The organism is Lactobacillus ultunensis DSM 16047, from assembly GCF_001436305.1.
Taxonomy (GTDB): Bacteria; Bacillota; Bacilli; order Lactobacillales; family Lactobacillaceae; genus Lactobacillus; species Lactobacillus ultunensis.
Window position 1 is genome coordinate 1 of the sequence record NZ_AZFO01000020.1, and the last position, 42,150, is coordinate 42,150.

Below are 42,150 nucleotides of genomic sequence, written 5' to 3' on the forward strand. Positions count from 1 at the left end.
CCTTACCACTTGGCTATAACCCAATCTTCAAACCTTTTACTTGATTGGTTCTATTTGAACGATCTCTCAACCGCTCAACAGTTAATAGTATAGGTGAATCAAAAATAAAATGCAAGGGAAAATTTTACTTTTTCTTGAATTATTTAAAGAAGCTAGAGTACTCAATTACTTTTATTCCTCGTTTTGATGCCGCATTAAGGAAATCAGCATCAGCTTCCTTAACAAAAAAGTATAATCCAACTACATTAACCTTAACATCTTGCGCTACTAAATCAGCACGACGCTGCAATGTTGTCAACATTTCGGAAGTTAGTTTTTTGGCACTCTTCCACTTACACTCACCTATCATTGCTTTAGAATTATCAAAATTTACAGCTACTAAATCTACTTCTTCCTGACGCTTCAACAAAGGATTATAGCCCCACCAATTCTTGATCTCACGTGGATCAAAAACTAAATTTTCTTCTTTCCACATCCATTCAATACTTGCCTGTTCAAAAACTGGCCCCAAAAAGCGTGGTAATTCATGCATAATTGCTTCAAGCACCGCTTTAGTACGTCCCAAAGCAATTTGATCTTGTTCACCTGAGATAAACTTAAACCAGAATTTAAACATTTCATCTTTAATCACATAAATAGACTTTTTCTTATTCTTCTCTAAAATAGGTGCTTTGCGTTCAATAATTTCTAGTTCCATTAATTTACCCAAATAAGGACTCAATTGTGAACTACTCTTTAAGCCAATCGCTTGATAAATCTTATTAGCTTTAGAATCACCATTAGCAATCGCCACCAAAATAGAATAATAAGTAGCAGGTTTGCGCAATTCCTCTTGTAGCAAAATATTGGTTTCATTTTGTAGTGGAGCATTTTGTTTCAGGAAAAGCTTTTGGATATTTTCGGCTACACTCAGTTTTTGATCAATAAATGACAAATATTGAGGAACTCCACCAGTAATACCATAGTATGCCAGTAGATCTTCATCATTAACCTGGGGTAGCATCTTTTTGGTATCAAAAAGATTAAACGGACGTATTTTAAATTGTCCTGTTCTACGGCCATACAATGGGCTTTTATATCCTAAAACTTGATGTTCCATAAAAGACATAGAAGACCCACAAAGAATCAGCATAATATTATTGTATTCTTTATAAATATGATCAATAGCATATTGCAAAAGTGAACTAATTTCTGGAGCCGATTCTGCAAAATATGGAAATTCATCCATTACAAAAATTATCTTTTTATTTTGCTGATTAGCGATATTTTCCACTGCAGCAAATGCATCTTTGAAATCCCTAAAAGAGAAACTAGTTGGTATCTGAATAGGATTGGCAAAATCCATAATTGCATCAGATAAATATTGTAAATTCAGTTCTTTAGTAGCTTCAATTCCTTGAATGTAGATAGCAGGCTTATCTTTAATGAATTCCTTAATTAAAGCAGTCTTTCCTACTCTTCTTCGACCATAAATAACTGCCATCTCAAATTTGGAGCTGTCATACATTTCTTCTAAGTTTTTTAATTCTCGCTCACGAGCAACAAATTTTTCCATCATGTCACCTTATATAATCGTAATTAGTATAATCATAATTAGTATAATCATAATTAGTATAATCGTAATTATATAGATTAGCAAAAAGCAAAATATTATTATAATTAAAAAATGCTAGAACATTTAGCTCTAGCATTTCTTCTATTTTTCTAAATAATTAGAATCAATTAACTTCTGATACCAATAATATGAATCTTTAGGTATTCGTTGATAAGTACCCTGTCCTTTTGCGTCAATATCAACATATACAAAGCCGTAGCGCTTAATAATATTTCCTGTTGACAATGCTACCAGATCTGTAGAACTCCAAGGACAATATCCTATTAAATCAACACCATCTAAAATAGCTTCTTTCATCTCTTTTACATGCGCTTTCAGATAGTCTATTCTATATTGATCGTGAACTTTATTATCTTCAACTTTATCCTTGGCTCCTAATCCATTTTCAACTATTAACATAGGAATTTGATAACGATCATAAATATCATTTAAATAAATGCGTAATCCAATAGGATCAATTTGCCAACCCCATTCAGAAGTTTTTAAGAAAGGATTTTTAACTCCATTAACTAAATTAGCATTTACTTTTTTAGCATTTTTATCTGTTGAGGTGCAATTAGTCATGTAATAGCTAAACGAGTAAAAATCAACTGTGCCTTCTTTTAAGATCCTCTTATCACTATCTGAAACATCTAATTTTATATTATGATCTTTAAAATATCTTAACGCATAACCTGGATAATATCCTCTTACTTGAACGTCACTACAAAACATATTTTTCATTTGTAGAGCAAATTGGTTATTTCTAACATTTAACGGATCTGAATTTATTGGGTACGTATACATTGAAGCTATCATACAACCAACTTTATTATTGGGATCAATTTGATGTGCTAATTTAACAGCTTTAGCACTTGCAATAAATTGATGATGTAATGCTTTATACCTTAATTGCTCAGTATTTCTAGTGTCATTAATATCCATTAAAATTCCACCAGCAGTCATAATTCCAAATGGAACTTGTAAAGCATTAATTTCATTAAAGGTAATCCAATATTTTACCTTCCCTTTAAATTCAGTAAGAACCGTTTTCACGAATTTAAGATAATAATCAATCATTTTTTTACTTGCCCAACCATCAATAGTCTTAGCTAGATAATATGGTGGCTCATAATGAGACAAAGTAATTATTGGTTCAATTCCAAACTTTAGTAGTTCATCTATAACTTTATGATAAAATTGAATACCTTTTTTATTTGGTTCATCCTCTATTCCTTTTGGAAAAATACGAGTCCAAGCAATTGACATGCGATACGCGTTAACATGCATACCAGCCAACAATTTAATATCTTTTTCGTAACGGTGATAAAAATCAACTGCTTGATGAGAACCATAATATTTTTTAGGATCAATTCTAGATGTTAAATATCGCATTCCATTTGGCTGGGTACTAGAAGCTAAATAATCAACAACACTTGTACCCTTTCCGTCTGCATCCCATGCACCTTCAATTTGATTTGCCGCGGAACTACAACCCCATAGGAATTTTTTCTGATTAGACTTCAACATTAAATGCTACCTCTTTCTTATCATTAGAAGGGGTTACTGTCACATTTGCAAAGTTAGCAGTATTAGTTACCACTACAATTACATCCGTGTTGTAGCCTGCATCTTTAATGCGTTTCAAATCCATTTGAGCTACTAAATCGCCTTTTTTAATTCGAGATCCTTTTTTAACAAAGTCTTCGAAATATTTTCCTTTAAGATTTACGGTATCTATTCCCATATGAATCATTACTTCCAGACCATCATCTGTCTTTAAGCCAACTGCATGCTTTGTAGGAAATATAGTTTCAACAGTTGCATCTACAGGAGAATATACTTTTCCATCACCTTTAGGTTCAATTGCAAAACCTTTTCCTAAAACTCCATTTGCAAAAGTCTTATCTGGGACTTCTTTAAGTGAAATCAATTTACCTTCAGTTGGAACCTTCATAGGGACATAAATTTCTTTTTCATTAATTTTAGCAATAGTATTTTTATCAGTTTTAATACTCTTTTCTTCTTGGTTTTCTTTAAAACCTAACAACCAAGTAATAATAAATGTAGCAGCGAAAGTTACCAAAACAGTTAAAATAGCAATTAAAATGTTACAGTTCTTACCAATAAAGATTGGCAGCGAAAGAATACTTGGTGAAACAAAACTATAGGCAGTTAAGTGGAGTAATCCACCAAAGCAACCACCAATTAATGAACCTAAAAGCATACCAATAAATGGTCTTTTTAGTTTTAAGTTAACACCATATAAAGCTGGTTCAGTAATACCAAATAAGGCAGAAATTGTTGCACCCATTGCGGTACTCTTCATCTTTTTATCTTTTGTTTTAACCCCAACGGCAGCAGCTGCCCCGGATTCAGCAACATTTGCAGCTAAACCTGATGGGACTAAAACTGCATCGAATCCCTGAGTAGCAAACATTTGAACCATTAGAGGTAACAAAGCATTGTGAGTACCTGTTAGGACTAAGAATGGGAATAAAGCAGCATTTAAGCCAACGGCAATCCAACCCCATTTGTTCATTAAAGCAGTGAATTGAGTAAAGAGGCCTCCAAGCCAAGCAGCTGCGGGGCCAAATACCCATAACACAATAGGAATACTAATTAATAAAGTAATCATTGGCTTCAAAAAAGTTTTAACCAGATTAGGAGTAATTTTATCTGAGAATTTATCAACATATTTAACAACTAACACAGCTAGAATTACTGGCAAAGCTTGTGAACTGTAATCAACAATTTGCATTGGGATATTTAAGAAAGAAATTACCTTAGGTCCCTTAGCAGCAAGTTGTGCTAATTGTGGATACATAATAGTAGATGTCACTGCTAAAGATATGAAAGTATCAGCTTTTAAAACCCTTGAAGTAGTAACAGCTACTAAAAATGGCAAGAAGTAATAAACACCATTACCTATTGCATTCAATACTAAGAAAGTTGAAGAATGCGTACTTAACAAATTCATACTTTGTAATATTGCAACCAACACCTTAACCATACCAGCACCAGCAATTACTGGAATAATTGGTGTAAAGCAACTTACGAATATATCTAAGCCTCTTCCAGCATAATATTTAAAATTCTTTTTTTCATTAACTTTATTAGTATTTAAACTTTCTGAAGATGATCCTCCATTTAATTTCTCTTCAGATAACATGTGATTATCTTGAATCGCTTTAAATACGCCGTTCACTTCTGGACCGATAACTACTTGATATTCACCACCGGATTTGACTACAGACAACACTCCATCTAGATTTTCGATATCCTTTGTTTGTGCTTTAGCTTCATCATTTAGACTAAAACGCAATCTAGTATAACAATGATTCAAAGATCTAATATTTTCTTTCCCACCAACATCATAAATGATGTTTTGAGCTATTTCTTTGTACTTCATAATAATTGTTCCTTTCTCTTTACAATTATTATGATAGATAAAGTTATCACAATTATCTAAGCGCTTTCAAAATAAAAACATCTCATTTTTAATGGTTAATAACAAAGTAATATTAATTTTTGTAACTTTATATTAATTATTAATGCTCAATATTTAATATAAGTATATTAGATGGGCAAAAATAATATCATCCTGTTTTAAATCAAAAAATAAATCCAAACCTTTATCGACAAGATATTTTTTTATCATCATCTCTGGTTGAACCCGATTTTTTAAATACATAAATTCATCGAGACTTAAATTCTCAGAATAATCTAAATCCTTATAGCCTTCGATTATATTTCCAACGGTTGAATTAATCTTTCTTATCTTTAATTTATATTTTCCTGACTTCAAAGCTCCAAACTGTAAGTCAAACTTATGTTGTTCTTGTTTAATTAGCTGCAGATAATTATCATATGTCAATTTAAATTCATGTCTTGTAAAAGTAGACGGACATAACATAAGAACACTATAATCATTCTCCCCATTCCAAGAAATAATATAATTGTCTTTTATGCTTAAAATATATTTTCCCTGAATATTAAGAAAACATAATGCATGATATATTGGCTTAGGCAACCATTCCTTGGTCTCAATTCCATTATCTCCACTCAGAACTTCGTTCATATGATTACCTATATCAATTAAATTATTGATCACTACGCCATCGATTTCATCATAATTTCTAAGCATAAGTTCTAAGAAAGACTTAGCCCTTATTTCAGTATCATTTAATAATTTATAATTAGCTCTAAAAAATGTTAGATTCTCTAAGAAAATAGGGCCATCAAATTTATTACGTAACTTTTTCAAATAATATGAAAAAGTATCTATATTCATCTTCTTTACAAATACATCTAGTAGTAGGATTTTATTCTTGGTTAATGGGAGATCTATTATTTTTTCTAAATCTTGATAATTTCCCCTATAAAAAATTGGACCATGTATCTTTAATCGGTTAAGTATTTTATTCTCTATTCTTTGACAGAGTGTATTAATTTGAGTAAGACTGAAATTACTTAATCCCGAAAAACATATTCCCCATTTTCTAACTCTATTAATACTAATTAAATTAGCGAAATATTCAAATAAATAGTTAAGATTTTTAGTTATACCCTCAATTGAAGAAGAAGCATTAAGGTTCAATTGAACAACAATATCAATATCTTCTTTTATGAACTTTCCAATTTTATTTTCAATTTGACGAATATAATTCTGAATATCTCCTTTTTCATAATCAAAATCAAACATCAATGTATTTACTTTAAGAGATTCAAAGCTTCTTAACGCATTATCATTATCCAAAGCATCTAAGCCAACATGAATTATTTTTATTTTCTTTTCAGATATTTTATTATAGTTTGGACTAATTTGGATCTCTTCTCGTTTATTTTCTTCATTGGCACGCTTAATAATCTCTTGATTTATATCTTTTAATTCATCTTTATTAATATTATTTTTCTTCCTCCATACTAATGGACTTATACCATATCTATTTTTAAATAATCTATTGAAGGTAGAAACGCTATTAAAACCTGAATCAAAAGCAACGTTGACAATTTTATAGTTAGAATCATTTAAGAGCTGAATGCTTTTATCTAATCTAAGTTCATTTAAATAGTGTATATAAGTAGTTCTAAAATGGTCCTTAAAATAATTAGACAAATACTGAGGTGTAATATTTAATTCTTGAGCAGTTTTTTCAAGTGTAATATTTTCTGTAAAATTTTGTTGTACAAAATTCTTTATTTTGATTTTTAAAGGACTTTCTAAGCTACTAAGGTCACTTACAAAACCGGTTTTAATAGTTATTACTATCTCAAATAAAATTCGCTCAAGTTCAATCTGATTTTGTCCAATAAAAGAGCTGCATAACTTATTTAAAAGAAAAACTAATTCTTTATATGACTTTTGGCCAATTGATTTTGGAGTACAAGAAATGATCTGACCTTTTCTTACGAAGTTCTCTAAGAAATTTTTGTTTAAATTAACATCTAAATATATACTCTGTGGAGATGAACAAAAAATATTAGCATTACCATTTACTGGTATCATTATTAAATCAGTTTTTTCAAGCTCAAAATCAGAGGTGCTAAATTTAATTCGGATTGGATCATTTAAATTATAAATAATATGCAGATTTTCTGATAAAACATAGTTTTGACCTCTATTATAGAAATTTATTTCCCCAATTTTTCCATTTTCAATTAACATTTAACATTTCCTCACAATTTATTCTTCCATCTTTTTAGCCAAAATAAAGCACATCACAGTCGCTACCACACAGTAAGCAAATGAATTCCAATTTAAATTTGTAAGACTGCTATACTTTAGCACCTGCCCTGCCGTCATCGATGATAATGCAATCCCTACATTATAGAAAATTGCATTTAGCGTTGAAGCTAAGTTAATTGCGGCTGGATATTTTTTCGTTGCTTCATTTAAAAAGAAAACTTGTGCAGTTGAACCAAAAATCGCTACAGTAAAACCCAGGATAAAGATCCAGGCAATCCCTGTCACCTGATTTTGCAACATAATACCAAAAACAGCTAGTAATAATAGATTCAGTACATAAACAAAGCGCAGTTTCTTAAAACCATTTCCAGCTGCTATCCTGCCTGCCACTTGATTAGCAAAAATATCGACTACGCCAAGCAAAAGCAAGATCAAACTCAAAGTACTTAAATCAAACTTCAATTGTTGATGAACCAGTGGACGAATATAAGTATAGTAGCCATAAAGAGTTGCCGCTCCACAGATAACGAAAACAATGCCATACCAAATCGTTTTATCTTTGAAGATTTGAATCTGATCTCGATAATTGCCTTCACCAGCCTGTAGATTTTTAGGCAAAATTGTAAAAGCAACGATTGTTGCAATGGCAGTAATTACAGCACACATAATAAAGGCATCTTGCCAGCGCCAGTGATCCGCAATCACCGTACCGAGCGGCACTCCAACTACGGAAGCAATGCTAAAGCCTGTATAAATCCACGCAATCGTCATCGACCGCTGCTTTTGATTATGCGACAATTGGTAAACAATTACGGAGAGCAGCGATTCAATCATCCCTGCTACTGAAGCAGTAATTACTCTAGATAATAGCAACCAGCCAATATTGGGTGCGCATGAGCTCAAGATTGTCCCTATTAAAAAGATCAACAAAAGAGCTATCAGTAAATAATACTTATGAATTTTATTTGTAAACAACGCTAATAGTGGCGTCACAATAGCATAAGTCCAAGCAAAAGTTGAAACTAACCATGATATTTGACTAAGAGATTCATGATAAGATTTGGCAATCAAAGATAAGTTGCCCACTACCATAAATTCGTTGCATCCCAACATGAAAGCAATTAGCACGAACATTGCTGTTAGAATATGCAATCGGTGTACACTAATTTTTTCAGCCATATTTTTCTCCTTCAACACAATGATAATGATTATTTTAGCAGAGAAATAGTTTTATTTTGGCTTTCATGCTATAATGACGAGGAATAAAAAAGACGTGTTGCTGGAACAACACGTCGGGGTATACCGACCGTGATTAAAGCGGAGACCCTAAATTATATAATTACAGTTTAAAGCTCGCTATTTAACTTTTGGATGAATTAATAGCGGGCTTTTATGTTACTTCAGAGTCTTTTCTAGTCAGCTAGGAAAGACTTTTTTATTTCATTCATCAATTCAAAATTATTAGTAAAAATCCCAGCTACTCCTAACTTAAAATATCTTTTAGCCAGTCGTGGATTGTCAATCGTCCAAATTCGCTGAGTTACTTTACTAGGCTCATACCAATGTGGATGAATCGCCGCAAAATGATTTTTCTTAACAAAACGTTCAGGCCATAAAATAGGCTTTTTAGTTAAGAAGCAATACTGCTGATGTGGATCGATACGCTGGCAGTTTTTCAACGTTTGATAGTTAAAGGAAGAAAAGATAATGGGATGCACAAAATGATATTCCTTGGCTAGAGCCAAAACAATTGCTTCAATCCCTTCATCGCGAATTTTATTGGTCTTGAATTCTAGATTGATATATAAATCTTTACCTTGTAAAACTTCAAATAATTCACGCAGCATCGGCACTGGCTCACCATTTTTCAAATGGAATTTTCTAATCTCGCCTAACGTGTAGTCTTTGATATAGCCAGTTCCGTTAGTAGTCCTATCCAACGTTTCATCATGCATGACTACTGGCACCTTGTCTTTAGTTAAGTGCACGTCAAATTCTACGCCTTCAGCGCCATGAGTTGATGCGTAGCGAAAGCCTTCCAACGAATTTTCTGCAAATTTTACCGGCAAGCCGCGGTGGGCAAAAATAATTGTTTGATTCATTTTTTCTCCTAATAGTTTTACTTATGAAATAAATTTTAGGTAAAAATGTCAATTATTTAATTCACAAGATAAATTATATTCAGAATCAATAAAATTTATCTTATGAATGAAATTTTGCTAAAATATAAGTGAAATTTATTTTATAAAGGAAATTATTATGCAACCAGATTTAATTAAACGTCCAGACTATTTATCTAAGTTAATCAGTTTCAAAGATACTGAATTTATTAAGGTATTAACAGGGGTGCGTCGTTCAGGCAAATCGTACATCTTAATGCTTTATCGCCAATATCTTCTTAATAATCAGATAGACCAAAAACAAATTATTTATCTATCATTCGAAGATTTTGACAATATTGAACTTTATGACCCGAAAAAACTTTACACATATTTAAAAGAACATCTAATTCCTAATCAAAAGATGTATGTTTTACTTGATGAAATTCAGTATGTAACGGATTGGCAAAAAGTAGTCAATAGCCTACGCCTAAATCCACTTTTAGATATTACTATTACTGGCAGTAATTCCAAGATACTCAGTGGTGAATTAGCTACTTTGCTTTCGGGAAGATATGTAGAAATTCCAGTTTATCCACTTTCATTTAAAGAAATGCTCAATTTTAAGCATAAATCTTTACCATCCGAACGTGAAATTGATCAGCTTTATCAAGAATACGTTAAGTATGGTGGCTTCCCTGCAGTAGTTTTAGCCAAAAAAGAACTCAAACAAACCATCCTGTCAGGTATTTATAATACTGTTATCGTCAATGATATCGGTTATAAGAATGGCTTACGAGAACCCGAACTAGTCACTTTAGTTGCAAAATATTTGGCCGATACCGTGGGACAATTAATCAACCCTAATAAGATTGTCAATACATTAAAGTCAGCTCAATATTCTGTATCTTATACCGCTGTTCAAAGGTATTTGACCTACTTCACCGAAGCATTTCTCTTTTATAAATCAAATCGGTATGACATCAGTGGTCGTAAGCTTTTGACAACTCAAGGGAAATACTACATTGTTGATACAGGCTTAAGAACACAAGCTCTTGGTGAACGCAACAATGATCGTGGAAGTATCTTAGAAAATATAGTTTATATTGAATTATTGCGCAGAGGGTACCAAGTTCAAATTGGAAAGCTAAAAAATAAAGAGATTGACTTCATCGCTACTAAACTTGACGACAAAAAGTACATTCAAGTCACTTATCAACTGCCTGAAAATTCTACCCGTGAAACCGATAATTTATTAGAAATCCCCAATAATTATCAAAAACTAGTGATTACAGGTCGCTATGAAGATCAACAAGTAATTGATGGTATCCCTATTATCAATATTAAAGACTGGTTGCTTCAATAAAAAATACCGCCTCACGGCGGCATTTTTTATTTACAATTAATCTAAAACAATAGCACCTTGAGTTGCCAAAGTATCTCTTACAAGATCCTTAACATCTCTTCTTTCAACGATGCTATCAGTTTCTTCAATATATTCCTTGTAATGTGGAGTTTGTACATGGTAATCATATGCTTTGTCGTTTGCATAAACTTCAACAAAGTACCATTCGTTAGGATTATCCTTGTTAGTACCAGACATCATGATTTCCATACCTGGTTCAGAAGCAATACTGGTAGTCATTTCTTTCTTAACTGAATGAGCGTATTCTTCTTCCTTGCCGGTCTTAACTTCAACTTTAACTAAACGCATAACGAAGTTGTCAGCATAGCTGTTTAAAGCCTTTTGAGCATGGGTAGTAATAACTTCTGGCTTCAAGTTGATTACTTTCTTGTCGCTAGAAATATTATCAACGATTTCTGCAAAGTCATCAGCATGTGAAGCTGCAATGTGCAAATCTTCAGCACCCTTATTACGGAATAATTCAATTTCGTAATTGTCTTCGCCTTTAGCATCATCGTGACCGCTACCGATTAATAATGTACCTTCTTCAGCTGGAATTGATGCATGCATATTGTTTTCAGCTTGACGAATGTATTCATCACGATCATCTTTTGCAATAGTTAACTTAGTAATTTTAAAAATTGGTGTTTCATCCATTTTACTTGCCTCGTATCTTAATTTTTACACACCTATTATTATAAGCTAATGTACTAAAATAGAACGATTATTTACCAGTTAATTCATCAATACGAACATTTCGTGCTGGCCATTCGCTTTTGACATATTCCACTTCATGACCATTGCTTTCTAATAAAGCAAATTCCGCATTGTGAAAACCGCGAAACTTCCGTCCATTAGCCTTTTCACGAATATATTGACTCATGCTATCGCCGTGACCAACGACCAAAATATTTTCGCCATCTTGAGCATCCCGCAGAATCAAATTAATTCCACGCTCCATTCGCTCAACAACTTCTCGATTATCCTCAACAGAATTCTTAAAAATACGACTAAACGGCCACCAAATAGTCTTGCGACCTTCATATGCACCGTAATTCTTTTCTTTAAGTTCTCTAAGACGTTCATATTCCATCTCAGGGCCAACGATAATCTCTAAAGTATCGCTTGCCCTCTCTTGAGTCGAGCAATAAGCCTTATCAAACACAATGCCATTTTGGGCAAAATAATCGCGAACAGCTTCAGCTTGCTTAACTCCTAATTTAGTTAGAGCAGAATCACTGCTACCTTGCATTCGATGTTGTTCGTTGAATAAAGTCTGTCCATGCCGAACCAAATACAAATTTATTGCCATTTAAAGTTATCCCAATCCCTCTGCGGGCCATACATAACCATCATAATGAACTTGATTGCCATCAACCGTTAACTTAACAATTGAAGCATTATCAAAGCCAGGAAAATTAGGGCTCTTAGTTACGTCCCTAACATACTTAGATAAAATATCACCATGGCCAACAACCAGTGCAGTTTCACCATCATTTACGCCTTTTAAAATCTGCACAATAGCACGACGCATTCTGCCAACAACTTCCTCATCTTTTTCCATCGTTGGATCAATATTCTTATTGTTGTAGTTCCAAGGTAATAAAAATTCATCGCGTCCTTCAAAAATGCCATAGCACTTCTCTCGTAAATCCTTTAAGCGCTTGTATGGCATCTTATGATCCGTAATGATCTCCAAAGTATCACATGCTCTTTCTTGTGTTGATGAAAAAGCCTTATCAAAATGAATATGATGCTTTTGAAAATAATCACGTGCCATAGCCACTTGACGAATTCCCTTTTCGTTCAATGGTGAATCGCATCTTCCTTGCACCTTATGATAATAATTAAAATAAGTTTGTCCATGTCGGACAAGATATAAAGTCTTTGTCACAAAAAATTCCCCCCATATTTTTGCATTTTCTCTATCTTATCAAAAAAGCACGCATTATGCGTGCTCAATATCTTTTTAAGGTCTAAAACCTGTATTGTATTCTTCGCTCTCAACCACAAAACTAGGAACACTGATGTAATGCATTGAATAAACATTACCCGTCTTAGAAAGACTAAAGCCATAATAATTATAATCACCATCATGACGTGACCCCTGGGTGTTAAACAAGTCACCAGCGTGTTCCCATTCACGGTAAAGACTCTTGTTATTCCGCTGCGTTTCATTAGCTCCAGCAAAACCAAAAATCATTTGTTTTAAGCCAAAATATACGTCTCGTTTCATCTCACCCATTGGCATAGTTTTCTTATTAATAGAAAAACCTGCCATATCTTCAACGTAATTATCATCCAAGTTTAAGCCATGCTTTTGGCAAACTCTAACAATACCAGCTACATAGTGACCATTATCTTTAATACTACGACCATTGTCCTGATATTCTTTAGCAATATCATCAGCCAGTCTTTGCGTACCAGTACTGTAAACCCATGGTCTTAAGCCTAATTGTTCCCGGGCATTATTGATTACACGCAAGGAAAATTCTGCTAATTCTTTTTGCTCACTAGCAGTTAAACGATCTGGATTGATTATCTTCTCATCAGCTTTAGTTTCTCCGCTAATTACACGAGAGAAATCGTTGATTTCCATTCCTTCCATACAAGCTTTAATAAAATTGGCACTTGGTTTACCTTTATATGCTTCCAGGAGAGCTTCACGAGTATAACCTTGTGGCATTTTAATATTTGCCTGAGCATAAGTTGAAGAAGAAGTGCTTGTTTTCTTGACCAACTTGGCATCTTTAGCCAATAACCAGTATGAATTAGCACTTAATTTATAAGCTAAATATTTCTTTTTACCAATTTTAATCCGCTTTTTGGTAGAATAAGCATATTTTTTACCCACGTAAGCATAGTATTTTGTCTTCTTGCCTTTGGCAGTGTACAAGCGGATCTTCTTCTTCCCCTTAACTTGTACTCTCCCTTTGGTAGCTGCTTGAACGGTTTGCGGCATCGTTTGCATAATTGTACCTGCTGGACCTAGCAAGCACACACTGGCGAGCAGTGTCGTAATCATTTTTTTATTCATAACTATACTTCTTTCTGATATCATTTTCTGAAACTTTTTGGATATATCTTTATTATACCGTATTGCTGGAGATAACAGAAAAGGCACCCCATCAAACTGTGACAGAGTACCCTTTTTTGATTTAATTCTTAGCTAATTTTCTTTCTAAAGCTTCTTTTAGAGTTTCAGAGAAATTGATTCCAGCCGCTTCTGCTCGCTGGGCTAATTTTCCTGGAATTCTTGTATTCTTCTTAACCATAACCGGCTTTACTTCTTTTGCTGCTGCATCTAAATCAGTAGCAACAGGATAAACATGAGCATTAGGATAATTCTTCTTACAAAATTCACGTACTTCATCTAGTGATGTTGGAGTAGGCAAATCTTTCTCTGGAACATCATATAAAGCTAACCCTAAAGTTTGTTCAGCATTATATAAAGCTTCAGCTAACCCATGTCCTTCACTGAAAGCACCTGGAACATCAGGAAATTCTACCGTAAAATAATTTTTTTCTCCATTTTCGGAATCATCTAAAACTGCAGGATATACTACGGTTCTCATCGTTATCACCTCTTATATCTCAGATTATACGCATATGTACGTATAAATACAATATAAATGAAAAAGAAGCATTAATGCTTCTTATGCATAAGTTGCCATTTACTTTGTCCATGAATCGCTTTTTTAATGTCATCAAAGACTCCTTTAGAAATAGTATCTTTCAAACGACTATACCTCAAATTAGCAATTAGTCCTTGAGAGTTTCTAAATTTATGATGATCTCCCCTAACACTTATTTCACGAAAATCATTTTCTTTAAGTAATTTTATGGCTTCCTTGGCCGTATGCTTAACCATAAAATATCACTCCAAAATTTGAATAATTAAAATTATATCTAAATTCTAAAGAAGTATCAAACATATTTTCGAGCAAAAAAGGCACCCCATCAAACTGTGACAGAGTACCCTTCTTTGATTATTAAGTTGTTATTCAGTTTTGAAAATTGAGGTTGCTTATTAGTACCAGCCGTTTGCTTGCCAGAATGCCTTAGCAGCTGACCATGAACCGTAACGACCCTTTACGTAGTTATCAGCAACTCTTTCTTGGTTGGCAGCTGAGTAGTCACCGTCCAAATATGAAGCTGAAAGTTGGTATTTACCTACGTATTGACCATTTGAAGCACTGTATGAGCCACCTGATTCTTGGCTAGCAATCCAAGCTTTAGCGCTAGCTTCTGAACCAGTTGCGTTTGAAGTGTATGACTTAGCACTAGTTGAAGCTGCAGCAGTTTGAGTATGTTGAGTTTGAGCTGGAGCTTGAGTTGCAGCAGTGTTAGTTGTTTGTGTTTGTGTTTGAGTATTTGCAGTTGTAGTAGTTGCAGTCTTTTGTGCAGTTGAAGCTGCGTGGTAGCCAGCAGTTACGTACTTAGCACGAACCCATTGGTTCTTACCTAAGTCGTACCACTTGTGACCCTTTGAATCGTAAGCAGTCTTGATAACCTTCCATGAAGTATTGCCGGCTAAAGTTTGACCAGTTGCTACTGGATTTTCGTAATTGTTGTATACATTGATTGAGTTGTGGTTTACAGTTACCACGCTTGCGTCGTTTTGAACTGTAGCAGCTTGAGCAGTGTTTGAAGTTGTGTTGTTAACTGCTACTAAACCTGTAACTGACAAAGCAGCTACTGCAATTGATTTAACTAAGATAGATTTGATTTTCAAAGAAATTCTCTCCTTAAAGTTTAAAAATTTGTTTTACTAACGAATTTTCACTTATTCATCTGTCTTTATTTCAATTGACAGCTTATATACTACAGGCCTTTCGTTTCAGAACCATAACAGGAATATCACTCACTCGTTAAGAAAGTATTACTGAATGTGTCATCTTTGTAACATTTGTAACATTTATGTAAATTAAGTTAATCACTCCAAAATACTGATATATCAACATTTATCGGCCTTTTAACTTTTTGTTTGCTATGTGCAAAAGGATGTTCGCTCTTAACAGACTGAAACAGTTTTGCAAAACAAAAAGAGAAAGGCACTTGCCTTTCTCCTAAAAAATATCTTCTATTATCTACCTATTAATAGAACGAGCCATTCTAGCGATCGTATGATTTAAGCCACGAATTGTCTTACTCAGCTCAAAAATAGTTTCTGTTGGCGGAAGAACACCCCATGCAGCATCCCCAATATGTTGGATATCAACACCACAGGTCTTATTCTTCAACGCAATCTCACGAATAACATCTTTACCTGAACTCTCCTGACTCGTACCAATCGTACTCATCACCAAGCCATTATGCTGGTGAACTATCTTTACGATCTTAATCAGTTCATCGCTGGTAAATCCTGGTACAGTCCCTACAGCTGGAACTAAAATCACATCAGCACCAGCATCAATCATTGCCTTCACTGATTCCTCATCAGCTACTGGCTCGTCTACGCCTGCACCATGCATTTTTCCTGCAATAATCATGCCAGAGAAGTTTTCTTTAGCTGTCTTTACAGCTTCAACGATCATCTTGTTAGTAACACCGCTGCCAGGATTACCTGTAAAGCAAACAAAGTTAAAGCCTAACTCTTCTGCTCGTCTCATTGATTCGGCAGAAGCAATTCTACCTTTCGGTAAAGTAAATTTAGTTGATTCCATTTTGGCATCTGGATCAACGGGTTCCAAGTTTACACCGATTGGACGGCCTGTTAATTCCTTTAATTTTTTGACAGTCATTTTTTGATCTTTAACATCCAAGCCACTAACTTGAGGTTCAAATACGTCAAATAAATTAAGCAAAATCAAGTCTGCACCAAATGCGGCTGCGATCTCAGACATCGTCAACCCATCAATTGCCGGTTGAATCACGACATTTTCACTTAAAACGGTCCGACCTTCACTAGCTTTAATACTTTGCTTTAGTTGGTCGCCGTTCATTTTTAACAATTCACTAGAATTAGCACTAATTAATCTAGTTACCATTATTTAGCCTTTTCTTCTTCAACTAATTGGCGCTTGTTCAATGCCGCCATAAATGGCAGATAGATCAAGACGTCTAAAATAATATTAATTACTTGTAAAATTGACCCAGCAATACTACCTGTAGCAAGGAAGCCTGAGATAACTGGTGGCATTGTCCAAGCAATAACAGTACCGTTACATAATGGTACTAAGCCTGTACTCATTGCAATATAGGTAGTAATTGCATTAACCATTGGAGCAATAATAAATGGAATAATCAACATTAAATTCATCACAACTGGCAAACCAAACATAGTTGGTTCATTAATGTTGAACATACCTGGCACAATAGTTAATGGGGCCAAAACTTCATTTTGTTTGCTTGAACGCTTACGCCATACCAAGTAACCGATACAAAGGACCAAACCAATGGTGGCACCGCCACCACCCATGTAAACGAAGTTATCAATGAATGGTCGAGTAATAATGTGACCACCATGAGCTAAATCCAAGTGACCTGCTTGGTTTAAAACACGGTTAGCGTCCGTTTGCATTAACCAAATTGGTGACATCGCAGTGTTAACGACGTTACCACCGTGGATACCTACGAACCAGAATAAACTTACTAATAAGATAGAAACCAAAGTACCAGCTAAAGTATTGCCTAAAGCACTCAATGGTTTAGCAAGGATATTCATGATTACGTCGTGAATATTGCCCCAGCCAGTCCATGAGAATAACCAGTAAACACAACCAGCAATGGCAATAATCACAGCACCTGGAATTAAAGCAGAGAAACTCTTAGAAACGGCAGGTGGAACCGTTGCTGGCATCTTAATTTGAATATTATGGTTAATAAACCATTGGAAGATCCATGCAGATAAAAGTCCAAAGATAATTGCTACAAACAAACCTCTACTACCCAAGTAAGTGTATGGGAAGCCTTCTGCAGGAACCTTGTCACCACTCATAATGCTTGGCGTCAAAATAAAGAAAACTGATGCGGAAAGGATCCCGGCTGAAACACCATCAGTTTTATATTGATTTGCGTAGCTCCATGCAATACCATCACGAACAGCAATTAACGGTTTAAAACTACCTATCTTGGCAGCTACAGGCATAATGTGTTTGTTGACAAACGCATTTAAGCCTCCACTTTCTTTCTTAGCCATAGTAATTTCCCTCTTCAATCTAATAAAAATGAGCTCACATTTTTGGTATATACCTCTATGACGCTATAATACTATGAAAGCGATTTATTTACCAGTATTTTGAGAAGAAATTTTTAGAATTATTTTAATCTTTGCAGTAGGAAAGTTAAGTGCTATAGTAAAGCTGTATTTTTAAATAAAAGCGAGGAAGATAAACTATGAGTAAATACGTTGTTAAATTAAGTGAAGAAGATTTACAAATGATCAAAGATTGTCACTCAAAGAATCCTTCAATCATGAAGGCTATGAATGAAGCTAAGAAAGTCGAAGACTAATATTATTTTTTTGATCTCTAAATCTAATAAAGGCATCCATTTGGATGCCTTTTTGCTTACCCTTTTGAAAAATTACAATATTGTAATTTTGAAATCAAAAAAATAGTTCTCTTCTCGAGAACTTTTCTAATTATTCATTTATAAACTCTGTACCATTAGGATTATCCCAATTATAAACTCGGATAATTTTTCCTACATTATTTAAAACCACCACATTACCATCATTATGTGGGTAAATCATTGGATCCGAATGCGATCCACCATCCGTAAATATTCTGGCTGACTCACCTGGATACTGCATCATACGTACAACACAATGATCCCATGATAGATGACCTAGCTTTCGCCCATCATCAAATTTTCCTTCCAAACCTGCAGTAGGCGTATGGCCTGTTACGATTGTTTTTCCAGTTTGATTATGAGCAAAAATCTCGTCTTCCATGTTGGAATACCAATAACGGTCCCGTGCCCACACCCGAAAGAAATCATAATCAAACTTCAATCCATAGCTAACTTCATTATAAGTTGCCGGATCATTATATTCTTTATCAGGACGAACTCCTGCGTGGACAAAAATTAAATGTGGCGTTTCATACATTATGGGACAACTTTTCAAAAAACGATAATATCTGCTATCCCGCAACTCTCCTCGCGAAACAATCCGATCAAATAAATTTAACAAGGTCTTGTTACCGCCGTTGTAGAACCAAATACCATCTTGATGTTCACAATTATCCGCAAAGTTAAGCATCATTTGTTCATGATTACCTAATAAGACGATTGCACCCTGGCTTTTTTGCTCAATCAAATAATCGAGTACTTCTTTAACATTTTTACGACCATCAATATAGTCGCCACCAGTCACCAATTGAGCAGCTGGAAAATCCTTTTTTGCTTGTTCAATCAGCCCTAAAGTCTCAAGGTTGCCATGAATATCAGAAATAAAGATGTAATTCTCTCGCGTTCGATCGCTCAATAGCGTTCTGTTAATAATGTTTTGGGTCATTTTAGGCCTCTATTTCTTTTCCTTAATAATATAAATTGGTCGATCCTTGACCTGCAAATAAATGCGACCTACATAGCGACCGACTAATCCAATACAAAGCAGTTGTAATCCGCCAATTAATAAAATAATGCAGACAAGTGACGACCAGCCTTGAACTGAATACTGTGGGAAAATCCAATGTCGCACAATGATAAAAATGATTCCAATAAACGACAAAACAGAAGATGTTAGTCCCAACCATAAAGTAAAATTCAATGGAGCTTGAGAGAAATCAAAAATACCATCCATTGCATATTTGAACAATTGCCAAACAGTCCAGGTACTCTTACCAGCTACCCGTTTTACATTATGATAATTCAAGTATTTGGTATTGAAGCCAACCCAGCTGAATATTCCCTTTGAAAAACGATTATATTCCGAAACAGATAAAACTGCATTGACTACTTGTCGGGTCATCATCCGATAATCACGCACGCCTGGTACCAATTTTGTTTTAGAAATCTTATTAAGCACTTTGTAAAACATATTACTTAAAAATGATCTCAATTTAGATTCGCCAGCTCGATTGATCCGTCGACAGCCAACAACATCCCAGTCATCATTTTCAATTAAGTCATACATCTTAAGCATCATTTCGGGTGGATCCTGTAAATCCACATCCATGACAACAACTAAATCGCCTTTAGTTGCTTTCAATCCTGCATACAGTGCGGCCTCTTTACCAAAGTTGCGAGAAAAAGAAATGTAATGCACATGCTCAGGATCTTGTTTTTGTAATTTGCGTAACTCATTCAACGTGTTATCGCTGGAACCATCATTGACAAAAATATATTCCACTTTAACTGGCATTTTATGCACAACTTTTTCCACTGCAGGATAATATAGCGGAATTGATTCTTGCTCATTATAGCAAGGAACGACTATTGATAGTTTCTTCATATATTAATATTTCACTACATCCCATCTTTATTCCAGGCTCCCTGCAAAATTGGGGTGAATTTTTCTAATTCATTTTCATCAAAAACAATTAACAAACCATTTCTGATTATATCTAATTTTTCTTCCCCATTATGGCTAATTTCTAAACTAGAAACAAATAGCTCCTTTTCATCAGGTGCCTTCATTAAGACATATTTAGCCTGATATGGATCATCCGTCTGACTATCATCAACATAACTCAAAGCAATCCGATCAAGTAGTTGTTGAGAAAATTCAAAAGCTTGAATATCTTTTTCTTGTTCTTTATCAACAATCCAGCTTTGATAATTATCAGGACTAACATCCTTAGGCATTTTCATTAACATAAATTGTTGTTGGTCTTTATTGATAAATAATTGACAAAGTGGCATCTTAACCCTCTCATTTCTATATCTATTTCTCACTTACTTCCATTATAAGCGTGATTCCAACCAAGAACGAGAGAAACTACTACAATAATAAGTGAAAAGAAGGGATTATGATGTTTAACAAAGAAAATGCAATCGATGCAAAGCACTTGCACGTTGATTCTTTTAAATATCAATCAACTGAAGATATGCCTAACGAGGTTTACGAATCATGGCAACATGAACATTTAAACGCTAAAGTTTTTAGTTTGGAATTTCGTAATATTGGTGAAAGTGGCGAATGGCAAGAAATGATCGTCATTTGGGCTGACAAATTATGAAATTACTCTTTCTTGATCTAAATCAATTTTAAAAAGGGATATTTTCGCTATAATCTAATTAACAAGTGAAAAAGATTTAGACAAGAAAGAAGTTGAGCTTATGCTTAAAATTACATTTACTGATAAAGCACTCGATTACTTAAAAAGAAGAGAAATTGCAGACAAAACTTTGATTTTGATCACCGATGATGGTGGTGGTAAATATTCAATCAAAGGCGGCGGCTGCAGTATTGGCTCCCACTTTTCAATCATCTGGGTCGATCAAGTTGATCCAGACTATCCAGTTCAATTAGATAATGATCAAGGTCTGAAGATTTATACTTCTAAGTATGATATGACTCTCATGGGACCAAACATGGTGATGGATTACGACGCTGGTAGCTTGAATTTGCGCTCTGATGAAGGCATCCTTGACGGTGGCGTAGACATCGGCAACGGTGCTGCTTTAATTAAGGCTAATAAGAATGTAAAAATGGGTGCCGTTGAATGGCGTTGCTAAAAATTGATAAAGATGGTCGCTTTAAAGCGGCTATTTTTTTAGCCAATCAATAATATTAATAATTGGTATTCCAGCAATATTGTTATATTCCTCTACACTACCTGAAATAACCAGCTTGTCATAATTATCAGGAACGGCAAGTAAATTATCAGTTTCACGAGTTGAATTTTCAGGTATTTTAAGCGTTACTTGAACATATTTAAGCTCTTTGTTTTTGGAAACAACAAAATTAATTTCTTTATTATCTAGTTTTCCAACTTCAACATGATAGCCTCTTCTAATTAGTTCCATATAAACTACGTTTTCCAACTCACTACCACGATTATTTTGTTCTGATCCCAAAACAAAATTACGTAGTCCTTGGTCGACCATGTAATATTTTCCTTGAGAAAGTAATAACTTTCTCCCACGAATATCATAGCGATCGGAACGGTAAAATAAATAAGCATCTTCAAAACTTTTCAAGATTTTAGAAACAAATTGATAGGATATTGTGCGGTTCTTAGGATCATTGGATTTTAATGTAGTGACAATCTTATTGGGATTAATCAATTGACCTACAGTATCAGCAAGATACGTAGAAATAATATTTACCATACCTGAATCTCTGATGTTATTTCTAAGATTAATATCCTTTAAGAGGATTGTATTATATATTCCCGATAAAATAGTATCTCTCAGTTCCTTTTGTGCTAACACTACAGCTGGGAAACCACCAATTCTTAAATATTCTTTGTAAGCTTCAGGAAGTTGCCGTTCATCGTATTGACTACCTAAAGTCCAATCTACGTATTCTTTAAATGAAAGTGGATACACCTTCACTTCAATAAAGCGGCCTGCAATTCTGGTAGATAAGTCTCCGCTAAGTATTTGAGCATTACTACCAGTGATTGTAATATCATTTAATTCTCTTAATCTTAAACTATTTACTACTTCCTGCCAGTTTTCTACTAATTGAATTTCATCTAATAAGAAATACATTCTTTTTTTTGGAATAATTTTAGATTCTAAATATTTATATAACGCTTGCATTTCACGCAATTTATAATAACATAAGTCTTCAAATGAGATATAGATTATCTGATCATTATCCACGCCGTGTTCTTTTAAATATTGCTTATATAAGAGCATCAGATAAGATTTTCCTGATCTTCTTACCCCGGTAATTACTTTAATAAATTGACTATCTTTGAAATTCAATAATTCTTTTAGATAAGTTGGCCGAGATTTTAATTCCATTGTTTTGTCCTCCGAGATTTTAATTACAGTTAAAATTATAGTCTAATTTAGGTATAATTTTAACTATAGTACAAATTTAGGACAATTTCGGCTTAAATTTTACTTATAGTTAAAATTCATAATTTTCGATTTTTTACTATAATATTAATCAGACTACAGAAAGTTAGAAAATCACATGAAGAACTTTAACAAATTTGTCTCAAAATTCGCACAATTTTTACAAAAACTATTAGTAATTGCCATCGGACTACTAGGGATCGTACTGATTATTCTGCTCTTCCGTGAATTAATTCCATTATTCAAATTGCTATTTTCATCTTCAATTAAAGAAAGCGATTCCACCATTTTAGATGAAATTATTGTTTTCTTCCTATTCTTTGAATTCACTGCAATGATCATTTCAGCTCTGCGACATCATGGCCATACGAGTATCAATTTTCTAATGGGCTTAGGCGTCACAGCGCTAATCCGCGGCTTAATCACAGCTCACGGTAATGTATGGGAAATCGTTGCTACTTCTGTTTCAATTTTGATGTTGATTATCGCAATGGTCATTTTCAATAAACATTTGAAGAACATGTAAAAAAGACGAGTTTAAACTCGTCTTTTCGCTTATTTAGTTATTTTTGTGTGATTTCGGCTAGTCATCTTTTCTTTAATACGATAGATTTTTTGAGCCGATTGATAAACTACGATTGCAATACTTACAGCATATTTAGCGATTTGGATAAATCGTCTGACTTTTCCTCTTTTAATCATCTATACATACCACCTTTATAATCTGAATTATACAAGGGTAATAGCTATTAAGATATTTTGATACCTAGTATCTAGTAATATTAAGGCTTTCTTTAGAAGGTGTTCGCTTATGTCAACTACTTTATTAGTTTTTTCATCCCAAAGAGCAGGAGCAATAATCGTATATTGATGACCATGAAAAATATATGTGTTGGTATAATCTTTGATGTATGTCATGTTTAATTTTTACCTACAAAACTAGTTACATTTAGCTCATTAATAATATTATTTTACACATATGTTTGCTACTGATTAGTAGCAGACCCTATTAATATAAAAAAGACCTGCATGAATACTCAATCTTCTCGATTGGGCTTCATTACAGGTCTTTTTTATTCTATATTCTTCTTTTGGTTACTATCAAAATTTACTATAATTTGGCAGCATTTTCTCCAGCAATTTTACCTGAAACAAATGTCCATGCCTGTGCTTGACCACCCCAAGGAGTGTAAGCTTGACCACCTTTATTTTCTACACCTTCTGAATCTTGACCAACAGCAAAGATGTTTTCTATTGGTGTACCATCAGCTTTTAAGACATTCATGTTCTTATCCACATCTAATCCACCACAAGTTGCATAAGCATAACCACCAGCTTCAAACAAGTAATATTCCTGATCTGGATCACCTAAAGCTTCAGTTAATTTAGTTTCATCCATGTTTAACTCTTTAGCTAATTTTACAGGTGTACCTTTCCAGGCATCCCCATGTTTAATGGCTTCATCAACAATCTTATCCATACTTTCGATTGGGATTCCTGCCTTAGGCATCTTTCCGCCTTGATCAAGTAAAATAATGACCACTTTAGAAGTAGTATCCGACAAACCTTCATTCTTCATCTTTTCTAAGTCTGCTTTAGTGTAAGCATTAAAGTATTTAAAACCTGGTGCATAAGCGATACCTACGGTTATCTTAGCATCAGCAGTTCCGCTTTTATCCTTTGAAGATAATACTGCCCCTGTTTCATCAAGCTTTTTAGCATCACTAGTAGTAGCTAGGGCTGACAAAATTGCTTTTTCGTTAGCCGTTAAAGAATTATCTCTAATAATATTTGGAACTTGAGATATATGAATCATAGGCAAAGTGTCTAGAGCGTAAGTAGCTCCACCTGCACTTTGACCCATCCGGATACCATCCCCTTGTGCAACAGTAGATCCGAATACTTGACAAGTATGACCATAGACTTCTTTCATCATTTGCTTGTTACCAATAAAGCCACCACTAGCTAAAATAATTGCTTTGCCGTAAACTTCATACTTACTTCCATCGTATGATTCAGCTTCTACACCCACTACTTTTCCTGCAGAGTTCTTAATAAATTTCTTGGCTCTCAACTCCACTTGATAATCATTTGCTGAATTCATTCCTTTAGCTTTATCTAATGCTTTTTGGAAAGTTGGTAAATGATCCGGTTCACTAACAGAATACCAATGGTTGTTGTCAGCAGAATAAATTGTCCATTCTTTTGTCCAATCTGGTCTAACAAATGACGGATAATATCCTGCTGGTTGACCAAAAGCAGCTCCATCAAATGAAAAGCCAAAATTCTCCATATAGTAGTCTAAAGCAGGACCATCTTCTTTAATTGCCTGCTTGATCACATCTGCCTTTTTATCAGTCTGAACATAATCCATCCAAGTTTGATAAAGATCCTGCTCATCAATATTATCTTTACCGTTGTTATACTTTTGAGATTGAATCTTCGAATTAACAACCATTGGACCAGAGGTCGACATCGAATTGCCACCAATACCGGCCGCAGCTTCCATTCCAAATACTTTAGCTCCATGATCAGCAGCAGAACAATAACTTAAAATGCCAGAGCCACCGAGACCGACTACAATAACATCATAGCCTTTCTTAACTACAGTTCTATTTTCCTTGGCAACCGGTACATGCCATTGGTCACTATCTCCACCTGCGTCTGTAATAGCTTTTTCGACAATTAACTTAATCGCACCAGATGAAACTGAAGCCCCCGTTACTGCATCAGTATCTAGAGATTGGGATGCAATCAACCGTGGAATAAGTTTAGCCTCAGCTCGTTTAAACCAAGGTGAACCTTGAGAATCTTTTTCAGATGTAATTTTAATATCTTTGATTCGATTATCCTTAACCGTAACTTTCCCTGTCATCGGGGCAATCAAACTATAAGATGGAACGGTTTCTTCATATACACCATCTTTTAGTTCACTTTTAATTACATTACCATTTTGACCACTTGCTTTATTCAAACAGTCAGTCAACGCACGTCTAACTGCATTGCTGGTCTCAGTAGCACCCGACACAGCATCTATAGAATCATTTTGTTTTTCCAATATTTGATTAGTTAGTTGCGAAACAACCGCATCATTTCTGGAACTGGATTCACCTTCGACATCAATTTTAACGTCTTTAATTTTTCCGTTAGTTAAAGTAATCGTTAAATCAACATCAGAACTATGTCCCTTAGCTGTACTAGTAAATTTACCATCTTGATAATTTTTCTTCATTGTTCAACGTCCTTCCTCTACAAGCACCTTTATTTTAAATTATAATTGTAAGCGCTGCCTATGCTTGTGCTAATATGAATGTACCATGTGAAGGTTAGACTTAACACAGGAGAAAATTAAATGAATCATACTGAACTAAATACTTTTTTATTAGTTGCCAATTGTGGTAGCTTTTCTAAAGCTGCTAAAAAACTATATATCTCTAAAAATGCGGTCATGCAACAAATTAATACCTTAGAAGATAGCTTGGACTTAACGCTTTTCATCAGAACTACTCATGGCGTCAAGTTAACTAATGCAGGACGGGCTTTGATTAATAAGGCTACACAATTAAACAATTTAACTAAAGAAATCTATTTATCATTAACTAAGTATAAAAATACTATCTTCGCGGGCAGTGGCTTCTTAAACTTACCAACTGTCATCAAGAGAAAATGGTCAGAATTCGCAATAAACCATGAACAGAGTAAACTTTCTTTTATTGAAATTAAAAATTACGAAAATATTCCTCAAGAAATCGATTTATTTGAAGGTATCTATTCTGAAAGACCTTTTTCAAGACAGGGCTTTGACTTTATTCAATATCAATCTGTGCCTTTAGTGGCTGCAATTTATCCAAATTCTTCCCTTAAGGCTTTGACTAGATTAAAACTTAATGATTTAGCCAATAAAACTATCTCAATCCCTAATAGCACCATTTTCAAATCAATGAAATCTACCAGACAAATTTTAAATAAGAATGTAACTAATTGTAGAATCAAAGAATACACAGCCCTTAATACTGCAGTAATCAATAATGCTCAAATCATGCACGAAATATTAATTATCCCACAATCATTGTGCTATTTACTAGATAATAATCTAATAAAACCTGTACAGTGGAATCTAACTTTGAACTATGGCTTTTATTATCGAAGGGATGCTAGTAACCTTAGCAAAGAGTTTTTAAAATACATGAAAAGGGAAAGAATTGTAAAATAATCAAAAGAAGAACAACTTCAATAACTTAAATAAAAAAGGCCTGCACGAATACTCAATCCTTCCGATTGGGCTTCATTACAGGTCTTTTATTACTTATTCAATTATTTAGCCCATTTATCTAAAATTAATTGACCGATTTCTCGCCAATGTGATTCAAGAACGAAATGACCACCATCAAGTAGATGAACTTCCGCATTTGGATCATCCTTCTTGAAGGCCTCCGCACCTGGATAGATAAAGCTAGGATCATTTTTACCCCAGGCGGCGATTAACTCTGGTTTGTATTGACGCAAATATTCTTGATACTTAGGATAATTAGCAACATTGCTTTGATAATCAAAAATTAAATCAGATTGATTTTCAGCATAATCAGGTTTGCCAGTGTAGTAAATATCCAAAGTATAGCCATCTGGTCCAACAGTACCTGGCTTTTCACCACCTAAATATTGACCTTTAATCGTTTCTGGCGCGAAAGCGGACTTATATTGTTCACGCAATTCTTTAGTTGGATGAGCCCAATATTTCTTGCGTCCTTCCCACTTTTTCCCTAAACCTTCTTGATAAACATTACCATTTTGACTCACAATCCCTAAAATCCTTTCTGGATAGCGAACTGCAAGATTAAAGCCAATAGGTGCACCATAATCAAAGACGTACATGTAGAACTTGTCAATACCTAATTGGGTTAAAAAGTCATCAACATAATTAGTCAGATTTTCAAAAGTATATTTAAAATCTGTGTGACTTGGAGAAGCTGATTGACCAAAACCAATATAGTCTGGAGCGATTACATGAAATTTATTTTCAAGCATTGGCATTAGATTTCTAAATAATGCACTTGAAGTTGGAAAGCCATGTAAGAGCAAAAATGTCGGCAATTCTTTTCTGCCACTTTCACGATAAAACATCTTTAATCCATGAACATCAATCGTATTAAATTTCATAACTTGTTACCCTCTTTCTTTTATCAAAATTATTAAAACATATCTAGTAAGTTAAGATAACAATATTTTTAAATAATTCTATGAAACAATTATATTTAAATCTCAATAAAAAAGACCTGCATGAATACTCAATCTTTCCGATTGGGCTTCATTACAGGTCTTTCTTAGTTAGTACTCTGAGTGCTGAATGCCAGATCAGAAGTCCTCTAATCAGTTTGTTTATTTATCAGTACTTGAAGCACTTTAACCATAAAAGTGTGTGCATTGAATAATTTATCAAATTTAACTAACCCATAGCTTATTCATTTGCTTATTCATATCTGGATCAACACCTACATACGTATTCATGAACATTTGCAATGAGTGTCCCATCTTTTCAGCCGCCCATGGATAGGACATACCAGGTGTATTAGCTAAGTTTGTACAGATAGTATGTCTAAATGAATACATGCTCAATTGCTTATCACCTGATTGAATATTTAATCTTTTGCAAATGACCTTAAGCATGGCATTAAGACTCTTTTGCTTGATAGGTTGGCTATTCGCTACAGCCTTATAATCATGTAAATTCATAAATACTAGATCTAATGGATTATCTAATGCATGATCTTTCAAAAAAGCCTTTTGCTTATCTTGATAGCGTTTAAGCAATGCTATTACCTCTTTAGGTAAAGGTAATAATGATCTTGAATATCCTTTAGGACGTGCCTTTAAAGCACCTGTAAATGATTTAGTGTAATCTGACCAGCTATTATTAATGCGAAAAGTCCAAACTGAATCTTCAAACGTTATGTTACTAAACTTCAATGCTTGGAGCTCACACACTCTCATACCAGTATAACTTTCAATAAGAATTGCTAGCTTACTACCCCAATTCATTACAGAGCTGTGATCCAGATCCTTAATGATTAAATCTCTAATCTGCTTTAATTCATCAGAAGAAAGGATATACCATTCTTTCGGAACTGAAAAATCACTTTGCTTAAAGAATAGCTTTAAAGCACCTTCTGGAATTGGATTTTCTTTTATCGTTTTTCCTTCAAGTGTTTTGAAGAAGTTTCTCATGTGAATAAGTCTTTTAGCTATTATTGAAGATTTACTAACGGTAAGCTTATGCTCATTTACATAATCATGAGCATAACTTGAAACTAACGAAGTAGTAATTTTATTAATCTTAGCTTGCCTGAAATATGCTTTAAAGTCATTGGCCGATTCTTGCCAAGCTTTTAATGTTACAGGGCTAATTGTTTTAGCCCTTCTATTAACATACTTTTGAAAAGCATCAGCAAATACAGCATTTCCATCACTAAGATTAAAGCCATCTTCATACTCAGCCCATAACTTTCGCTCTAGTTTAACCGCCTCTTTTTTGGAATCTGCATATTTAACGGGAAAGCTAATCCGTTTACCAGTAACTTTATCAACTGGTTGGATTCTAACCTTCCACTTACCTACATGCTTACCATTTTTAACTTTTGTAATCATATTTAATCCTTCCTAATAAGAAAGGATAGAATGCATGTACATTTACATTCTATCCTTTAAGCTTTATTTAGTCCATGTGGTTGCTTGGTGGTAACTTGCTTTACTTAGCCAATCTTCTACTTCATTTAGAATGAAGTATGCTCTGCTATTAGGTAACTGATGATATGGCATACCAGACTTTTTAAACTTATAGAAAGTAGTTGTACTAATTCCTAAAGTTTGGCAAAGCTGCTTAGCATTTAAAATTGTTTGCTTCATAGTACCTCATCTTCTAAAATTTATAATGAAATATATTTTCAAAGCTTAAGCATTATCTTGGTCGGTATGCTTAGGTCTTTTTATTTTTAGCCGCCTTTTAATGAACTTAGGAGTTACATGAATTGGTTGAATCCGGCGTAGAAGTTGATCAACCGTATCAACTTGCCGATCATCAATTTTAGTAGTTCTATAAAAGTCTTTCGGCGAGTACGGCGTTGTGATAATAATTTCCTCCACACTTAATTTTTTATCACGGTAACGGCTTGGTGCTGCCTTGTCGTGCTGATAAGGATCCAAGATTCTTAGCAAATCTGAATAATTAAAATCATTCGGTCGTAAATCATTTAAAATAATGAAATGTTCGCCATTATATGTTTGAAAATAATCTCGACTACTTCCAAGAATTACATATTTTTTCTTACGCAAGAGGTATTCTGCATACCGGGTCTTACCTACCCCCGCTTCACCATAAAGCCACAAAGTATGCATAGGCTTACCTTCAAACTTCTTTAGCCATTCTTTATGCTCTTTATCGGCCTTCAACTCATCAATCTGATCAATTAATTTTTTTCGCCGCGCAAGTTGAGAAATTCCAATTTGGTCTTCTAGCTCTTGATACTGAATCTTTCCTTCTGCATACTGATTGATCAGTGATGAAATATATTTAGGACTTTTAGAAATTTTAGTTCTAATATTTTTCATTCTCGCTGGAAAATCAAAAGAAGCTACCACTTCTGTATCTTTATAGACATGCTTTCCTTGTTCTCTTGCCTCTTCAGTTTCATGAAGAAGGTAGGAATAAGCATTAGCAATTCTACCTTTCCAGACATCTACATACTGCGCCTGATCATTGAATAAATTCGCTATGGTACTTAGCTTCTGTGGGTTTTCGTACTTGAGTACTGCATGGATGTGCGGCCGAATGATTTTACCTTCTTGGTCTTTTTTAGGATCTTTATCGTGCTTAATATAAGCCCATTCCATCGCTCCTGACTGATTTAAGATCTGTTTAAAATCAGATTCTTTTACTGATAAATGATTTAGATCCTGCACATACATAAATTGCCTTGCTCTAATTTCCTTTTTCATAGCCACCTCCAAAATTTCCATTATCTAAACAAAAATCGAGTAACTCTTGCATATCCTCAAAAGAAAAATCAATTTGTTGTTTAACATGAGGTAACGACTGAAAAGCTTCATAATAGTAAACTGGCAAGCCTAACTGTTGAGCCACATAGAAAGCATCCTGCTCAGCTACAATTTCTAGCTTATCTTCGATCTTTCTTACAACTACTAATGGTAACTTAGCATTTCTAGTTACTTGCTTATATAATAGAAAATTAATTCTAGTAGAATTATAATAAGCTGCATTAACAATAAATTTACTGTAATCAGTTGTCTTGTAAATTCTTGATACTTCTTGTTTTTGCATTTTGTTTTATCCTTCTTTCGTTAAAATCAAATTTCTTTAATCGGTTATATAAAAAAGGACTTCCTCTAACCAAATTTTTTATAGTATTCACTCTTCCTTTAACAGTCTCCTTGGATAAAGAGCATTGTATTTTCTAAATCTTCAAGAGGCGGTGCAATTGGCTTGGCCTTCTCACGTAGTTTTCCACTTCCTTGGAAAGTCTCATAATAGTAAATTGGCAAGTTAAACCTTTTTGCAATAAAGAAGCTTTCTTGATCGTTTAAAACCTCTAGCAAACCACCATCCAGTTTTTTCACTTCGAGAATTGGTAAAGGTTGTTGCTTCTTAAAGTAGAGCATTGTTAAATAATTTAATCTTGTCAAAGTAGTGTATTCCATAAATCCTAAGAATTTATCGTAATCTCTACTTACCTTAATTTGTGCTACAATATTTTGATTTTGTTTCTTCATTTTTTATTCGCCCCTAGTCAAAATGTCCATTATTCAAACAAAAGTTTAATAATTCCTCCATATCATTAAAGGAAAAGTCAATTTTTTGTTTAGCTCGTGGAACCGAATGATATGCCTCATAATAGTAAACAGGCAGACCCATTTGCTTTGCTGCATAAAAACTGTCTTGTTCTGAAACAATTTCCAGCTTTGAATCTACTTTTCTTACAATGACAAGCGGTAGCTTCTCATGTTTAATCAGTGTTTTATACATTAAAAAGTTAATTCGTGTATCATTGTAAAGCTCAGCACTTACAACAAACTTGCTATAATCAGTGGTTTTGTAAATTCTTGAAACTTCTTTAGTTTTCATAAAATGGTTAACCCCTTTTCTTTACGTCTTTCAATAAATCTGCGTAAACGATTTAATTGATCATCTGAAATACTTAATTTTTTTGTGTCTTTGCTTTGATACTTACCAGCATTAAATGTTTCATAGTAATACACTGGACGTTTTAATGCCTTAGCAGCATAAAAACTATCTTGATCATTAATAATTATTAACTTCTGATAACCTTGCTTTATTTCTAAAACCGGTAACGGAATATCATCCTGCAAGTAGCGAAGCATTAAGTAGTCTGCCCGTAGATCATTACGAAAGTAAGTATCTGGCTCAAACTTGTCATACTCGTATGACTTTCTAACCACCGTTACTTCATCATCTGAAGCCATCAATGGAGGGATCGAAGCAAAGGGATTTAATCTCTTCATAATCGTTTTTCCTTTCTTGAATAGTATGCAGTACAGTTGCACAGTTAGTGACAACTAGTAAATAACAAGCCCTACTAGTTGTCCTATAAGGGCTTGTATAACTTGCACACAATAATATTTTTATTTTTTGCGGCGCTTCTCGCCTCGCCCTTACGGGCGGCGGACGCGCCGCAATTAATTTATCTTTAGTCATTTTTTATTCCTTTTCTTTTTCATTATTCTTCTTAAATAAGCGGCAATAAGTAGGATAGTTGGGCTCTGGATCTTTACCATCCATAATATCGTCCACACGATATAGCTTATCTAAAGTGTTTTGATACCATTTTTTAGCTTCATCAAACGTTAATGGACGGAGGTCAGCTCCTGCTTCCATCCCACTATCATAGGCAGGACATCCGTATGGACTTGAACCATTGCCTTCTCCATATAAGAAGAACTTGCCATTGGGTGCTTGATACAGCCATTCTTTGTAGTATTTAAAATTGCTTGGGAAAAATGGGCTTTCATACTCAGCAATAATTTTTGAATTTTCAGTGTCGTATAAGTAATCTTCGTAAAGTCTTTGCATAATTAAAAAATCCTTTCTTTGATTCAATGTCCTTAATGGACTTCTTTTTCTTTACACGCTATATACTAGTTAATAAAATCTAGAAATTGGACAGACAAAACGGGAAACTTAGTAATTTTAAGTTTCCCGTTTTAACAGCTTTTCAAGAGCTTTTAAGTTTAGGATCTGGAAAATAATGTCTTATTTCTAGAAAAAAAGTGATGGGCATAATCTTATGCTCATCACTTACGAGTTCCTTCAATAATGTAATAATTTGGGTCGCTTGTTTTATCGCTGGATAAAGTGTACCTTCTAAAATTTAGCCGCGAAATTTTATCAATGATGTTAGGCCAATTTTTTTCAAGTTGTACCATACCATCTGGGTACTCTGGAATACGAATTTTGACTTCAAGTCTTTTTGGAGAAAGTTTAACTTTGGTCATTCTCATATAAGAGTTATAGTCACATGCCACATAATAAGCTTGACTGGTTCTGGATAATCCTTTGGTAGGCAATTGCAAAAAGTGAATTAATTCTCTACGTTGAATTAATGCTAATGTAAAGTACTTAATCTTTACCCAATTCATAGTAATTTCTCCTTACTATAATAAGTCGGACACAGCAATGGTAATACCTGATAAGGGTGCTGATCATCTATAATCTGAATTAGTCCCGTTCCTTTACCCGTAGGGATTACGATTCCTTCTGGATCCAAATCTGGAAATAAAAATTGCGTTGTTTTCCTATTAATATTGCCTAATTGTATACGTACATTAGCTTGGTCACGAATGGAGGTAGGAACAGAAAGATGGTCAAACCGTTGGCCTACCAGTATTAGATGCACATGCGTAGCACGTCCGAGTAAAGCTATTTGCGATAGCAGCGCAAAGAACGAATCTTTAATATTTTTATTGATGCCTTCTGATAGTGCTAAGATTTCATCAATTACTACCGTCATATGCCTTAATGGTAAAGTTGGGTTATCTATCAATTCTCTTTGACGCTTATGAATTAAATTTAAGCACTCAGTTAACGTGCTATTAATTTGAGCGACAAAATCTGATTTCGAGCGATTATTTTCTGGATAGATTACTTTTATATCATTAATTTTTGCCCATCGAGTCGGTTCATCCATCTTTGGATCAACCACTATCAAGGTACTTATTGTTTTTAAACATTCTAACCAGTAAGTTAAATGGTAGGATTTCCCTGAACCTGAATTTCCTGCAATCGCTACAGATGTTACTTTATTATAGTTAATACTTAGATCTTTCATAATCGGAATTTGGTTAGTATTTGAAGTAACAAAACTCTTAAGATCAGGAATAACTAATCTTTTAGCAACGCCTATTTTCCAAGGAAAGTATAAAGCTCGTTGAACGTGAATATCATCTGTATTTAATGGAATAAAATAAGCATTATTTTGCTTAAGTAAAGTAAATCTTGGATATAATGCTGCATTCAAAATTTTAAAAATTCTTTGATACAAATTGTTGTCGATAAGATATCCCGCGGGCATCCGCGGGATAAACTTAACGCCACCTTTATCTAAATCAATAGAAAAGCTATTAGTATAACTAGTTTCACCCTGCATATCAGACCCTAAGGCCATATCAACGCTTTGGGTAATGTAGTTAATGAGTTGATCTTTTTTCATCACAGCTATTTAACCTCTTTTACATCATCAGCCTTAAAGTAAACATCATAACGTGTTTCATACGCAGTAATGTTGTCAAAGCTAACTACTGACATATACTTTGGGAGCTCCACCTTTTTAGCAAACTTTACTTGGAAATATTCTGCTCCTTCCTGTGTAAAGCCTGCCTTATAGGCATCAATTTTCTTAGTAGGCTTGCCATCTACCCACTCATACTGAGGAATTAACTCAGTACTTAAAGAGTAGATAGGTCGGTTCCTATCTAAGTTCTCCCAAACTGCTGCTGAACTATAACCACTAGGGTTTAATTTTCTTTTCATGGCTTTTAGCCTCCTTTATCTTGTTTACATAGTTAGAATACGAAGATTTTCCTAGAAAAAGAATCCCTCTTTTCTAGAAATTGAAATCCTATTTTCACGGTATTTTAGGGAACTACCAAGAAGAAAAGATAGTTTTTACAGAAAAAGAGCGCTAAGTTTTTTATTTACTTAGTGCTCTTACTCGCAATACCAATTTAAAGGATCATGCAATTTTTTATCATATTTAGAATAGCCATAGCTAACTATTAGTCTTTGACCATTCCAATTTATAGTATGGAGTTCACGTAGGACGTAGTCCTTTACATATTCAACCTCATAGAAATTACTAATAGAGTGTTGCAAACTATTTTTAAAAATAATATTCCGTTTCACCTCCTTCAAATCATGATTGAATTCTTGCTTAAAGTTTATATTCAATTGCTTATATTTGGTAAAAAGGTCAGTGTCAATTTGATTAATTGGATCTATTGAGTCGTCAGTTACGGAATTTTGAATACTTTCAGTAACTTCTTTCTCAACTTTTGCCATATCCTTATCTTTGATATATTGTGAATTGTTTTCAATCTTGGACAAAGCAGCATCCTTTTCTTGTTTTGTTCGCCCTAATTTCTGAAAACTATGATCAATTAATTTTTTATCTTCAGCTTGGAGTATCGACACATCAAAGGCTTGAGATTTTTTTGAAAAATAATCTCTTAGAATGACACCAATTAAATAATTAACTTGATTCTTTGCAATCTTATACTTTTTCTTACCTTGATTTTCTTTGTAATAATCAATACCATTACTTTCTTTTTTTATAGTTGCAATAATTGTTTTTTGCATAGTGTTAATTAAATAGTCGTCTTCAACTTGATTACCAGTAAATAATTTATACTTTTTATTGGCATCTTCAATTACTCGACGAATTGAAACGTATTGCATTTGAATTTCTTTTGCACTTGAATTCATTTAGAAATCCTCCATTTAAGCACAAAAAAAGGACCGCTAAGCCTTTTGCTTAACGATCCTTTATAATATTGAAAAGTATGGGAAAAGGAGACAGTCAAAACTTTGCCTCCTTTTCCCTATAAAATTTAAGTTTTTTGGGTACCCTGACTACCCTGCTATTCTCGTCTTGGACTCGATCATTATAATCATAAAATCACCTCTTGTCAATAATTTTTTAAGTTTTTATTTTAATTAAATTACAAAGATTATAGGGATATAATCAGAAAACGCCTTGATGCCTTTTCTATAAAGTAAAACAATAGAGACGGAGCACATAAGAAGTCTTGCAGCGGCCATAAAATCTTGCACTAGAGATATCCAATAGAAAAAATAAACGACAGCTTGCCTCCGCATTCTGAACATGCCGCGCTTGCCGCTAAACGCACCCAAGAAGCCGATCCAAGTCGCGCCTATAAAATTACAGATGCTTTTTGTCAATTCCTAGCGATGCGCGACAGTTGGGAAGATTTAGCTAATGGGTACTTTGATCAAGCCGTAGCAAATGCCCAAGAGGCTTCAGAAAAGACGCACCGTGACGACGACAGCGAATATTAAAACGCAAAAAAAGAGCAACCGAAAAAGTTGCTCTTTTTATATGTATTAGAGGATCCACCCCTATTGCGCATAATAAGCATGAAATTTCTTATAATTTACAAGATTAAGTATAACGCGATTTTAGTTGTATTAGAAAAGAATCACAAAGAAAAAAAGGGCAACTTAAAAATAAGTTGCTCTTTTTAATATATGGGCATTAAGCTTTTTGCAGCACCAATACCCGATCAACATTAACACATAATTTGTAGGTAGCCGTCCTACTTTGCGCATTTCTTAGTAACAATGATTATGTTGTACAAATATTATAACATAAAAATAATCAAATCAATCAAACTAGGAAACTATAAACATTTACAGATCTACTCTTGCATTCAAGAATGGTAAATATTACTCTTATATTTATAGTATATTTTAAAAGTGAGGTTATTAATTTGAGTTGGTTAGTACTTACAGGAATATATTATATTATCATTATAGCACTATTAATCTCTTTGAAATTTATGACAAAACATTTAAAGCAATTATATACACGTTATAAAAGAGCCACTATTGAAGCAATCCTTGATGCTGTATGTGATTTAGGTGAGATTATGGTAATACCTGCTATGATGACAGACCATAAAAGCTTAATTGCGTTATTAGTTATGATTGTTCTTTTAGTCTGTTTATATTTACTGCGTAATTATATCAAAGTTGATTTAGATCTAATTGAACATGATAAAACAATTCCTCACGCTCCTGAAACAATTAGTACATTAAGTGATATTATTAGTCGAATAACAAATTTTTTCAAAAGAACAAACACCAAGTAAGGCAGAGAGTGATAAAAGTAGTACCACCCATAAGAGCAGCACCAGCATCACCCACGTCAGTATGCATATTGGCAAAATAAATAGCCAATCCAACTTGAAATGCAGCATATAAATGCAAGCCTATTAAGGCAATCCAATATTCCTTTGTATCCCTTGTCCATTGTTTTGGCTCTTTTGGTGACTTGGACTCTTGTTTCTTTTGTTTTTCTAACATTTTTAATTTTTCCTTTCTAAATAAAAAAAACAACGCGTAGAATTGATCTACACGCTTAAATTAACAAAAATTTTTACAGCATGAGCATCTATAAGTGATGCGTGGAGGAGTCTGCGTAAGCAAACGACGAAATGCATCTGATGTATGGTACTGCATAGTCAAATAAATCTATAATTTATTAATGTTACTATACTTAATTACATCTTTAATTAGTTTAGCGACGTATTTGCTAAGTAACAGAGCAAAGATAAATGTTAAGCTACACATAGCAATAAATGCGCAAATTAAAATTACTGTTGTTTGATTAATTGCTGTAATATGTCTAGTTAACATGTAGTTAATAAAGTTATTAGTTGCTAACGGTGCTAATAGCAAAGCACTAAAGCTTGCAAACGTCCAAAATAAGTCGTTTTTAATGGCAGTTAATAAAATCTTTTGCTTTTCTAGCATTTTAGTTACCTCGTTTTAATTTATAGAAATTTCAGGACTTAATTTAAACTTATTTGAAGTTAATTTTGTAATTAATAAGTAAGTGAATGTGTTGCAATACCGCCAATAAATGCTAATGTTGTGATTATTAACATAAAACAAAATGTAGCTAAAATATATCCTGTGTTTTCTTTAATGTGATTTACTAAATGACCAATCAGCATACCGAAATATAAAGCGGTAATTCCCAGAAATAATAATGTAACAAAGCCATAATAAGTTAACATTGTATAAGTTTCCTTTCTAAACTAAAATAAACACAAAAAACATGGGAGTAACAAATGTTTCTAATAATTGATAAAAATACAGCAGCATCTATTTTAGTGTTTGTAATTTTAATGTTATTACTAATTATGACAGTCTACTGTATGATTATGTCATACAAATTATTATTCTTTAATGATCAAAAATATCGTGTAGTAATGAAAGACAGCTTAAGCCTATTAATTATTCCTACTTTGGTAAATCTATTTAGCAATGATTTATCACAAGAACAATTAATAGGCAATTATATATTAATTTTTATTTTGTTTTGTTACTACCTTTTTATTGAACTATTCGAATTGAAAACAGATATGGCCTTTGGTAAAAAATATTTTATAATCTCAATAATTTTTGTGTTTATCTTAATATTAATAACTGCAGCTCTTATGTTAATGATTTTACTTAAATTACACGTGTTAGATATACTGCGTCAAATATAAGTGCAATTACTAAAGATACTACAAATAAGCCAAAAAACACACCAATCGCATAATGAATTTTACTGGTGTTTGGCTCGGGTGAATCAATAAATAAGAGAATAAGTGCAATTAACATGATAATTGATGCAACAGCTAATGTGGTGTTCCTACATGCTAAAATTTGATTAGCCGTTAATGTGTTAAACCAATTAAACATATATTTAAATACCTCACTTTTTATAAAAAAACAACGCGTAGAATTTGATCTACGCGTTTTAATTTACAGAAAATTTCAGGGTATAAAAAAATAAGATTGTAATTTGCAATCTTATAACATAAATTTCAAGGCTAATGCAACACTAAGAAAGAACCGCAAAGAAAGCGCACAAATAATAAATATTTGTACGTCTAAATTTTGGTAAAGTGTTGCATAGAAATGCCTTTCTAAAAAGCCCCTATAAAGGGGGAACAAATTATGTACTCGAATACGTTGTCCGTAATCCAGAGTAATCCCCATATACAGGGGAACAATTATTTTAACATGCAATTTAGTAGTTTCTTGCATAGAGTAATCCCCATATATAGGGGAACAATTATTAGAAATATAAAATTAATTAATATAGTTCATAAATATGTCCAACAAAGCGGCCATGCTTGTCAAATCTAGCACTGTTGACATGGTATGTATGTGCTGCACGGTGCATTTTACGTAAATCGCTTTGTTTAATGTAACGCAAAGTCCCATGTTGATCAGCAGTAGCTAAGTACCATTCACCTTGGATTTTTACGCGGTTACCGGTTCCACGCTTATCAAGTACCATGAAGTACTTACCATGACCAAACTTTAAATTCTTACCAACTGAATCAAGGTAAACCGGATCACCATTTTCATTTCTGGCTTCACCACGGTTATAAGTTTGTACTGTTTGTCCCTTATTAATTTGGTAACTTACAGGCGCATAAAAGTCTTTAGCTCTCATTAAAAAATGACCTGGATAATTATTAGCAATGAAATAATGTACGCCATTAATAGTCTTAATACCCACAATATCATCGCCACCAAAAGTAGTACTATAATCAGGCTTTTCGCCATGCATATTATAAGTAGGACTATCAGCAGCCCAATTAATCATTTCTAACTGCTTATTAAAATAATGTGTACCCGGCTTATTAGCTAACTTAATATAATGGCTAATTGCACCAGGTGTTTGTACATTAACAATACGTCGGGCAGCTTGAACAGTTTGAGCCGTTTGATTATTAACTAAATAAGTACCACCAAGTAATACAAAACTCATTGCGGCAGCACTAACTAACTTCTTAACAAGATTATGTTTTTCTAAAATATTCATAATTCATAAATACCTCGTATTTCTATTTTATATTTTTAAATTTACAAAAGTAGTAGGGATTTAAAAGCATCCCTTTATATATTAACACTTGCTTTAAAAAGTTGAATAGAATTTCAGGGTAATTAAAGATGCCATGCATTGCTTGGCTAAGACAATTTTTTGAAATCACAAGTTCCCCTATCATAGTAAAATATATTTTGTAAACAAAATTATTGTTTAAATAAAATAGGAAGGATATGAGATTATGCAAGAAACTAAATTGCATGTTAAAAAGCGGCGCAAGCGCTATTTAACGTTACTTACCGTAATGCTCATGATGGCAGGCTGTGGAGCTGGCCTAGCCGGTTCAAGTAACATGGCTTTAGCTAAAGGTAAAAGTCATGAAAGCGTAGCCGCTAAGAACTCTAAAGGCTATACTAAGGGCGAACATAATGCAACAGCCTCTTGGCAAAATGTCAAAGATGTCTATAATATTGACAGCTTTAAAGGTTGGGTTAAGCCTGGTATGGACTTTGATGGCTATCTTCAGTTTCCAAATTTGAGTAAACATCCGCCAAAAGGTTTTAAATATAGTGTATTTGGTGGTTCAAAATCTAATTGGATGGTTGATACAGCTGATGGCAATATGCCACTTTATAAATTCTCTGATAGTGACAAAGGCCACGTCGGGATTATGTATAAGAATGCAGCTTATTATTACGATGCCAAAACAATGAAACGTAAACCGGTTTCAATTAGGCTCACTGTTACTAATTGGAAGCGTGATAATCGAAGTGCTAATTGCTATTTAAGATTTCACCAACATAATATTGCACTTAGTGTTTTAGGCAATAAAATAACTACAGTTCATATTGATGTGATTGGTGCTAAAGGTAAGAAAATTCCATTGTCCTTCTGGGACGTCGATTATGGCCAACACATTCAAATTAAGCACTGGATTAAGGCTTATCATACCACACCAACTAAAATTGTTTACGAACGTAATGGCTGGTTTGGTGGTGCTGATGGTCCTGTACTTACACCAGCAATTGAAGGTACCGTTTTGTCAAATGACCCTGAGGGTGCCTTTGGTTCAACAATCAACACAAACAATCTTGATGTTTCTTTTGGTACTAACGCCTTTGTATCTGATGTTAAAGACTATGATAGATCGAATCGTCCACATGCTGTTAAACCGAGTGCAACTATTGGAACGAACAAAGCTATTAAGAAAAAAGTTAAGCTAGGATCATTCGGTAACTACTTTACCATTGGTTCTAATAAAAATGCACAGCCATGGCACATTCCAAAGCGACTTGTTGGTAAATATGCCGGCTTGAAAGAAAAAGGAACTAAAGTTGGCAAAGATTGGGTTAAGAACCTAAAAGTTCCTAAACCTCAAGGCAGTTTTTACTACAACATCCGAAACGTTGTTTACTGGCAAACAGCCGAAGATCTGGCCAACTATGGCTGGGCTGACAACGATTTCGACCCGGGCCTAGATATTAACCGCGTTAGAGTTTATAAACAAAGCTCTGATGGTGGTAAAATGGTTGATAAAACCAGCTTCTTTAAGATTTCCCAAGGCAAGCATAGCGTTAAAGTTTTAGCAAAGCCGGGTGCTCTTAAGAAAGGCGCATTCTACAACGGTATTTACAACGTAGTAATTAAAGTTACACCTAATAGTAAATTTAATTATAACCGCAAAAAAGGCGAAAAATTTGTCGGTATTGTCCACAATAAAGCCCAATATGTTGTAGATTACAAGCATAAGAAGCGGAATAAGAAGATCACTTGGACCGGTAAGACTAACCAAGTTACCGTAACTGTTACCGGTGGTAAAAAGCCAAAGCCGGAACATATACCGGATAGTCCAGGTAGAGGTGCTAAATGGGTTTACAAGCGTAAAGAAGGTACAACTGGTAAAAACAGTTGGGATATGTCCAACTACGACAATGGTACAGTTGTTGCCGGTCAAGAATTACACTACCGTTTAGCCTTTAGAATTAAAGCTCTGCAAGATACTGCTAATGAAAAGAAGAAGTATTCTGCAGCAACAATTACCGATCATTTACCAAGCTACTTAGACGGTAGCACTGTTAAGAATGCTAAAGTAAGTTTTGGCAGTCCTAATGGCGGTGTAAGTGCAAGTGGTGGTCAAACCATTACCGCTGATGCTTCTCCATTCTTACAACAAATGAAGGGCGGTGGTGTACTGTACTTGAACTTTAAAATTTAATTCATTATTTTTCCTGCCTATGCTTCTAATGTATAAGCTTTTTTATTTTGCACAAAACATTCTAAGCTAAATA

Annotated in this window: 45 protein-coding genes; 7 read left to right on the forward strand and 38 right to left on the reverse strand. The window is 33.9% G+C overall.

The annotated features are described in order from the left end of the window. Positions 1-139: 139 nt before the first annotated feature. The 6 genes from FC57_RS06635 to FC57_RS06660 form a co-directional block, all read right to left on the reverse strand. Complete coding sequence (locus FC57_RS06635) at positions 140-1,558, reverse strand: ATP-binding protein (RefSeq protein ID WP_236253594.1); 1,419 nt, start codon at positions 1,556-1,558, stop codon at positions 140-142. Between the two features lie 138 nt (positions 1,559-1,696). Further along, the gene (locus tag FC57_RS06640) at positions 1,697-3,124 is read right to left on the reverse strand and encodes a glycoside hydrolase family 1 protein (RefSeq protein ID WP_007125072.1); all 1,428 of its coding nucleotides are present in this window, start codon (positions 3,122-3,124) and stop codon (positions 1,697-1,699) included. After that, the gene (locus tag FC57_RS06645) at positions 3,111-5,006 is read right to left on the reverse strand and encodes a beta-glucoside-specific PTS transporter subunit IIABC (RefSeq protein WP_007125071.1); all 1,896 of its coding nucleotides are present in this window, start codon (positions 5,004-5,006) and stop codon (positions 3,111-3,113) included. Before FC57_RS06645 ends, FC57_RS06640 begins: the two co-directional genes overlap by 14 nt. Before the next feature lie 153 nt (positions 5,007-5,159). Continuing rightward, positions 5,160-7,262, reverse strand: a complete 2,103-nt coding sequence (locus tag FC57_RS06650; RefSeq protein WP_007125070.1) for a helix-turn-helix domain-containing protein — start codon at positions 7,260-7,262, stop codon at positions 5,160-5,162. An 18-nt stretch (positions 7,263-7,280) separates the two neighbouring features. After that, positions 7,281-8,462, reverse strand: coding sequence for an MFS transporter (locus FC57_RS06655; RefSeq protein WP_236253595.1), 1,182 nt, complete (start codon positions 8,460-8,462; stop codon positions 7,281-7,283). A 233-nt stretch (positions 8,463-8,695) separates the two neighbouring features. Next, positions 8,696-9,385, reverse strand: coding sequence for a glycerophosphodiester phosphodiesterase (locus FC57_RS06660; RefSeq protein ID WP_007125068.1), 690 nt, complete (start codon positions 9,383-9,385; stop codon positions 8,696-8,698). 157 nt (positions 9,386-9,542) lie between these two features. Here FC57_RS06660 and FC57_RS06665 point away from each other — a divergent pair, with 157 nt between their 5' ends. Then, entirely contained in the window at positions 9,543-10,748 is a 1,206-nt protein-coding gene (locus tag FC57_RS06665; protein WP_007125067.1) for an ATP-binding protein, read from the forward strand. 36 nt (positions 10,749-10,784) lie between these two features. Here the strand turns inward: FC57_RS06665 and FC57_RS06670 are convergent, their stop codons facing one another. The 12 genes from FC57_RS06670 to FC57_RS06725 all read right to left on the reverse strand — a co-directional run bounded on the left by FC57_RS06670 (position 10,785) and on the right by FC57_RS06725 (position 20,597). Beyond that, positions 10,785-11,444 carry a putative quinol monooxygenase gene (locus FC57_RS06670; RefSeq protein WP_007125066.1) on the reverse strand — a complete coding sequence of 220 codons (660 nt, stop codon included), beginning with the start codon at positions 11,442-11,444 and terminating at the stop codon, positions 10,785-10,787. Between the two features lie 67 nt (positions 11,445-11,511). Next, on the reverse strand, positions 11,512-12,099 hold the full coding sequence (locus tag FC57_RS06675) for a histidine phosphatase family protein (protein WP_007125065.1): 588 nt from the start codon (positions 12,097-12,099) through the stop codon (positions 11,512-11,514). A gap of 6 nt (positions 12,100-12,105) precedes the next feature. Next, the gene (locus FC57_RS06680; RefSeq protein WP_007125064.1) at positions 12,106-12,681 is read right to left on the reverse strand and encodes a histidine phosphatase family protein; all 576 of its coding nucleotides are present in this window, start codon (positions 12,679-12,681) and stop codon (positions 12,106-12,108) included. A 75-nt stretch (positions 12,682-12,756) separates the two neighbouring features. Continuing rightward, complete coding sequence (locus tag FC57_RS06685) at positions 12,757-13,824, reverse strand: SEC10/PgrA surface exclusion domain-containing protein (RefSeq protein WP_040529294.1); 1,068 nt, start codon at positions 13,822-13,824, stop codon at positions 12,757-12,759. A 121-nt stretch (positions 13,825-13,945) separates the two neighbouring features. Then, positions 13,946-14,362 carry a type II toxin-antitoxin system HicB family antitoxin gene (locus tag FC57_RS06690; protein ID WP_007125062.1) on the reverse strand — a complete coding sequence of 139 codons (417 nt, stop codon included), beginning with the start codon at positions 14,360-14,362 and terminating at the stop codon, positions 13,946-13,948. 71 nt (positions 14,363-14,433) lie between these two features. Further along, positions 14,434-14,658 carry a type II toxin-antitoxin system HicA family toxin gene (locus FC57_RS06695; protein WP_007125061.1) on the reverse strand — a complete coding sequence of 75 codons (225 nt, stop codon included), beginning with the start codon at positions 14,656-14,658 and terminating at the stop codon, positions 14,434-14,436. Between the two features lie 159 nt (positions 14,659-14,817). Next, positions 14,818-15,522 (reverse strand): aggregation-promoting factor, encoded by a 705-nt coding sequence (gene apf / locus FC57_RS06700; protein WP_007125060.1) that lies wholly within the window; start codon positions 15,520-15,522, stop codon positions 14,818-14,820. A 355-nt stretch (positions 15,523-15,877) separates the two neighbouring features. Then, entirely contained in the window at positions 15,878-16,777 is a 900-nt protein-coding gene (locus tag FC57_RS06705; protein WP_007125059.1) for a DUF7916 family protein, read from the reverse strand. Continuing rightward, entirely contained in the window at positions 16,777-17,928 is a 1,152-nt protein-coding gene (locus tag FC57_RS06710; RefSeq protein WP_007125058.1) for a PTS sugar transporter subunit IIC, read from the reverse strand. Before FC57_RS06710 ends, FC57_RS06705 begins: the two co-directional genes overlap by 1 nt. 444 nt (positions 17,929-18,372) lie before the next feature. Next, positions 18,373-19,248: a metallophosphoesterase family protein gene (locus tag FC57_RS06715; protein ID WP_007125056.1), complete on the reverse strand. Its 876-nt coding sequence runs from the start codon at positions 19,246-19,248 to the stop codon at positions 18,373-18,375. A 9-nt stretch (positions 19,249-19,257) separates the two neighbouring features. Next, a complete protein-coding gene (locus FC57_RS06720) occupies positions 19,258-20,187 on the reverse strand; it encodes a glycosyltransferase family 2 protein (RefSeq protein ID WP_007125055.1) in 930 nt (309 codons plus the stop codon). A gap of 14 nt (positions 20,188-20,201) precedes the next feature. Next, the gene (locus tag FC57_RS06725; protein WP_007125054.1) at positions 20,202-20,597 is read right to left on the reverse strand and encodes a hypothetical protein; all 396 of its coding nucleotides are present in this window, start codon (positions 20,595-20,597) and stop codon (positions 20,202-20,204) included. Positions 20,598-20,707: 110 nt separating this feature from the next. Here FC57_RS06725 and FC57_RS06730 point away from each other — a divergent pair, with 110 nt between their 5' ends. Together FC57_RS06730 and FC57_RS06735 are read left to right on the forward strand one after the other, a co-directional pair. Next, complete coding sequence (locus FC57_RS06730) at positions 20,708-20,914, forward strand: hypothetical protein (RefSeq protein ID WP_040529292.1); 207 nt, start codon at positions 20,708-20,710, stop codon at positions 20,912-20,914. Positions 20,915-21,014: 100 nt separating this feature from the next. Then, a complete protein-coding gene (locus FC57_RS06735; protein ID WP_007125052.1) occupies positions 21,015-21,413 on the forward strand; it encodes an iron-sulfur cluster biosynthesis family protein in 399 nt (132 codons plus the stop codon). A 30-nt stretch (positions 21,414-21,443) separates the two neighbouring features. Here the strand turns inward: FC57_RS06735 and FC57_RS06740 are convergent, their stop codons facing one another. Next, a complete protein-coding gene (locus FC57_RS06740) occupies positions 21,444-22,652 on the reverse strand; it encodes an ATP-binding protein (protein WP_007125051.1) in 1,209 nt (402 codons plus the stop codon). A gap of 175 nt (positions 22,653-22,827) precedes the next feature. On the opposite strand from FC57_RS06740, the gene psiE reads away from it, so the two are divergent. After that, positions 22,828-23,235: a phosphate-starvation-inducible protein PsiE gene (gene psiE, locus FC57_RS06745; protein WP_007125050.1), complete on the forward strand. Its 408-nt coding sequence runs from the start codon at positions 22,828-22,830 to the stop codon at positions 23,233-23,235. A 29-nt stretch (positions 23,236-23,264) separates the two neighbouring features. Here the strand turns inward: psiE and FC57_RS11120 are convergent, their stop codons facing one another. Then, complete coding sequence (locus FC57_RS11120) at positions 23,265-23,411, reverse strand: hypothetical protein (RefSeq protein ID WP_007125049.1); 147 nt, start codon at positions 23,409-23,411, stop codon at positions 23,265-23,267. Positions 23,412-23,820: 409 nt separating this feature from the next. Beyond that, entirely contained in the window at positions 23,821-25,941 is a 2,121-nt protein-coding gene (locus tag FC57_RS06755) for an FAD-binding protein (RefSeq protein WP_007125047.1), read from the reverse strand. A 120-nt stretch (positions 25,942-26,061) separates the two neighbouring features. Here FC57_RS06755 and FC57_RS06760 point away from each other — a divergent pair, with 120 nt between their 5' ends. After that, positions 26,062-26,922, forward strand: coding sequence for a LysR family transcriptional regulator (locus FC57_RS06760; RefSeq protein WP_007125046.1), 861 nt, complete (start codon positions 26,062-26,064; stop codon positions 26,920-26,922). Positions 26,923-27,023: 101 nt separating this feature from the next. Here the strand turns inward: FC57_RS06760 and FC57_RS06765 are convergent, their stop codons facing one another. From FC57_RS06765 to FC57_RS06825, 13 genes are all read right to left on the reverse strand, one after another. Then, complete coding sequence (locus tag FC57_RS06765; RefSeq protein WP_007125045.1) at positions 27,024-27,866, reverse strand: alpha/beta fold hydrolase; 843 nt, start codon at positions 27,864-27,866, stop codon at positions 27,024-27,026. A gap of 282 nt (positions 27,867-28,148) precedes the next feature. Further along, on the reverse strand, positions 28,149-29,351 hold the full coding sequence (locus FC57_RS06770) for a tyrosine-type recombinase/integrase (RefSeq protein WP_007125044.1): 1,203 nt from the start codon (positions 29,349-29,351) through the stop codon (positions 28,149-28,151). A gap of 63 nt (positions 29,352-29,414) precedes the next feature. After that, entirely contained in the window at positions 29,415-29,609 is a 195-nt protein-coding gene (locus FC57_RS06775; RefSeq protein WP_007125043.1) for a helix-turn-helix transcriptional regulator, read from the reverse strand. 45 nt (positions 29,610-29,654) lie between these two features. Then, entirely contained in the window at positions 29,655-30,698 is a 1,044-nt protein-coding gene (locus FC57_RS06780) for a Rep family protein (protein ID WP_007125042.1), read from the reverse strand. Further along, complete coding sequence (locus FC57_RS06785) at positions 30,682-31,041, reverse strand: hypothetical protein (protein ID WP_007125041.1); 360 nt, start codon at positions 31,039-31,041, stop codon at positions 30,682-30,684. The genes FC57_RS06780 and FC57_RS06785 overlap by 17 nt, the downstream gene beginning before the upstream one ends. A gap of 98 nt (positions 31,042-31,139) precedes the next feature. Next, positions 31,140-31,490 (reverse strand): hypothetical protein, encoded by a 351-nt coding sequence (locus tag FC57_RS06790; protein WP_007125040.1) that lies wholly within the window; start codon positions 31,488-31,490, stop codon positions 31,140-31,142. Positions 31,491-31,503: 13 nt separating this feature from the next. Further along, positions 31,504-31,842 carry a hypothetical protein gene (locus FC57_RS06795; protein ID WP_007125039.1) on the reverse strand — a complete coding sequence of 113 codons (339 nt, stop codon included), beginning with the start codon at positions 31,840-31,842 and terminating at the stop codon, positions 31,504-31,506. Continuing rightward, positions 31,839-32,240 (reverse strand): hypothetical protein, encoded by a 402-nt coding sequence (locus FC57_RS06800; RefSeq protein ID WP_007125038.1) that lies wholly within the window; start codon positions 32,238-32,240, stop codon positions 31,839-31,841. The genes FC57_RS06795 and FC57_RS06800 overlap by 4 nt, the downstream gene beginning before the upstream one ends. A gap of 196 nt (positions 32,241-32,436) precedes the next feature. Continuing rightward, positions 32,437-32,808: a hypothetical protein gene (locus tag FC57_RS06805; protein WP_007125037.1), complete on the reverse strand. Its 372-nt coding sequence runs from the start codon at positions 32,806-32,808 to the stop codon at positions 32,437-32,439. Between the two features lie 221 nt (positions 32,809-33,029). Further along, the gene (locus FC57_RS06810) at positions 33,030-33,374 is read right to left on the reverse strand and encodes a hypothetical protein (RefSeq protein WP_007125036.1); all 345 of its coding nucleotides are present in this window, start codon (positions 33,372-33,374) and stop codon (positions 33,030-33,032) included. Beyond that, positions 33,371-34,444 carry an ATP-binding protein gene (locus FC57_RS06815; protein WP_007125035.1) on the reverse strand — a complete coding sequence of 358 codons (1,074 nt, stop codon included), beginning with the start codon at positions 34,442-34,444 and terminating at the stop codon, positions 33,371-33,373. The genes FC57_RS06810 and FC57_RS06815 overlap by 4 nt, the downstream gene beginning before the upstream one ends. A gap of 5 nt (positions 34,445-34,449) precedes the next feature. Next, positions 34,450-34,764 carry a hypothetical protein gene (locus tag FC57_RS06820; RefSeq protein WP_007125034.1) on the reverse strand — a complete coding sequence of 105 codons (315 nt, stop codon included), beginning with the start codon at positions 34,762-34,764 and terminating at the stop codon, positions 34,450-34,452. A 177-nt stretch (positions 34,765-34,941) separates the two neighbouring features. Further along, on the reverse strand, positions 34,942-35,715 hold the full coding sequence (locus FC57_RS06825) for a hypothetical protein (RefSeq protein WP_007125033.1): 774 nt from the start codon (positions 35,713-35,715) through the stop codon (positions 34,942-34,944). Positions 35,716-36,740: 1,025 nt separating this feature from the next. On the opposite strand from FC57_RS06825, the gene FC57_RS06835 reads away from it, so the two are divergent. After that, entirely contained in the window at positions 36,741-37,121 is a 381-nt protein-coding gene (locus tag FC57_RS06835; RefSeq protein ID WP_040529289.1) for a hypothetical protein, read from the forward strand. Here the strand turns inward: FC57_RS06835 and FC57_RS06840 are convergent. From FC57_RS06840 to FC57_RS06865, 4 genes are all read right to left on the reverse strand, one after another. Next, complete coding sequence (locus FC57_RS06840) at positions 37,099-37,335, reverse strand: hypothetical protein (RefSeq protein WP_007125030.1); 237 nt, start codon at positions 37,333-37,335, stop codon at positions 37,099-37,101. The two genes, FC57_RS06835 and FC57_RS06840, sit on opposite strands and share 23 nt — an antisense overlap. Positions 37,336-37,503: 168 nt before the next feature. Further along, positions 37,504-37,785 carry a hypothetical protein gene (locus FC57_RS06845; protein ID WP_007125029.1) on the reverse strand — a complete coding sequence of 94 codons (282 nt, stop codon included), beginning with the start codon at positions 37,783-37,785 and terminating at the stop codon, positions 37,504-37,506. A gap of 71 nt (positions 37,786-37,856) precedes the next feature. Beyond that, entirely contained in the window at positions 37,857-38,051 is a 195-nt protein-coding gene (locus FC57_RS06850) for a hypothetical protein (RefSeq protein WP_007125028.1), read from the reverse strand. A gap of 1,070 nt (positions 38,052-39,121) precedes the next feature. Then, a complete protein-coding gene (locus tag FC57_RS06865; protein ID WP_007125024.1) occupies positions 39,122-39,859 on the reverse strand; it encodes a hypothetical protein in 738 nt (245 codons plus the stop codon). Positions 39,860-40,103: 244 nt separating this feature from the next. Between FC57_RS06865 and FC57_RS06870 the strand changes: the two genes are divergently transcribed. Continuing rightward, complete coding sequence (locus tag FC57_RS06870; RefSeq protein ID WP_007125023.1) at positions 40,104-42,077, forward strand: hypothetical protein; 1,974 nt, start codon at positions 40,104-40,106, stop codon at positions 42,075-42,077. Positions 42,078-42,150 lie beyond the last annotated feature (73 nt).

Excerpts from the sequence above, each read along its gene's own strand:
- FC57_RS06655 (WP_236253595.1), bottom strand. The coding sequence starts at position 8,462 with ATGGCTGAAAAAATTAGTGTACACCGATTGCATATTCTAACAGCAATG.
- FC57_RS06795 (WP_007125039.1), bottom strand. The coding sequence starts at position 31,842 with ATGAAAACTAAAGAAGTTTCAAGAATTTACAAAACCACTGATTATAGC.
- FC57_RS06725 (WP_007125054.1), bottom strand. The coding sequence starts at position 20,597 with ATGCCACTTTGTCAATTATTTATCAATAAAGACCAACAACAATTTATG.
- FC57_RS06735 (WP_007125052.1), top strand. The coding sequence starts at position 21,015 with ATGCTTAAAATTACATTTACTGATAAAGCACTCGATTACTTAAAAAGA.
- FC57_RS06755 (WP_007125047.1), bottom strand. The coding sequence starts at position 25,941 with ATGAAGAAAAATTATCAAGATGGTAAATTTACTAGTACAGCTAAGGGA.
- FC57_RS06675 (WP_007125065.1), bottom strand. The coding sequence starts at position 12,099 with ATGGCAATAAATTTGTATTTGGTTCGGCATGGACAGACTTTATTCAAC.
- FC57_RS06710 (WP_007125058.1), bottom strand. The coding sequence starts at position 17,928 with ATGGCTAAGAAAGAAAGTGGAGGCTTAAATGCGTTTGTCAACAAACAC.
- FC57_RS06695 (WP_007125061.1), bottom strand. The coding sequence starts at position 14,658 with ATGGTTAAGCATACGGCCAAGGAAGCCATAAAATTACTTAAAGAAAAT.
- FC57_RS06760 (WP_007125046.1), top strand. The coding sequence starts at position 26,062 with ATGAATCATACTGAACTAAATACTTTTTTATTAGTTGCCAATTGTGGT.
- FC57_RS06805 (WP_007125037.1), bottom strand. The coding sequence starts at position 32,808 with ATGCAAAGACTTTACGAAGATTACTTATACGACACTGAAAATTCAAAA.
- FC57_RS06815 (WP_007125035.1), bottom strand. The coding sequence starts at position 34,444 with ATGAAAAAAGATCAACTCATTAACTACATTACCCAAAGCGTTGATATG.
- FC57_RS11120 (WP_007125049.1), bottom strand. The coding sequence starts at position 23,411 with ATGATTAAAAGAGGAAAAGTCAGACGATTTATCCAAATCGCTAAATAT.
- FC57_RS06705 (WP_007125059.1), bottom strand. The coding sequence starts at position 16,777 with ATGGTAACTAGATTAATTAGTGCTAATTCTAGTGAATTGTTAAAAATG.
- FC57_RS06870 (WP_007125023.1), top strand. The coding sequence starts at position 40,104 with ATGCAAGAAACTAAATTGCATGTTAAAAAGCGGCGCAAGCGCTATTTA.
- FC57_RS06840 (WP_007125030.1), bottom strand. The coding sequence starts at position 37,335 with ATGTTAGAAAAACAAAAGAAACAAGAGTCCAAGTCACCAAAAGAGCCA.
- FC57_RS06650 (WP_007125070.1), bottom strand. The coding sequence starts at position 7,262 with ATGTTAATTGAAAATGGAAAAATTGGGGAAATAAATTTCTATAATAGA.
- FC57_RS06825 (WP_007125033.1), bottom strand. The coding sequence starts at position 35,715 with ATGAATTCAAGTGCAAAAGAAATTCAAATGCAATACGTTTCAATTCGT.
- FC57_RS06845 (WP_007125029.1), bottom strand. The coding sequence starts at position 37,785 with ATGCTAGAAAAGCAAAAGATTTTATTAACTGCCATTAAAAACGACTTA.
- FC57_RS06670 (WP_007125066.1), bottom strand. The coding sequence starts at position 11,444 with ATGGATGAAACACCAATTTTTAAAATTACTAAGTTAACTATTGCAAAA.
- FC57_RS06785 (WP_007125041.1), bottom strand. The coding sequence starts at position 31,041 with ATGCAAAAACAAGAAGTATCAAGAATTTACAAGACAACTGATTACAGT.
- FC57_RS06685 (WP_040529294.1), bottom strand. The coding sequence starts at position 13,824 with ATGAATAAAAAAATGATTACGACACTGCTCGCCAGTGTGTGCTTGCTA.
- FC57_RS06740 (WP_007125051.1), bottom strand. The coding sequence starts at position 22,652 with ATGGAATTAAAATCTCGGCCAACTTATCTAAAAGAATTATTGAATTTC.
- FC57_RS06645 (WP_007125071.1), bottom strand. The coding sequence starts at position 5,006 with ATGAAGTACAAAGAAATAGCTCAAAACATCATTTATGATGTTGGTGGG.
- FC57_RS06790 (WP_007125040.1), bottom strand. The coding sequence starts at position 31,490 with ATGAAGAAACAAAATCAAAATATTGTAGCACAAATTAAGGTAAGTAGA.
- FC57_RS06770 (WP_007125044.1), bottom strand. The coding sequence starts at position 29,351 with ATGATTACAAAAGTTAAAAATGGTAAGCATGTAGGTAAGTGGAAGGTT.
- FC57_RS06660 (WP_007125068.1), bottom strand. The coding sequence starts at position 9,385 with ATGAATCAAACAATTATTTTTGCCCACCGCGGCTTGCCGGTAAAATTT.
- FC57_RS06810 (WP_007125036.1), bottom strand. The coding sequence starts at position 33,374 with ATGAATTGGGTAAAGATTAAGTACTTTACATTAGCATTAATTCAACGT.
- FC57_RS06775 (WP_007125043.1), bottom strand. The coding sequence starts at position 29,609 with ATGAAGCAAACAATTTTAAATGCTAAGCAGCTTTGCCAAACTTTAGGA.
- FC57_RS06690 (WP_007125062.1), bottom strand. The coding sequence starts at position 14,362 with ATGAGAACCGTAGTATATCCTGCAGTTTTAGATGATTCCGAAAATGGA.
- FC57_RS06665 (WP_007125067.1), top strand. The coding sequence starts at position 9,543 with ATGCAACCAGATTTAATTAAACGTCCAGACTATTTATCTAAGTTAATC.
- FC57_RS06765 (WP_007125045.1), bottom strand. The coding sequence starts at position 27,866 with ATGAAATTTAATACGATTGATGTTCATGGATTAAAGATGTTTTATCGT.
- FC57_RS06720 (WP_007125055.1), bottom strand. The coding sequence starts at position 20,187 with ATGAAGAAACTATCAATAGTCGTTCCTTGCTATAATGAGCAAGAATCA.
- FC57_RS06640 (WP_007125072.1), bottom strand. The coding sequence starts at position 3,124 with ATGTTGAAGTCTAATCAGAAAAAATTCCTATGGGGTTGTAGTTCCGCG.
- psiE (WP_007125050.1), top strand. The coding sequence starts at position 22,828 with ATGAAGAACTTTAACAAATTTGTCTCAAAATTCGCACAATTTTTACAA.
- FC57_RS06635 (WP_236253594.1), bottom strand. The coding sequence starts at position 1,558 with ATGATGGAAAAATTTGTTGCTCGTGAGCGAGAATTAAAAAACTTAGAA.
- FC57_RS06800 (WP_007125038.1), bottom strand. The coding sequence starts at position 32,240 with ATGAAGAGATTAAATCCCTTTGCTTCGATCCCTCCATTGATGGCTTCA.
- FC57_RS06850 (WP_007125028.1), bottom strand. The coding sequence starts at position 38,051 with ATGTTAACTTATTATGGCTTTGTTACATTATTATTTCTGGGAATTACC.
- FC57_RS06820 (WP_007125034.1), bottom strand. The coding sequence starts at position 34,764 with ATGAAAAGAAAATTAAACCCTAGTGGTTATAGTTCAGCAGCAGTTTGG.
- FC57_RS06780 (WP_007125042.1), bottom strand. The coding sequence starts at position 30,698 with ATGAAAAAGGAAATTAGAGCAAGGCAATTTATGTATGTGCAGGATCTA.
- FC57_RS06730 (WP_040529292.1), top strand. The coding sequence starts at position 20,708 with ATGTTTAACAAAGAAAATGCAATCGATGCAAAGCACTTGCACGTTGAT.
- FC57_RS06865 (WP_007125024.1), bottom strand. The coding sequence starts at position 39,859 with ATGAATATTTTAGAAAAACATAATCTTGTTAAGAAGTTAGTTAGTGCT.
- FC57_RS06715 (WP_007125056.1), bottom strand. The coding sequence starts at position 19,248 with ATGACCCAAAACATTATTAACAGAACGCTATTGAGCGATCGAACGCGA.